At 53.2% G+C, this 57,671-nt stretch carries 55 protein-coding genes, 2 tRNA genes and 1 pseudogene (1 of these 58 running past the window's edge); 38 read left to right on the top strand and 20 right to left on the bottom strand.

Annotation, left to right across the window (positions count from 1 at the left end; genetic code table 11):
- From L6990_RS08960 to dnaA, 10 genes are all read right to left on the bottom strand, one after another.
- Window positions 1-34, bottom strand: a tRNA-Ala gene (locus tag L6990_RS08960) (it extends 39 nt beyond the left edge of the window).
- A gap of 16 nt (window positions 35-50) precedes the next feature.
- Complete coding sequence (locus L6990_RS12025) at window positions 51-155, bottom strand: DLW-39 family protein (protein ID WP_369127822.1); 105 nt, start codon at window positions 153-155, stop codon at window positions 51-53.
- 35 nt (window positions 156-190) lie between these two features.
- A tRNA-Ile gene (locus L6990_RS08955) sits at window positions 191-264 on the bottom strand.
- Between the two features lie 177 nt (window positions 265-441).
- Window positions 442-924 carry a DUF3566 domain-containing protein gene (locus L6990_RS08950; protein ID WP_237203776.1) on the bottom strand — a complete coding sequence of 161 codons (483 nt, stop codon included), beginning with the start codon at window positions 922-924 and terminating at the stop codon, window positions 442-444.
- Window positions 924-3,551, bottom strand: coding sequence for a DNA gyrase subunit A (gyrA, locus tag L6990_RS08945; protein ID WP_237203844.1), 2,628 nt, complete (start codon window positions 3,549-3,551; stop codon window positions 924-926). The genes L6990_RS08950 and gyrA overlap by 1 nt, the downstream gene beginning before the upstream one ends.
- A gap of 76 nt (window positions 3,552-3,627) precedes the next feature.
- A complete protein-coding gene (gyrB, locus tag L6990_RS08940; RefSeq protein ID WP_237203775.1) occupies window positions 3,628-5,655 on the bottom strand; it encodes a DNA topoisomerase (ATP-hydrolyzing) subunit B in 2,028 nt (675 codons plus the stop codon).
- Between the two features lie 300 nt (window positions 5,656-5,955).
- A complete protein-coding gene (locus tag L6990_RS08935) occupies window positions 5,956-6,531 on the bottom strand; it encodes a DUF721 domain-containing protein (protein ID WP_237203774.1) in 576 nt (191 codons plus the stop codon).
- Window positions 6,532-6,591: 60 nt separating this feature from the next.
- Window positions 6,592-7,782, bottom strand: a complete 1,191-nt coding sequence (recF, locus tag L6990_RS08930) for a DNA replication/repair protein RecF (RefSeq protein ID WP_237203843.1) — start codon at window positions 7,780-7,782, stop codon at window positions 6,592-6,594.
- A 43-nt stretch (window positions 7,783-7,825) separates the two neighbouring features.
- Window positions 7,826-8,953 (bottom strand): DNA polymerase III subunit beta, encoded by a 1,128-nt coding sequence (gene dnaN, locus L6990_RS08925; RefSeq protein WP_237203773.1) that lies wholly within the window; start codon window positions 8,951-8,953, stop codon window positions 7,826-7,828.
- Between the two features lie 466 nt (window positions 8,954-9,419).
- Window positions 9,420-10,979, bottom strand: coding sequence for a chromosomal replication initiator protein DnaA (gene dnaA / locus L6990_RS08920; protein ID WP_237203842.1), 1,560 nt, complete (start codon window positions 10,977-10,979; stop codon window positions 9,420-9,422).
- Window positions 10,980-11,498: 519 nt separating this feature from the next.
- Between dnaA and rpmH the strand changes: the two genes are divergently transcribed.
- The 11 genes from rpmH to L6990_RS08865 all read left to right on the top strand — a co-directional run bounded on the left by rpmH (window position 11,499) and on the right by L6990_RS08865 (window position 19,297).
- Window positions 11,499-11,636, top strand: coding sequence for a 50S ribosomal protein L34 (gene rpmH, locus L6990_RS08915; RefSeq protein WP_237203772.1), 138 nt, complete (start codon window positions 11,499-11,501; stop codon window positions 11,634-11,636).
- Between the two features lie 92 nt (window positions 11,637-11,728).
- Window positions 11,729-12,136: a ribonuclease P protein component gene (gene rnpA / locus L6990_RS08910; RefSeq protein ID WP_237203771.1), complete on the top strand. Its 408-nt coding sequence runs from the start codon at window positions 11,729-11,731 to the stop codon at window positions 12,134-12,136.
- Window positions 12,137-12,142: 6 nt separating this feature from the next.
- Window positions 12,143-12,532 carry a membrane protein insertion efficiency factor YidD gene (gene yidD, locus L6990_RS08905; RefSeq protein WP_237203770.1) on the top strand — a complete coding sequence of 130 codons (390 nt, stop codon included), beginning with the start codon at window positions 12,143-12,145 and terminating at the stop codon, window positions 12,530-12,532.
- Between the two features lie 53 nt (window positions 12,533-12,585).
- Complete coding sequence (gene yidC / locus L6990_RS08900; RefSeq protein WP_237203769.1) at window positions 12,586-13,557, top strand: membrane protein insertase YidC; 972 nt, start codon at window positions 12,586-12,588, stop codon at window positions 13,555-13,557.
- A 21-nt stretch (window positions 13,558-13,578) separates the two neighbouring features.
- Window positions 13,579-14,118: a Jag family protein gene (locus L6990_RS08895; protein ID WP_237203768.1), complete on the top strand. Its 540-nt coding sequence runs from the start codon at window positions 13,579-13,581 to the stop codon at window positions 14,116-14,118.
- Between the two features lie 11 nt (window positions 14,119-14,129).
- Window positions 14,130-14,771 (top strand): 16S rRNA (guanine(527)-N(7))-methyltransferase RsmG, encoded by a 642-nt coding sequence (gene rsmG, locus L6990_RS08890; RefSeq protein ID WP_237203767.1) that lies wholly within the window; start codon window positions 14,130-14,132, stop codon window positions 14,769-14,771.
- 297 nt (window positions 14,772-15,068) lie between these two features.
- Window positions 15,069-16,046, top strand: coding sequence for a ParA family protein (locus tag L6990_RS08885; protein ID WP_237203841.1), 978 nt, complete (start codon window positions 15,069-15,071; stop codon window positions 16,044-16,046).
- Window positions 16,047-16,293: 247 nt separating this feature from the next.
- Entirely contained in the window at window positions 16,294-17,388 is a 1,095-nt protein-coding gene (locus L6990_RS08880) for a ParB/RepB/Spo0J family partition protein (RefSeq protein ID WP_237203766.1), read from the top strand.
- A gap of 574 nt (window positions 17,389-17,962) precedes the next feature.
- Window positions 17,963-18,238, top strand: a complete 276-nt coding sequence (locus L6990_RS08875) for a hypothetical protein (protein WP_237203765.1) — start codon at window positions 17,963-17,965, stop codon at window positions 18,236-18,238.
- 257 nt (window positions 18,239-18,495) lie between these two features.
- Window positions 18,496-18,837: an ASCH domain-containing protein gene (locus L6990_RS08870; RefSeq protein ID WP_237203764.1), complete on the top strand. Its 342-nt coding sequence runs from the start codon at window positions 18,496-18,498 to the stop codon at window positions 18,835-18,837.
- A 73-nt stretch (window positions 18,838-18,910) separates the two neighbouring features.
- Window positions 18,911-19,297: an SdpI family protein gene (locus L6990_RS08865; RefSeq protein WP_237203763.1), complete on the top strand. Its 387-nt coding sequence runs from the start codon at window positions 18,911-18,913 to the stop codon at window positions 19,295-19,297.
- Window positions 19,298-19,468: 171 nt separating this feature from the next.
- Here the strand turns inward: L6990_RS08865 and trxA are convergent, their stop codons facing one another.
- The 5 genes from trxA to L6990_RS08840 form a co-directional block, all read right to left on the bottom strand.
- On the bottom strand, window positions 19,469-19,789 hold the full coding sequence (gene trxA / locus L6990_RS08860; protein ID WP_237203762.1) for a thioredoxin: 321 nt from the start codon (window positions 19,787-19,789) through the stop codon (window positions 19,469-19,471).
- A gap of 37 nt (window positions 19,790-19,826) precedes the next feature.
- Entirely contained in the window at window positions 19,827-20,855 is a 1,029-nt protein-coding gene (gene trxB / locus L6990_RS08855) for a thioredoxin-disulfide reductase (protein ID WP_237203761.1), read from the bottom strand.
- A gap of 257 nt (window positions 20,856-21,112) precedes the next feature.
- On the bottom strand, window positions 21,113-22,345 hold the full coding sequence (locus L6990_RS08850) for a serine/threonine protein kinase (RefSeq protein ID WP_237203760.1): 1,233 nt from the start codon (window positions 22,343-22,345) through the stop codon (window positions 21,113-21,115).
- A gap of 72 nt (window positions 22,346-22,417) precedes the next feature.
- Window positions 22,418-24,073 carry a murein biosynthesis integral membrane protein MurJ gene (murJ, locus tag L6990_RS08845; protein WP_237203759.1) on the bottom strand — a complete coding sequence of 552 codons (1,656 nt, stop codon included), beginning with the start codon at window positions 24,071-24,073 and terminating at the stop codon, window positions 22,418-22,420.
- Window positions 24,074-24,100: 27 nt separating this feature from the next.
- A complete protein-coding gene (locus tag L6990_RS08840; protein WP_237203758.1) occupies window positions 24,101-24,604 on the bottom strand; it encodes an NUDIX hydrolase in 504 nt (167 codons plus the stop codon).
- A 92-nt stretch (window positions 24,605-24,696) separates the two neighbouring features.
- Here L6990_RS08840 and L6990_RS08835 point away from each other — a divergent pair, with 92 nt between their 5' ends.
- The 17 genes from L6990_RS08835 to L6990_RS08755 all read left to right on the top strand — a co-directional run bounded on the left by L6990_RS08835 (window position 24,697) and on the right by L6990_RS08755 (window position 39,840).
- On the top strand, window positions 24,697-26,112 hold the full coding sequence (locus L6990_RS08835; protein WP_237203757.1) for a CCA tRNA nucleotidyltransferase: 1,416 nt from the start codon (window positions 24,697-24,699) through the stop codon (window positions 26,110-26,112).
- A 107-nt stretch (window positions 26,113-26,219) separates the two neighbouring features.
- On the top strand, window positions 26,220-27,200 hold the full coding sequence (locus L6990_RS08830; RefSeq protein WP_237203756.1) for an ABC transporter ATP-binding protein: 981 nt from the start codon (window positions 26,220-26,222) through the stop codon (window positions 27,198-27,200).
- 2 nt (window positions 27,201-27,202) lie between these two features.
- Window positions 27,203-28,099, top strand: coding sequence for an ABC transporter permease (locus tag L6990_RS08825; RefSeq protein WP_237203755.1), 897 nt, complete (start codon window positions 27,203-27,205; stop codon window positions 28,097-28,099).
- 120 nt (window positions 28,100-28,219) lie between these two features.
- Window positions 28,220-29,191 (top strand): ABC transporter ATP-binding protein, encoded by a 972-nt coding sequence (locus L6990_RS08820; RefSeq protein WP_237203754.1) that lies wholly within the window; start codon window positions 28,220-28,222, stop codon window positions 29,189-29,191.
- A 2-nt stretch (window positions 29,192-29,193) separates the two neighbouring features.
- Window positions 29,194-30,090 carry a hypothetical protein gene (locus tag L6990_RS08815; protein ID WP_237203753.1) on the top strand — a complete coding sequence of 299 codons (897 nt, stop codon included), beginning with the start codon at window positions 29,194-29,196 and terminating at the stop codon, window positions 30,088-30,090.
- A gap of 14 nt (window positions 30,091-30,104) precedes the next feature.
- The gene (locus L6990_RS08810; protein ID WP_237203752.1) at window positions 30,105-31,457 is read left to right on the top strand and encodes a sensor histidine kinase; all 1,353 of its coding nucleotides are present in this window, start codon (window positions 30,105-30,107) and stop codon (window positions 31,455-31,457) included.
- Between the two features lie 23 nt (window positions 31,458-31,480).
- On the top strand, window positions 31,481-32,188 hold the full coding sequence (locus L6990_RS08805) for a response regulator (RefSeq protein ID WP_237203751.1): 708 nt from the start codon (window positions 31,481-31,483) through the stop codon (window positions 32,186-32,188).
- A 23-nt stretch (window positions 32,189-32,211) separates the two neighbouring features.
- Window positions 32,212-33,480: a hypothetical protein gene (locus L6990_RS08800; RefSeq protein WP_237203750.1), complete on the top strand. Its 1,269-nt coding sequence runs from the start codon at window positions 32,212-32,214 to the stop codon at window positions 33,478-33,480.
- Window positions 33,481-33,501: 21 nt separating this feature from the next.
- Entirely contained in the window at window positions 33,502-33,855 is a 354-nt protein-coding gene (locus L6990_RS08795) for a TM2 domain-containing protein (RefSeq protein ID WP_237203749.1), read from the top strand.
- Between the two features lie 195 nt (window positions 33,856-34,050).
- Entirely contained in the window at window positions 34,051-34,356 is a 306-nt protein-coding gene (gene rpsF, locus L6990_RS08790; RefSeq protein ID WP_237203748.1) for a 30S ribosomal protein S6, read from the top strand.
- Between the two features lie 113 nt (window positions 34,357-34,469).
- Window positions 34,470-35,147 (top strand): single-stranded DNA-binding protein, encoded by a 678-nt coding sequence (locus L6990_RS08785; RefSeq protein WP_237203747.1) that lies wholly within the window; start codon window positions 34,470-34,472, stop codon window positions 35,145-35,147.
- Window positions 35,148-35,253: 106 nt separating this feature from the next.
- Window positions 35,254-35,490, top strand: coding sequence for a 30S ribosomal protein S18 (gene rpsR, locus L6990_RS08780; protein ID WP_237203746.1), 237 nt, complete (start codon window positions 35,254-35,256; stop codon window positions 35,488-35,490).
- Window positions 35,491-35,513: 23 nt separating this feature from the next.
- Window positions 35,514-35,963 (top strand): 50S ribosomal protein L9, encoded by a 450-nt coding sequence (gene rplI, locus L6990_RS08775; protein ID WP_237203745.1) that lies wholly within the window; start codon window positions 35,514-35,516, stop codon window positions 35,961-35,963.
- A 169-nt stretch (window positions 35,964-36,132) separates the two neighbouring features.
- Window positions 36,133-36,456 carry a hypothetical protein gene (locus L6990_RS08770; RefSeq protein ID WP_237203744.1) on the top strand — a complete coding sequence of 108 codons (324 nt, stop codon included), beginning with the start codon at window positions 36,133-36,135 and terminating at the stop codon, window positions 36,454-36,456.
- 300 nt (window positions 36,457-36,756) lie between these two features.
- A complete protein-coding gene (locus tag L6990_RS08765; RefSeq protein WP_237203743.1) occupies window positions 36,757-38,040 on the top strand; it encodes a DUF418 domain-containing protein in 1,284 nt (427 codons plus the stop codon).
- Window positions 38,041-38,161: 121 nt separating this feature from the next.
- On the top strand, window positions 38,162-38,476 hold the full coding sequence (locus L6990_RS08760; RefSeq protein WP_237203742.1) for a DMT family transporter: 315 nt from the start codon (window positions 38,162-38,164) through the stop codon (window positions 38,474-38,476).
- A 209-nt stretch (window positions 38,477-38,685) separates the two neighbouring features.
- The gene (locus tag L6990_RS08755; RefSeq protein ID WP_237203741.1) at window positions 38,686-39,840 is read left to right on the top strand and encodes a glycerate kinase; all 1,155 of its coding nucleotides are present in this window, start codon (window positions 38,686-38,688) and stop codon (window positions 39,838-39,840) included.
- A 68-nt stretch (window positions 39,841-39,908) separates the two neighbouring features.
- Here the strand turns inward: L6990_RS08755 and L6990_RS08750 are convergent, their stop codons facing one another.
- The 3 genes from L6990_RS08750 to L6990_RS08740 all read right to left on the bottom strand — a co-directional run bounded on the left by L6990_RS08750 (window position 39,909) and on the right by L6990_RS08740 (window position 43,156).
- Window positions 39,909-40,964, bottom strand: a complete 1,056-nt coding sequence (locus L6990_RS08750; RefSeq protein WP_237203740.1) for an ABC transporter substrate-binding protein — start codon at window positions 40,962-40,964, stop codon at window positions 39,909-39,911.
- 103 nt (window positions 40,965-41,067) lie between these two features.
- Window positions 41,068-41,991: a siderophore-interacting protein gene (locus tag L6990_RS08745; RefSeq protein WP_237203739.1), complete on the bottom strand. Its 924-nt coding sequence runs from the start codon at window positions 41,989-41,991 to the stop codon at window positions 41,068-41,070.
- A 385-nt stretch (window positions 41,992-42,376) separates the two neighbouring features.
- Window positions 42,377-43,156 (bottom strand): transposase, encoded by a 780-nt coding sequence (locus tag L6990_RS08740; RefSeq protein ID WP_237203738.1) that lies wholly within the window; start codon window positions 43,154-43,156, stop codon window positions 42,377-42,379.
- 170 nt (window positions 43,157-43,326) lie between these two features.
- On the opposite strand from L6990_RS08740, the gene L6990_RS08735 reads away from it, so the two are divergent.
- From L6990_RS08735 to tet(M), 3 genes are all read left to right on the top strand, one after another.
- Complete coding sequence (locus L6990_RS08735; RefSeq protein WP_440480497.1) at window positions 43,327-44,199, top strand: bifunctional lytic transglycosylase/C40 family peptidase; 873 nt, start codon at window positions 43,327-43,329, stop codon at window positions 44,197-44,199.
- A 14-nt stretch (window positions 44,200-44,213) separates the two neighbouring features.
- The gene (locus L6990_RS08730; protein ID WP_021390945.1) at window positions 44,214-45,128 is read left to right on the top strand and encodes a conjugal transfer protein; all 915 of its coding nucleotides are present in this window, start codon (window positions 44,214-44,216) and stop codon (window positions 45,126-45,128) included.
- Between the two features lie 284 nt (window positions 45,129-45,412).
- Window positions 45,413-47,332 carry a tetracycline resistance ribosomal protection protein Tet(M) gene (gene tet(M), locus L6990_RS08725; protein ID WP_237203737.1) on the top strand — a complete coding sequence of 640 codons (1,920 nt, stop codon included), beginning with the start codon at window positions 45,413-45,415 and terminating at the stop codon, window positions 47,330-47,332.
- A 109-nt stretch (window positions 47,333-47,441) separates the two neighbouring features.
- On the opposite strand, the gene L6990_RS08720 is transcribed toward tet(M), so the two are convergent.
- Window positions 47,442-48,221 carry a transposase gene (locus tag L6990_RS08720; RefSeq protein WP_237203736.1) on the bottom strand — a complete coding sequence of 260 codons (780 nt, stop codon included), beginning with the start codon at window positions 48,219-48,221 and terminating at the stop codon, window positions 47,442-47,444.
- A gap of 268 nt (window positions 48,222-48,489) precedes the next feature.
- Between L6990_RS08720 and L6990_RS08715 the strand changes: the two genes are divergently transcribed.
- The 7 genes from L6990_RS08715 (at window position 48,490) to L6990_RS08685 (ending at window position 56,207) form a co-directional block, all read left to right on the top strand.
- Window positions 48,490-48,822, top strand: coding sequence for a hypothetical protein (locus L6990_RS08715; protein ID WP_237203735.1), 333 nt, complete (start codon window positions 48,490-48,492; stop codon window positions 48,820-48,822).
- Window positions 48,823-49,019: 197 nt separating this feature from the next.
- The gene (gene dnaB / locus L6990_RS08710; RefSeq protein ID WP_237203734.1) at window positions 49,020-51,629 is read left to right on the top strand and encodes a replicative DNA helicase; all 2,610 of its coding nucleotides are present in this window, start codon (window positions 49,020-49,022) and stop codon (window positions 51,627-51,629) included.
- A gap of 96 nt (window positions 51,630-51,725) precedes the next feature.
- A complete protein-coding gene (locus tag L6990_RS08705; RefSeq protein WP_237203733.1) occupies window positions 51,726-52,424 on the top strand; it encodes a DNA alkylation repair protein in 699 nt (232 codons plus the stop codon).
- A gap of 24 nt (window positions 52,425-52,448) precedes the next feature.
- Window positions 52,449-53,318, top strand: coding sequence for a uroporphyrinogen-III synthase (locus L6990_RS08700; RefSeq protein WP_237203732.1), 870 nt, complete (start codon window positions 52,449-52,451; stop codon window positions 53,316-53,318).
- On the top strand, window positions 53,315-53,872 hold the full coding sequence (locus tag L6990_RS08695) for a DUF421 domain-containing protein (RefSeq protein WP_237203731.1): 558 nt from the start codon (window positions 53,315-53,317) through the stop codon (window positions 53,870-53,872). Before L6990_RS08700 ends, L6990_RS08695 begins: the two co-directional genes overlap by 4 nt.
- Before the next feature lie 78 nt (window positions 53,873-53,950).
- Window positions 53,951-55,393, top strand: coding sequence for a sensor histidine kinase (locus L6990_RS08690; protein WP_237203730.1), 1,443 nt, complete (start codon window positions 53,951-53,953; stop codon window positions 55,391-55,393).
- 97 nt (window positions 55,394-55,490) lie between these two features.
- A complete protein-coding gene (locus L6990_RS08685; RefSeq protein ID WP_237203729.1) occupies window positions 55,491-56,207 on the top strand; it encodes a response regulator transcription factor in 717 nt (238 codons plus the stop codon).
- A 28-nt stretch (window positions 56,208-56,235) separates the two neighbouring features.
- On the opposite strand, the pseudogene L6990_RS08680 reads toward L6990_RS08685, so the two are convergent.
- Window positions 56,236-57,223, bottom strand: a pseudogene (locus L6990_RS08680) (LLM class flavin-dependent oxidoreductase).
- Window positions 57,224-57,671: the final 448 nt, after the last annotated feature.

The following is a 57,671-nucleotide window of genomic DNA, read 5'->3' as shown; positions in this document are numbered from 1 at the left end:
AAAGCAGGTGCGCTACCAATTGCGCCACGCCCCCATACAGGTGCAACCTATTAAATTTTGTCTGTAGCAGCTTTCCAAGAGTTTTTATTCTCTTGAGATTCCTTCGCCTTCTTAGTTGCAACCGCTGCTACGACTGCCGCTAAGGTGATTGCCATGAATTTCTTCATTTCAACCTTTCAACCAAGGAAAGTGGGCGTACCAGGAATTGAACCTGGGACCTCTACATTATCAGTGTAGCGCTCTAACCATCTGAGCTATACGCCCTCGGTGTTCAGATTTTCACCAGAACGAGATATAACTTTACACAGATTCATACAGCTTGCCAAATCGAAAAAGCATGTTCTGGGTCACAAGCGCACCCGAGGTGCTTCAAGAATCTTCCAACTAAAAAAGATGGCCCCTACTCATGACAGCAGGGGCCATCTTTCTTCAGTGAAGACTTTATTCGTCAGTCAAGGTGACGCCAATGCCACCCACCAGCTTGGCAGCAACGTTGTACAGCATGGCTGCCAGCGCCCCCAGGAGGGTGAAGAGCACTACATTAATCACCGAGATGATGGTGGTGTAGAGCGCCACCTGCCCCAGTGATAGATACTGAGAGACGTCTACAGCGTTACCGGTGGTACCCAGCAGGGCCAGAATGTCATTCAGGCTCTGGAAGGCACCGGTGGCCTGCATAACCAGCCACAGGATGACCGACGCAACAACCGTTACGATACCTACAGCCACAGACAATAGGAATACCAGCTTGGCGACTGAGAAGGTGTCAACCTTAGCAACCACCAGGCGAGCACGGCGGATCTTCGAACGGGGTGCAGGGCGCACCAGTGGCTTACGTGAAGCACTTCCCTTAGACTGCGCCGCTCTCGCGTTGCCAGCCCGGGGTGCGGGGCGCGGAGCCGCGCCTGTGCTGTTGGTGCTCACTAGTTACCTCCGTGTGCTTCTACGGTTTCGGCTTCTGCCGGTGTGCTCTTGTTTTCTAAAGGTACTTCATCGGCACCGTTTTCGGCACTGTTATCGACGTTTTCTTCGGTGTCTTCTACATCATCAATGTTTCGCTCGAAGTTGCGGGCGACCTCAAGAATCTCATCATTCTTGCCGGGCTTAGCGAAGATAACACCCATGGTGTCACGGCCCTTAGCGGGAACTTCAGATACAGACGTACGCACTACCTTGCCGGATTGCATGACGACCATAACTTCGTCATCCTCACCAACAATGAGGCCGCCAACTAAGTCTCCACGGTCTTCGGCTAGCTTAGCAACCTTGATGCCGAGGCCACCGCGACCCTGAACGCGGTACTGATCCACCTGAGTGCGCTTGGCGTAGCCACCTGCAGTAACGATAAAGACGTAGGAATCATCGGTGACGACGTTAGCCGACAGTAGTTCGTCCCCATCACGGAACTTCATGCCGGTTACACCGCTGGTTGCACGGCCCATGGGGCGCAGGGCCTCATCACTGGCAGTGAAGCGCAGTGACTGCCCCTGGCGGGAAATCAGCATGAGGTCATCTTCTGCCGAGGCCAGCTGAGCCGATACCAGCTCGTCCCCCTCGCGCAGGTTAATGGCGATGACGCCGGCAGTTCGGTTGGTGTCGTAGTCAGACAGGGCAGTCTTCTTGACCAAACCGTTTTTGGTAGCGAGTACCAGGTAGGGTGCGTCCTCGTAAGACTTGAGCTCCATGACCTTGGCGATGGTTTCATCAGGCTGGAAGGCCAATAGGTTAGCAACGTGCTGCCCCTTGGCGTCACGCCCCGCCTCCATGAGTTCATAAGCCTTGGTGCGGTAGACCCGGCCCAGGTTAGTGAAGAAGAGGATCCAGCTGTGGGTGGAGGTAACAAAGAAGTGCTGCACCACGTCGTCCCCGCGCAGGGAAGCTCCCTTAATACCCTTACCGCCACGGTGCTGGCTGCGGTACTGGTCGCTGCGGGTGCGCTTGACGTAACCACCGCGGGTAATGGTAACCACCATTTCTTCTTCGGGGATGAGGTCCTCCATGGACATGTCCCCGTCGTAGCCCATCAGAATCTTGCTCCGGCGCTCGTCACCGTAACGGTTGACGATGTCGGTCAGTTCCTCGGAGATGATGGTGCGCTGGCGATCCTCAGAAGCAATGATGGCATTGTATTCATCGATCATGCGCATCAGCTCATCATGGCGATCCTGAATCTTCTGACGCTCCAGAGCGGCCAAGCGGCGCAGCTGCATATTCAGAATTGCCTGGGCCTGAGCTTCATCAATATCCAGGAATTCCATGAGCCCGGTGCGGGCTTCATCAGCAGTGGGGGAGCGACGAATCAGGGCAATGACCTCATCCAAGGCATCCAGTGCTTTGAGAAGGCCGCGCAGGATATGCGCTTCTTCTTCTGCCTGACGCAGGCGGTAGCGGGTGCGTCGCACAATCACTTCAAGCTGGTGGTTAACCCAGTGGCGAATGAAGGCATCGAGGGAAAGCGTGCGGGGCACACCGTCTACAATAGCCAGCATATTGGCTGAGAAGTTTTCCTGCAGCTGTGTGTGCTTGTAGAGGTTATTGAGCACTACCTTGGCCACAGCATCGCGCTTGAGCACAATGACCAGACGCTGACCGGTACGGCCTGAGGTTTCATCGCGAAGGTCGGCGATGCCGGTAATCTTGCCGTCCTTGACCAGTTCAGCAATTTTGATGGCCAGGTTATCGGGGTTGGCCTGGTAGGGGAGTTCAGTTACGACCAGGCAGGTGCGACCGTGAATTTCTTCGACGTTCACCACTGCGCGCATAGTGATAGAACCACGACCGGTGCGGTATGCCTGCTCAATCCCCTTATGCCCCAGAATGGTTGCACCGGTGGGGAAGTCGGGGCCCTTAATGCGAGCAATCAGAGCTTCGAGGAGCTCCTCGTTGGTAGCGGCGGGGTTCTCAAGGAACCACTGCACACCCTCTGCAACCTCACGCAGGTTATGCGGGGGGATATTGGTTGCCATACCCACAGCGATACCCGATGAGCCATTAACTAGCAGGTTGGGGATACGCGAGGGCAGGACGACAGGCTCCTGGTTCTTGCCGTCATAGTTGGGCTGGAAGTCCACGGCGTCCTCGTTGATGTCACGCACCATTTCGAGAGCCAGGGGAGCCATCTTGGTTTCGGTGTAACGGGGGGCTGCTGCACCGTCATTACCGGGTGAACCGAAGTTACCCTGACCGAGAGCCAGGGGGTAGCGCATGACCCAGTCCTGAATAAGGCGGACCAGGGTGTCATAAATCGCCAAGTCACCGTGGGGGTGGTACTGACCCATAACTTCACCCACCACACGGGCGCACTTGTTGAAAGAGCGTTCGGGGCGGTAGCCGCCGTCGTACATCGCGTAGATGACGCGGCGGTGCACGGGCTTGAGACCATCGCGCACGTCAGGCAGGGCGCGGCCGATAATAACGGCCATGGCGTAGTCCAGGTAGGAGCGTTCCATCTCGGAGCGCAGGTCTACTGCCTCGACCCTGCCGCCGGCAGGGTTCTCGATGACATCGCCTTCAAGCGGTTCGTTTGAGCTGTTGTTCTGTTCGTCGCTCATCATAATCCTTCGTTTGATTCCTTGATTTTTAATATTCTTCTAAGTTCATACTGACTAGCTAAAAGCTATATATGTCTTAGATATCAAGGAAGCGAATGTCCTTTGCGTTCTGCTGAATGAATTCACGTCGAGCTTCGACATCTTCACCCATCAGAACAGAGAAAATCTGGTCAGCAGCTGCCGCGTCCTCCATTTTTACCTGCAGAAGAGTGCGATTCTCGGGGTCCATGGTGGTATCCCACAGCTCGGTGTAGTCCATCTCACCCAGACCCTTGTAGCGCTGAATGCCGTTGTCCTTCGGCAGACGCTGGTTCTTCGCGTAGCCTGCCTCAAGAGCAGCATCTCGCTCTGCATCTGAGAAGACATAATCGTGAGAGGCGTTAGACCACTTGATGCGATAGAGCGGGGGCTGTGCCAGGTAGACGTAGCCTGCCTCGATCAGCGGGCGCATAAAGCGGAAGAGCAGGGTCAGCAGCAGGGTAGTAATGTGCTGACCATCGACGTCCGCATCTGCCATGAGCACTACCTTGTGGTAGCGAGCTTTTTCGATGTTGAAATCGTCACCGATACCGGTACCAAAAGCAGTGATAAGGGACTGAATTTCAGCGTTGGACAGGGCTCGGTCCAAGCGAGCGCGCTCCACGTTCAGTACCTTGCCTCGCAGGGGCAGAATTGCCTGAGTTTCAGGGTTACGACCGCGCACAGCGGAGCCGCCTGCCGAGTCACCCTCCACCAGATAAATCTCTGAGATGGAAGGGTCTTTGGATGAGCAATCTTTGAGTTTGCCCGGCATCGAACCACTTTCCAGCAGGCCCTTGCGGCGGGTCGTCTCGCGGGCCTTACGGGCGGCAAGGCGAGCTTGGGCCGCAGTGATGGCGCGACGCACTACCTCTTTACCGGTGGACGGATTACGTGCCAGCCAGTCACCCAGCTGATCTAGGGTTTCGCGCTGAACAAATGCCTTAGCTTCTGAGTTGCCCAGCTTGGTCTTAGTCTGACCTTCAAACTGGGGTTCAGAGATCTTCACTGAGACCACAGCGGTCAAACCCTCACGGACGTCCTCACCGGTTAGGTTATCGTCTTTATCGCGGAGCAGTTTGTTATCACGAGCAAAACGGTTAATGAGGGTGGTCAGCGCGGTGCGGAAGCCTTCTTCGTGGGTGCCGCCCTCATGGGTGTTGATGGTATTGGCGTAGGTGTGCACCGATTCCTTGTAGGTGGTGGTCCACTGCATCGCTACTTCCAGGCTCATCATGCGGTCAGTGTCTTCAGTCTCGAAGGCAATGATTTCGTCGTTAACGACGGTGAGCTTCTTTGAGGTGTTGAGGAAGTCTACATAGTCCAGCAAACCGTTCTCATACATGTAGGTGACGGTTTTGAAGCCATCTTCATTGGGGCCAACCTGGTTGAGCTCCAGAGACTTCGCCTCATCCTCACCGGCGACCTCATCACCTTCGTGGAGATCACGCTCATCAGTGAGGCGGATGGTGAGACCCTTGTTGAGGAAGGCCATCTGCTGGAAGCGAGCGCGCAGGGTTTCGAAGTCGAAATCGATGCTTTCAAATATGGTGGGATCGGGGTAGAAAACCTGGGTGGTACCAGTTTCGTCAGTAGCTTCACCGCGCGTCAAAGGCTTGGTGGTCTTACCGCCATCGCTGTATTCGATATGCCACTTGTAGCCCTGACGGCGGACTTCGGTCTCAACGCGAGTAGAAAGAGCGTTGACCACCGAAATACCAACGCCGTGCAGACCACCTGATACGGCATAACCGCCACCGCCAAACTTACCGCCAGCGTGCAGGATGGTCATTACCACTTCAACAGTGGGCTTCTTCTCCGTGGGGTGCTCATCAACAGGAATACCACGGCCGTTATCAGCCACGCGCACCGCACCGTCAGCTTGAATAACCACATCGATGAGGTCAGCATGGCCTGCTAGAGCCTCATCAACAGAGTTATCGACGACCTCATAGACGAGGTGGTGCAGGCCGCGCTCACCGGTCGAGCCGATGTACATGCCCGGGCGCTTACGCACCGCTTCTAGGCCTTCAAGAACCGTAATGTCGGCTGCGCCGTATTCACCGGTTGTTTCTTCAGTTGCCACAGGTATTAGGCTCCTTGCGTCTTTCTATCTGCACCTTGACGCAGGGTAGCGGAGGACGACATCAACAAAGCTGGGCGTTCATCGCAGGAACCTGCGCGCACAAGGCGCACTCATTCTCAACAATTCTACCGCACAGAGCGATTTTTGAGCCTTTTTGTAAGGTAGTAGAAGGGGGTAAACCCTGCAGATAAGGTTTATTTGTCGCTATAAGCCCGCCAACCCCCAAACAAGGGGGTTCTTACATGGGTGGCGCCTCAGAGGCGTAGAAACGAATTTTTACCACCGGTAGTTATGGGGGTTCTATCCGTAAGTATCTCTTGGCCCTCTTCCGCCCGGAGCAACTCTGCGCCCCTTCTTCCACGAGGGGGCATTGGGCCCGTGAGCCTGAATGTCTTTCACTATTTCACCGCCCAATTCCTCATTGATACGGCGAATAATGTCATATTTCATGCGGCGCATTTCAACGGCCCAGGCGGTGGATTCGCATCTGACCACAACCACACCATCGTCAAATGATTCTGGTTTACTCTTGTTTGCCAGCTGAGCCCCTACCAACATTTCCCAGCGAGTCAGCACAGACGATACTGCTACGGGCGTTGACCAGCCGCGTTCCATAATGACTCTGTCTAATATGCCGCTCAAACCCTGGGGGTCACGCGCGCTTTTACCAGGCCCACTGTAGCCACCCATCTGGTAGCGGTTTGTGCTAGCGCTAAAGCGGCGCACTCGCTCGCCAGGCTCAGCGTTGATGACCTTACTAAAATCTTTGATAATTTTTTGCCCTGCAGCCCCCTGGATTCTACGCTCGCCTCGGGCTTCTTTTGCGGCCCGGATGCGACTTAGAAGCGCGTGGGGGGCATCAACGTCTTCCGACACATAAGCTCTTTTATTATATTCCTTTTCATACATATCTTCAGATGGGGCCATCAAATATGCCTAACTTGAAATATTGTGCAGAGGCGCTGAATCGACTACTTCTGCTGTGCCAGGTTCAACCCTGATCAGTTGATAGTCTCCCAGTTCCTCGGGTAAGTCATTAGCTACAGCACAGGTCACCAGAACCTGCTCAGCATCAGCCACAATAGAACCTAACCGGTGCCTACGGGCAGAATCTAGCTCTGCAAAAACATCATCAAGGATAAGAATAGGGGAGGCGCCGGGGGCTAGGTTATCGGCCAGGTGCACGTACCAAGCCGCTAGTTTAAGGGCTAAAGCATAAGACCAGCTCTCACCATGAGAGGCATAACCGCGCACAGGAATTCCACCCAGCTCAAGCACAATTTCATCGCGATGGGGCCCTACCAAAGTAACCCCACGTTCCAATTCTTCGGATCGCTTTTCTGCAAAAGACCGCAGCATGGCTTCGCGGATATCATCTACACCCATCAGTGCTGCTCTCGATAAAACTGCGCTAGAGATAGGCGGAAATACTGATGACTCGTACACTGTTGAGGCCGTTTTAGACCCATCGGTGAGTTCACCGTAGGCACGCTGTAGCTGGGGGAGCAGCTGGGCGAGCACCCGCAAGCGAGCCTGTAAGAGGTGAGATCCGGCCTCCGCCAGCTGGCGATTCCACACCTCAAGGGTGTGCAGATCTTCTTCGGCTGAAGGTCGACGAGAACGTATTGATTTGAGTAAGGAATTACGCTGGCGCAGTACCCTCTCGTAGTCCGCACGGTAACCGGCAACCGCAGGACGAAGAGCAACCGCTAGGTCATCAAGGAACCTCCTACGCCCCGCAGGCTCTCCTTTAACGAGTTGCAAGTCCTCGGGCGAGAAGAGAACCGTGCGGGTTATTCCTAGGGCCTCACGGGCGCGCACAGGGGCTGCACGGTTGATGCGCACACGATTGCTCTTACCCGGAGCCAGCTCAAACTCCATAACAGTCTGCTGAGATCCCCGCACTGTGCGAGTTCTGATGTAGGCGCGCTCTGCCCCCACTCTGACCAACGGAGAATCTTGACTCACCCGATGAGATGCCAAGTTAGCGGTGTAGTCGATGGCTTCAACGATGTTAGTTTTTCCCACACCGTTGGAGCCAAGAAACACCGATACGCCGGGGGAAAGAGGCAGATTCAGCAGCCGGTAGGTGCGAAAGTCCATCAACGAAATATGGTCGATGTACAGAAAAGCGCTCCTTAGAAAACTGCTCTGACGAGCTAAGAGATTTTTATTGGTTTTGCAGGCGGATAGGCATCAGCAGATAACGGTAGTTCTTATCGTCTTCTGATTGCCAGTCATCCTGCTCTGAAAGGACAACGGGTTTAGGGGCAGCGGTGAAGGAAAAACGCACAAACTTATTACCTGAGAAGGTGTTAAGACCTTCAGAAAGGTAGCTGGGGTTGAAGGCAACAGTGATGTCTTCACCGTGCAACTGTGCTTGTAGAACCTCGGTAGCCTGAGCGTCCTCGCCGGTTCCAGCATCCAGAGTAACCTGACCCTGTGTAAAGGCAAGTCGTACCGGGGTATTGCGCTCGGCAACCAGGGATACACGGCGTACAGCCTCAACCAAATCAGAGGTGCGAACAATAGCGTGAATAGGTGTTTGTTCGGGGAAAAGTGCGCGAATCTTGGGGTATTCACCATCTACTAGCAAGCTAGTAGTACGGCGGGAATCTGATTCAAAACCAATCAGTTCGTGAGCATCGGAGAGTGCTATTGATAGTTCACCTGCTCCGCCCAGAGTTTTGGCAACTTCACTCATCGTTTTAGCTTTCACCAAAGCAGCGGTTGAGATTGAGGGGTCTGTGGGTGACCAGGTGAGCTCACGCATCGCTAGGCGGTAGCGGTCAGTCGCTAGCAGGGTAATGGTGTCGCCCTCGATTTCCATGCGGACGCCGGTCAAGATCGGCAAAGTGTCATCCTTAGAAGCGGCGACAGAAACCTGGCTAACTGCTTTAGCAAATTCTGTTCCCTCAACGGTGCCTGAAATTTCAGGAAGGCCCGGAAGTTCAGGGTAGTCAGCAACGGGCATTGATGACAGGTTGAAATTTGATGAACCGCAGCTTAGATGGACTTTCCCCTCGCGCAGTTCAAAGGTGACATCGCTCTTGGGCAATGCACGGCAGATGTCGGCCAGAAGGCGGCCAGAGACCAGAGCTTCACCTTCTTCTGCGACATCAGCTGAAATTTTGAGTTTGGCAGAAGTTTCGTAATCGAAGCTGGCAATGGATACTTCACCCGAAGTAGCTCTGATCATGAGACCTGAAAGGACAGGTACCGGAGGGCGGGGTGAGAGCGAGCGTGCAGTCCAGGTGACGGCATCAACAAGAGTTTCGCGTTCAACAGTGAATTTCACGCTGAGGTACCTTCCAATCAAAAACAAGATAGGCCCAAAAAGGCGGGCGTAAACCAGTGTTTCAGTCTACCGGAAAGAGGTAGCGCTACCTACAGTCTGAGCAGAGGGGTAGCTCTCTAAAAAATGTAATTACAGCAGCCAACCCTCCAGGAGAAAGATCCGTGTAATTACAAGAACCAGTACACCACGCAGGATGAGAGGAAGATAAATTTGTTATTTGATTTTTTCTTTAAGGATTAATAGTGTTAATAACCCCTGTGAAATCTGTGGAAAACAGGCTATAGCCCCTGAAAATCAAGGAAGTGCTTGTGTAACCGCTGTGGAATAAACAGGCTGTCAGTGTGAATGAATAGTGGATGAATATTTATGCACTATCTGAAGTGCACAATATATGAATATCTATTCACTTAACGTCCACAACAAATCGAGCCGCGTACACCGAGTTATCCACAGGCCTATTTCTGGGCTACTTACTGTCTTTTGATCCTTGTTTGATGCGGTTGGTTAGCTCTGTGACCTGGTTAAACGTTGATCGACGTTCAGCCATGAGATCGTGAATCTTCCGGTAGGCGTACATGACAGTCGTATGGTCACGCCCCCCTAACTCCTGTCCAATTCGAGGTAGAGACATCTCGGTGAGCTCGCGCAGGAGGTACATAGCAATCTGACGAGCATTAACCAGCGTGCGGCTGCGTGACTTTGACTGTAGCTCTTCTACCGAAACCTCAAAATACTCAGCGGTCGCCGTCAAAATCTGGGAAGCCGTAATCTCTTGGGTGCCGTTGTCTAATAACAGGTCTTTGAGCACTTGCTCCGCCAGCTGCATATCGACGGGCTGACTCTGCAAAGACGCCCAAGCTGTCACACGAATGAGGGCGCCCTCCAGCTCACGAATGTTGGTAGAAATATGGGAAGCAATGTATTCCATGACGTCATCAGGAACATTGAGCCCATCGTTCTGAGCTTTCTTGCTCAAAATGGCGATTCGAGTTTCGAGCTCAGGGGGCTGGACATCGGTAATCAGACCCCACTCGAAACGTGATCTCATACGCTCTGCAAAACCGGTCAGCTGCTTAGGGGGCAGATCCGAGGTGATGACAACCTGTTTCTGGTGGTTATGCAGCGCATTGAAGGTATGGAAAAACTCTTCCTGCGTGCTGTCCTTGCCCGCTAAGAACTGGATGTCATCAATCAAAAGCATGTCTACATTGCGGTAGATCTGCTTAAAGGAGGTGTCGTTCTTATTCATAATTGAATTGATGAAATCGTTGGTGAACTCCTCAGAGTTCACATAGCGAACGCGCAGGCCAGGGTAGAGGCTCTTGGCATAGTGACCAATAGCGTGCAGTAGGTGAGTCTTTCCCAACCCTGAGCCGCCGTAGATAAAGAGCGGGTTATAGGCGGACGCCGGGGTTTCCGAGACCGCAAAAGCGGCTGCATGAGCAAAACGGTTGGACTGCCCAATAACAAAGCTATCGAACGTATATTTTGGGTTTAGCCTGGCGGTAGAGTCCCAGGTAGTGGTCTCCGCGGCGTCCGCTGGGACCACCGCATCAAAGGAATCCTCTCGATCTTCAGCTTCTTCCCTTGCATCGTGGGCTATTTCCTCGCTAAAGGAAGGGTTTGCTGGCACACGCTCCGCTTCGATAGATGCCTGAGAAGTTTGATGATTCTCCGCTAAAGAAGGCATCTCAGCATGGTGCTGGGTCTGAACCTTCTCTGCGGGAGGGGTCTGCAGATAAGACGGAGCTTCGTTGACCGGTGCCGGAGCGGGATGTTGCACGGCAGTGTTATTCAAGCTGGCATCAATGATGAAGGCCTCGTTGACCGCCGGACCGAAGGTAGAAGTAATGGCTTCCCTCAGCGACTCCTTGAGAGCGTGCTGAAAAGTATCGCGCGTTAGCTCATTGGGTACCGCGATCAGCAGAACATTCCCCATAAAAGCGTGGGGCTGCGCAAGACCAATATGGGCACGATAGCGCTGAGCGACCCCCGTATCTGCGCGCAACAGAGTCACCAGGTGCATCCACTTCTTCTGCAGCTCCGGGTCCAGATAGTCGCTCAATACAGCTCCTCCGCCAAATATTATTAAAAATTTCCCTTGCCTACTGGCAACTATCCACTATTCTCACACAGGTTTATCCACAGGGTGGAAAACTTGTGATTATGTGAGGGGAATACCTGTTCACAGTATGTGATTAAAGGGCGCACCGCCAGCTTAAAATGGGAAAAGATGTAACTTACAACTTTTTCAGGACACCTGTGGATAATCCAGACTTGGGGTAAGAATGTGGGGAGCTATCCACAGGTGTGGGTAAACTCTCTCAATAGGCTGTGATTAAAGACCTAGCCTGAGCGGGCTTGACCTTATATCACCAACTCTTCTAGAGTTGGTTAGTCAAAGTGTGATAGGACTATGCCCAAACCCGGGTGCTAGGTTCTCGAATTCAACCGGGATTTATCTACTGCACTCGCAAGAAGCGTCAACCTGTTCGAAGAACTGTTGAAAGGTTGGCCCCCGTACCAACCGTTGTGGAGTAACCAAATGAGCAAGCGGACTTTCCAGCCGAATAACCGCCGTCGCGCCAAGAAGCACGGCTTCCGTCTTCGTATGCGCACCCGTGCAGGCCGCGCAATTCTTTCGAACCGTCGTTCAAAGAACCGCGCAAGCCTCTCAGCATAAGGCTTTCATCCTCAATCGGCCGTGCGCCTCACCAGCAGGCCCGCGTGAAAACGCAGCCCGCCGAGCCAAGACCGACCCGAAAGGGGATCTACGTGCTGGCACAGCAGCACCGGATGCGAGCGAAAGCTCAATTCTCAAAAACTACACGTTCCGGCGCCCGCTCAGGGCGTCGGAACTTAGTTCTATATACGGTCAAAACACCCGGAGAAACAACCAGCATTGGTTTCATCGTTTCAAAATCGGTGGGTAACGCCGTAACCCGCAATAAAACTAAACGCCGCCTCAGAGAGCTGATTACCCCCTTTGTATCTAAGCACCCGAACGGCTATTCGCTGGTTATAAGGGCACTCCCCGCAGCGGCTCATGCGGACTACCTCCAGCTGTCCAATGATCTCGACAGCGCACTTGCCAGCGTCCTCAAAAAGTTGGACGCCGCCCCGGTAGCAGCACAAAGCCCTGAAGCTACCGCCACCTCAACTACTCAGGGAGAGGAGCACTGACACCGTATGCCTACACCGGTAGATACGCCGCAGGACGCTGACCACCTGCTAGAGAACGCTCCCCACGAATTTGTTGTACCCACCTCAGCTTTTCACGCCGTCATCAGCCTTCCTCAGAATCTGCTGATCGTGTTCATCAAGATGTACCGCACTATCGTCTCGCCGCTCTACGGCAACGTGTGCAGGTATTACCCCAGCTGTTCAGCCTACGGGCTTGAGGCAGTTACCCTTCACGGCGCCCTGCGCGGTCTATCGCTGACCGTAGGCAGAATTCTGCGCTGCCACCCCTGGGCTACCGGCGGACTCGACCCGGTGCCCGCAGGTAAACGGACTTTTGCCCCCGGGGCAGAACCTAAAATTATTCTTCTAAACCACCCGCACCAGCACACCCACTAAGACGCTGGAGCAGCCACCACAACCGGCTCACATCACCGAGTCAGGGAGAGAACATGGACATTATTCTCTGGCCCTTCAAATGGATCGTTTCAGCGATTCTCTGGGCATTTCACGAACTTTTCACCGCAATTGGTATGGACGCCGCATCAGGTGTGACCTGGATTCTCGCTATCATCGGTCTGACCATCGTGATGCGTACCCTCACTATCCCGCTCTTCGTCAAACAGATTAAATCGATGCGCGGCATGCAAGAACTTCAGCCTGAAATGGCTAAATTGCAGGCCAAATACAAGGGCAAAACCGACCAGCTCTCCCGCCAGGCTATGGCTCAGGAGCAGATGGAACTCTACCGCAAGACCGGCTCTAATCCGCTGGCGTCCTGCCTGCCCATCATCGTGCAGATGCCCATCTTCTTTGGTCTCTTCCAGGTGCTCAACGGCGTCCCCAGAGCAGCTAGCGAAAATGCTGGAATCCTAGTTCTTGGTAACGACAAGGTAGAACAGTTCAACGACGCCTACATCTTCGGTGCACCCCTCTTCTCAACTATGATGCGCCCTGGCGACGGCAACCACTTCGCCACTATCTTGATTGCAGCCATCATGGTAGTACTGATGAGCGCCACCCAGTTCTACATCACCAAGCAGCTCTCAGCTAAGAATATGTCGGACGCCGCCAAGCAGTCCCCCATGTACCGCCAGCAGCAGATCATGCTCTACGTACTGCCCCTGGTCTTCGCGATCTCCGGTATCAACTTCCCCCTCGGCGTGCTGGTCTACTGGACCGTCTCCAACTTCTGGTCACTTGGCCAGCAGTTCTGGGTTATCCGCAACAACCCCACCCCCGGTTCACAGGCAGAGCGTGAGCTCAACGAGCGCCGCGCTGAAAAGGGTCTTCCCCCCGTAGGTAAGACCAAGGAAGAGCACGAGCAGGAAATCGAAGCCGCCCGTGAACGAGCAGCCCGCGGGCAGCGCCAGCAACCCATGGGCAAGAAGCGCCAAAAGCAGCAGAACAAAAAGAAAAACTAGCGGCAGGTTCAAGGAAATATCATGACTGAAGCAACTGAAACCCCGGTAGACGGCGAAGAAACCTTCGAAGAAGCGGAATACGGTGGAGAGGGGCAGGTAGACGAGGGCGATATCGCCGCTGACTACCTCGAAGAATTCCTTGATATCGCTGATATTGACGGTGATATTGACATCGAAGTGCGTAACGGTCGCACCTACCTCTCGGTCGTTACCGAAGACGGTAACAACGATGATCTTCAAGCCCTCGTAGGCGAAAACGGCGAAGTACTGGATGCCCTTCAAGAGCTGGTGCGCCTTTCAGTGCTGGCTGCTACAGGCAACCGTACCCGCCTCATCCTTGATATCGCAGACTACCGCGCAGGGCGCCAGCAGGCACTGGTCAATCTGGCAGAAGCAGCTATTGCTGAAGCTAAAGAAACCGGCGAAGATGTGCACCTCGAACCGCTCGGCCCCTACGAGCGCAAGCTAGTCCACGATATTGTGGCCGCTCACGGTCTGATTTCTGAATCAGAAGGCTCAGGGTCTAACCGTCACATCGTCATTGCTGCCTCGGAGGCGTAATCGTGAGCGATATGAGCACAGAACTCCCCGTACTCTCTGGGGACGCCCTAGAAGCGGCGCAGAAGGTCTTTGGAGACCGTCTGCCGGTCGCGCAGCGCTATGTGGAGCATCTAGCCACCAGCGGCATTGAGCGGGGGCTTATCGGCCCCCGAGAGGTCCCCCGCCTATGGGAGCGTCACGTCCTTAACTGTGCTGTGGTGCAGGAACTCATTGAAGAGGGGGCAAAGGTAGCGGATGTAGGCTCCGGTGCAGGCCTTCCGGGGCTCTGCCTGGCCATTGCCCGCCCCGATCTGACACTCACCCTGATTGAGCCACTGGAGCGCCGCGTTATCTGGCTTACCGAGATTGTTGAAGACCTGGGGCTAGAGAATGTGGATATTATGCGCTCGCGCGCTGAGCAGGCCGTAGGCTACGTTGAAGCAGATTACGTGACTGCTCGTGCCGTATCGGCTCTGGTAGGGCTGCTGGATATCACCTTGCCGATCCTTCGTGGTACCGGCCAGCTACTCGCTCTCAAGGGACGTACGGCTGCCGAAGAAATCACTAAGGCAAAGAAGAAACTCAATAAATACGGCGCTAGGGAAACTGAAATCCTGCTCGCTGGCGAGAATCTATTGGAAGAACCCACCACGGTCGTCCGTGTGACCCTCTAGCCCCTCTTGATAAAAGCCCGGAACCTCGATCGAGGTTCCGGGCTTTTTGTGTCATGCAGCTTTTAGATTGACCAAGAACCATCTGCTCACCTGGTTGCTCTGGAGCCGTGATTACACGGAGGATCCTTCTGGTTTGAAATTTGACTGTTCCATATGTTTCATGTGAAACATCGAAAAACAAACATAATAAACTGATTAATAACCTATCAATGCGCCCGGTGCCAACTGCAGGTACCCTAGTAGCAGGAGATGTAATCATCAATTCAAGAGGGGGCAGCAATGCCGACAAATCCCAATATGCCAGCTAATATTCCTGACTTTGGTTTACCGCCCGAGCCCGCTGCTGCCAGCAAGCCCGATCGAGGCTCTCATGTTTCACGTGAAACACGTGAAAAGCTAGAGAGAGTAAGCTCGTCCCTGCAGAAAAGCGATAGCAGTAAACAGCAATTTGAGGCCCTATCTCAGGAGACTTTGAAGAGGCCTCAGAACACCCGAATCTTTGCTATTTCTAATCAGAAAGGCGGAGTGGGGAAGACTTCAACCGCAGTCAATCTTGCCGCTGCGCTTGCCACAAAGGGTATGAACGTACTTGTTATTGACAATGACCCTCAGGGAAATGCTTCAACTGCTCTCGGGATTGAGCACGGCGTTGAAGTCCCTTCAACCTACGATGCCCTCATCGATGAAAAGCCCCTTATTGAAATCGTCAAACCCTGCCCCGATATAGAGAATCTATGGTGCGTACCGGCAAATATAGATTTAGCCGGAGCTGAGATCGAACTGGTATCCCTAGTAGCTCGTGAAAACCGACTCAAAAATGCCCTATCTGATTACGCGGCGGCACGTGAAGCTAATGGGGAAGCGCGTCTAGACTATATTTTCATCGACTGCCCACCCAGTTTGGGGCTGCTTACTATTAACGCTTTTGTAGCATCTCAAGAAGTTCTCATTCCTATTCAGTGCGAATACTACGCTCTTGAAGGTCTGAGTCAACTTCTCAAGAATATTTCCATGATTCAAAAGCATCTGAATGCCGATCTTCACGTCAGCACAATTGTGCTAACGATGTATGATGGCCGCACCAACCTCTCGTCCCAGGTGGCTGAAGAAGTGAGGGAACATTTCCCTAAGGAGGTGCTGGAGGCCGTCATCCCCCGCTCAGTCCGTGTCTCTGAGGCTCCCAGTTACCAGCAAACGGTCATGAGTTACGACCCTCAATCTACTGGTGCACTTGCCTATCTCAAGGCTGCAATAGAGATAGCGCACCGCATATAAACTTTTATCAACTGTTTATAGATTATTTGATGCTACCGGTTCCCTTTATAGAAATAGAGGGAACCGGTAGCTTATTTAAGGGCACTTTTGAGATGTAGATGGTGCGGCAGGTGCAGTAGAAACCAAATGACTTTGATCCATCTAAGGATTATCGGGCTTTCCCCTCGACCGGCTTCTCAGGAAACCCTATTTGGCAGATACTCCACTACACTTAGAAGCAGAGTTTCTAGCATTTTGGAGGTTGCCCGTGGCAGAGAAGAAGCGTGGACTAGGTAGGGGATTGGGTGCCTTGATTCCCGAGAGCAAACCAGTCACTGAGCGTCAAGAGCCAGTGGAGGAACAGCCTGGCGATCAAAACCAGAAGGTTAGTACAAGTGCGCGGGGCGCAGACGTTTCACGTGAAACATCTAAGAAAAAACGTGCAGACATGGGCGCTGCTTTGCGTTCTTCGAGTTCATCTCGTAGACCCGTGGACTTTTTCTTTGGTGACGAAACAGCAAATGCTGCTCCCGGGTTGCTCCCGGTACCCGGAGCTAGCTTTGCAACGCTAGATGTCTCAGATATTCACCCTAACCGCAAACAGCCACGAACTGACTTCGATGAGCACGATATGCAGGAACTCGTGCACTCCATTAAGGAGATAGGTGTCCTGCAGCCTATTGTTGTTCGCCCCAGCCGTGAAAAAGGTGAGCAGACCTACGAACTCATTATGGGTGAGCGCCGATGGCGAGCTACCCAACAAGCCGGTCTAACAACCATTCCAGCTATTATTCGCGACACTCAGGACCAGGACCTGTTGCGTGATGCACTGTTGGAGAACCTACACCGCTCCCAACTTAACCCCATTGAAGAAGCTGCCGCCTATCAGCAGCTACTCGATGAATTTGGGACGACGCAGGAGCAACTGGCGCAGCGCATTGGTCGATCACGACCACAGATTTCTAATACTATTCGTCTCCTCAAACTGCCTGCTCTGGTGCAGCGCAGAGTAGCTTCAGGCACGCTATCTTCAGGTCATGCACGCGCTTTACTTAGCCTGCGAAAGGCAAGTGATATTGAAACCCTCGCGCAAAAGATAGTGAATGAAGGCTTGTCTGTGCGAGCGGTGGAGGAACTTGTTGCTCAGGAAAGCGGTAAAGAAGCGAAGAAAGACCGCAAGAAGCCTGCTCCACAGAGCCACTCTGAACGTTTGGACTCTATAGCTGATTTACTGGCAGACCGACTCGATACTACGGTGAAGATTAATCTGGGTGCCCGCAAGGGAAAAATGACTATCGAGTTTGCATCGGTTGATGATTTGAACCGAATCGTTGATGTGATGACCCCTCAGCGCAAAAAATAGAATCCATGTACTTTGAATCGCCCCGCTCGTTAAGCGGGGCGATTTTTAGTTCAAGACCCCATTCGACATGGCCTGGTGATCTATATTCAGGGCTTTTGAGGGTAAAAAACGCTTAGAACGCCTTCTGCGAGCCTGTGGTAGCACAGCATGTCTATTTACTTCAGGGTTTCCCTGAAACTCTCTTAGAAAGCTATCTACGGGCTCAATTTTCGGCATCAAAGCCCTAAAACCTCTCTTTTGCCCATAACGCTCTCAATTTCTCACCGATGTTTTACCACCTTGGTGAAAGCAGGGGGAAGAAGATGACTAACAATGCTGGCATGAATCACTGCATGGATGAAGTAGGCTGAGAGAAAAAGAATAGCTCCTTGGCGTCCTGTCTCATTAGAAAATTATTTAATGAATAATTTTCTATTTTACTTAGTATATTTTTTCTTTATAAATAATTCTTGATGTAGCTACTTAAAATAAAATACGCGATAATTTATAGTTTTATTTTAGGGTTTCATCCTTTTTTGTGATGCTATTGCCTCACCTGTTATAGATTGGTATGATTTTCAAAAGTGAGGTCAAAATGGAAATTTTAATTTTTCTAGCGATTATTATGTTGTCACTCACCCCCTTGTTCTTAGCTATCTTTTGGGTTCAACGCAGAGCACTTAGGGGAAAGAGGGTAATGGACGCTAAAAATAAGGTTGAGATTGCGGGTGAGGCTCTTGCAGCACCCATTACACTCTACGGATCTGCTGCATCAGGCACTGTCTCGCAGATTGATAACCCAAACTTCAACTCTAGTCATTCAGTTTCCCTTGAATATGATCCTGGCAAACCTCCTATAGATAATCGCTAAATACGTGTTTCACGTGAAACATTAGAAACTCTTGGTAACACAAAGATTACAATCTAGAAGATGCCCAGACTTCCATTTGGATTCCTGCTTCCCTCGCTATAAAAGCAACTTCTTTATGTGTTTATTCATGAAAGGATGAAATGGAGCGGCATATACACAACTACTGGGAAAGGTTCCTGGAAGACTCCGATTTACCGTCAAACACGGACTGTTATGGTGCTTTCGCTTTCGGCTCCAGCTCGCATCAGGCTGCTCACTTGCTGAGTTTGATTCTTGCTGGAGAGAAGACTTCAACTTCCTCTGCTGTGTTCGAATACGAAGCTACCGAAACCCCAATACCAGAGCCGGGTTCTTTATCCATCGTTCTCAACGAGCACGGCCAACCTAGCTGCGTCATTGAAACTCATGCTGTGCATAGACTGCCCTTTGATGAGGTGGATTTTGCTCTCTGTTCCAAAGAGGGTGAAGATAAAAACCTCGCATCATGGCAAAACAATCATTTAGAATTCTTTAAAGAAATAGCTCATAAGTCTGGTCTGGAATTTACTGAAGAATCAGAAATAATCTTTGAAGAATTTAGAGTTATATATAGATCTTGAATATGTGTCCTGTTTTGACCGACTATTATTAGAAAAAAATATCCAGAGAAAAAACTGATAAGAGAATTAATATATGAACCTCATTGATACTCTGCCCTTCATGGGTGGGCTGCTGTTAGTTTCGCTGACCTTGATGGGGCTGAGCTCGCCTATGAAAACAGGTCAGCTTTCCAGAAATTCGCTGATTGGTATCAAGACAAGGCACACCCTTGCTAGCGATCGAGCATGGCAGAAGGCCCACGAAGTGGCTGCGCCATTGGTTTCCTTGGCAGCTCGGGTAGGGCTTTTCTTGCTCGTCTGTGCAGTGATTATGTGTTTAGTTCAGCAATTCTCTATAGCTTTTGCTCTGACTGCCCTAGGATACATCGCCACTATCTCCCTCTTGTTGTGGTCGGCTAGGGTAGCTAATACGGCTGCCAAGAACATTTCGTCTAGAGAAGCGTTTAGTGGCGAAGAGTAGGGTAGGGGTACATCTCAGAAAAACAGATGTTTCACGTGAAACACCGGTGAGAGTGGCAGCTTGCTGCCATCGTGCTCGTTCACGGTTTGCTACCTATAAATAAACCTTGCGGTCTCAATCAGCAAAGAGGCGCCCCGGCTGAGCCGGGGCGCCTCTCTTGTAATGCAGCTACTACTTCAGGAACTCTGCAAATTCCTGTTCTAAAGCAGCCTTAGGCTTAGCGCCAACGGTCTGTTTAGCTACTTCACCGTCCTTGAAAACATAAATTGCCGGGATAGAAGTGATGCCATACTTCATGGCGGTGGCCGGGTTGTTCTCAACATCCAGCTTGAGTACCTTGACCTTGTCGCCGTACTCCTCGCCAATCTGATCAATGACGGGGCCAACCATGCGGCAGGGGCCGCACCATTCTGCCCAGAAATCAACGATAACCGGCTTGTCAGAGCGTAGAACCTCATCTGAGAAGGTTGCATCTGTTACTTGCTGTGCCATTGGGTCGATCCTTTCTAAAGGGAAACTGAGGGAAGATTTAGAGGGACTCTAGATAATGCTGAGCATCGATTGCTGCAACACAACCTGAACCGGCTGCAGTAATAGCCTGGCGGTAAGTGGGGTCAATAACATCCCCAGCAGCGAATACACCGTCAATAGAGGTGCGTGAAGAACGGCCTTGGACTGCGATGGTTCCTGCATCGCTCAGCTCTAGCTGGTCCTTGACCAGGTCGGTGCGGGGATCAGAGCCAATGGCAACAAAGACACCTTCGACCTCGAGCTGGGTCTCAGCCCCGGTCTTGACGTTGGTCAGAGTAAGGCTGGAAACCTTGTCCTCACCATTAATGGTCTTAACTTCGGAGTCCAGAATGATTTCAATTTTTTCGTGGGCCAGTGCACGCTTCTGCATGATGTCTGAAGCGCGGAAGGTGTCGCGGCGGTGTACTAGGTAAACCTTGGAAGCAAAAGAAGTGAGGAAGAGTGCCTCTTCAAAAGCTGAATCTCCACCACCGATAACAGCCAACGCTTTTTCTTTGAAGAAGAAACCGTCACAGGTTGCACACCATGACACACCGTGGCCTGAGAGGCGCTGCTCGCCGTCCACACCCAGCTTGCGGTATTCAGAGCCAGTAGACACGATGACCGTCTTAGCTAGGAACACTGAGCCATCGGTCAGTACGACCTTCTTTACCGGCCCCTCGAGCTCAACAGAGGCGACATCCTCGTAGCGAATATCGGCACCAAATCGTTCTGCCTGAGCCCCGATATTGGTCATGAGTTCAGGGCCCTGGATTCCCTCGATAAAGCCGGGAAAGTTCTCGACCTCGGTGGTAGTCATAAGATCGCCACCGGGTGAAATGGAAGAGGCGAAAAGAAGAGGGGAGAGGTTAGCACGGGCTGTATAAATAGCTGCTGTGTAGCCTGCAGGGCCTGAGCCTACAATGATGACGTTGTGTACAGTGCCGTCACCGTTAGGCCCTGATGCGGGTTCGCTGGCTGTGGTGGTGCCAAGGTTAAGGCTGCCTGCCGCGCCGCCAAAAATGCTGCCGAGTGCATTCTCGCTCATATGTTCTCCTGAGACGTTTGCTTTTCTTCGTTGCTTTCTACTGCAACGGAGCTTTACCCCTCATTATTCCCTACCCTGAGCACCTACAACAGCGAGCGGAAACTTTGCTGTGGCCTTACCACCTAGATATGCCCCCAAGAGATGATGCAGACCAGCCCCTATATATTTTTTTTGGACGAAGCCGGGGCGGGCTACCTTCAGGTAGCCCGCCCCTGCTTGGAGGTTCTTAGTTGCTGTAAACAACTAACAAGAGTTGATTATTTGATTGAAATCTCTGCAAGACGCAGCCCGAAAGGGTAACCCTGAACAATGGGCTGGGCTAACCTGGGTGCTTCGGTGAACTGAACAATGATGTACTTGGTGTCTCCATCCTGAGCATCCTTATCCAGTTCAACAGTGGTTTCACCGGTGGCAGCAAAAGTGCCGGAGCCAATCTGCTGAGCTCCCTTAATAGAAGCGTCGTCAGAAGCGAAAATATTGAAGGCACCGCCAGTGCCCGATACCTGATTAATAGTTAGCGAATTGACCGTGGTCTCATCGCGCAGGGGTGCGGAGAGATAGAAGGAATCGGTGAGACCACCAAAGTTAGCTGAGCCAAAAGCGAGTGAAACCCAGGTGCTTGCATCATTGCCATCTGTAAGGTGCCCCAGCGTCCCGTCAGACTCAGACATCAGGGCCGCTGACGAAGGCACTGTGCGGGTGAAATTACCGTCAAGACGAGGAGCCGCAGGCTCCTTTTCTTCGGTAGCAGAAGGTGAGGGCGAGGGGGAGCCCGTTTGCTGAGGAGTCTCTGAAGCTGAGGCCGATGTTTGGGTACTTCCCAGCGCGTCCTGAGTTTCAGTTGGGTTAACCATATTGCCCAGCGAAGTGAATACTGCCCCGGCCCCAATGACCAAGACCAGTACCGCTGCGATACCCACAGCCCACATGCCACCGTTGCGTTCAGCCGGTTCATCACCTTCGTAATAACCGTCTTCTTCTGCATCGTATTCTTCATACTCTTCTACAGGCTCTACTTCAGGCTCTGCTGCTGCACGGGTAGCTGAGATAGAGGTAGCGGCGGCTGCTGCCCCGGCCCCGGCAACCGGAGCTTTGGCATCCTTGGCCACCACATAGGTATTGGGGGCGCTCATAGTGCCGGTGTCACCGAAGATTTCTTCGCCGAATTCTTCCGCTTCGCCCCCACCCTCGGTGAGAAGCGTAGCAAGCAAGGTATCTGGGCGAGCGTGGGAAGTCACCAGGTAGGTCCGTGCCTCAACATTGCCGAGGTCAAGAATCTGAACCGAAGAGCGATAAAGGGACGCTGACTGGCGGGCATTTGCCACCAACTGTGAGCTGTGCTCTGCAGAGGCCACAACGATGGACACCTTGCGGTTAAGGATCTGATCAACACCGTCAAGAATGGTGTCACCGTCTGCGGTTTCAAGTACGTGGGCGGTGACCTTATAACGGTCACCCAGCAGGGTGTGCAGAGGGATCTGCTGTGCCAAAGGTGCCTCCAGTGAGCGTTCGTGTTGTCTGTTTACTGAGTTTACCCGGTGGGTACCGGTTATTGATGCGTACTACCGACCAAGTTTTGCCAGGATCGGGGCAGTAAGCGTATCTAGTTCCTTTACCCGGAAGAGGAGCAGCATGGCGTAGTAGGCAATCGCCATAATGGTTCCACCTACCGCCACTGTAATGAAGGCAGAACCGCGTGAGCTCCAGGCAAACCCATCGAAACCGTAACCACCCATCAGATAGAGGGCAGCTGCGCCCACCAGACCTGCACCGGCTGAGGCGAAGGCGACGCGGGCATGGGTTGAGACGATATCAGCGATACCGTAGTCGCCCAGACGCTTTGCTAGGACGCGGTGGCTTAGGTAAACCGCCAGGATATTTTGCAGTGCGTAGGTTAGCGCCAACCCATAGATGGTGTGCTGTGGGGCTAGATAGGAAGCTGTGAAGCCAAGAGCAACGATGACGATTGCTGAGACGAGCTGAATGTAGAAGGGGGTCTTGGCATCCTCCTGCGAGTAAAAAACACGCCCCATCATAAAGGCGATAGTGAGGAAGGGGCCGCCTAAAGCGATAACAGCGATGGTCTGACCGATGACGGCACCCGCTTGCTGCCCGCCGCCGCCAAAGATCATGCCAATAGGGCCCGCAAAAACAACGAGCGCTACGGCGCAAAAGATCGTGGCAATGGAAGCGGTGCGCAGGCCGGCAGATAGAGCCGCGCCTACTGCTTGATGATCCTTTTCTTGCGATGAGGCAGACATGCGGTTGAAGAGAACCGTGGCGATTGATAGACCAATCACGCCGTGGGGCAGTGAATAGAGCATGGAAGAATAATTGAGTGCCTGCACACCGGGAAGCTGGATACCCAAGTCCATCAGTCTTTCGCGTGCACCGACGATGTTTGCAGCTACCTTGGTGAGGTACATGAAAGCAAGGTTAGAGACCACGCCTGTGGCCAGCGTCCATACCGCCAGGTTAGCTGCTGATCCCAGGCCGATACCGCGCCAGCCAAACTTGGGGCGCAGATTCAAACCCAGCTTGCGCAGGGGGATAAAGAGAATCAGGGCCTGTAAAACCACGCCAAGAGTGGCGCTACCTGCCAACACGATGGTCTGCGCGCTGGTCCACGAGGTGAGGTTGTGGAAGGGCGGGGTGGTGGTGACGTCCTGAGCACCAAATGAAGTAATGAAGATGATGAGCGCGGCGATAGCCACGATGTTGTTGACCACCGGTGCCCACATAAACCAGCCGAAGGCCCCGCGAGCATTGAGCACCTGACCGATGATGGTGTAGAGACCATAGAAGAAAATCTGGGGGAAACACCAGAGGGCGAAGATGAAACCGAAACGCTGCTGCTCGGGGCTCCACTCACTACCCATGATTGAAATGATGGGCATAGCGCAGATAACCACCACGGCCGTCACTGCCGCAATACCGCACACCGCCAGAGTCACCAGGCGCGAAATGAAATCAGAACCGCCGTCATCGTGCTTGGCTGCCTTAATGATTTGCGGCACCAACACAGCATTAAAGATACCGCCTGCTACCAGTACATAAATGAGGTTGGGCAGGGTGTTAGCGGTTTCAAAAATATCGCCCACGGTGGTTGTTGCACCGAGAGCGACAGTAATCAGGAAGGTTTTAACGAACCCCAGTACCCTCGAAACGAGGGTGCCGGCTGCCATAATAGCGCTAGAAAAAGCACCGGATCGTGCCACACGAAATCCTTATCTACTCAATGCAGCTTAAGACAGCTGGTGGATGATGTACTCGCGGGCGATCTCAGCGATACGCCGTTCATTGGGGAAGGAAAGTTTGCGCCCCACATCATCAATGTTGACCCAAGCGACATCCACGGCTTCATGGTCGGGATCATTCTCGGTGGTGAGCTCACCGCCGGTGGCGGAGAACAAGAAATGGTGAACGGTTTTATGGACGCGGTGACCAGAAACGTTGAACCAGTAGTCAATGCTGCCCAGGGAGGTGATGACGTCCCCGGAGATACCGGTTTCCTCTTCAATCTCACGTGCTGCTGCTTGAACTCGGCTCTCTTCCCCCTCGGGGTGGCCCTTGGGGAGACACCATTCTAGGCGTCCACCGCGGTTGATACGAGCAATGATTGCCACGGGTAAACCGGGCTCATCGAAGTTGACGATGACGCCGCCCGCGGAGACCTCCTCAACCGTGGGCATAGCAGCAACGGGCGTGAACGCTCGTCTCTTAGGTGCCCGGGGAATAGGAAAAGTCATGTCTCTACCTTAACCGATATAAGAGGGTGATGTTCTAAAGAGGGAGGTGTGAGTGGTAACTTGTGCGGTTTGCTGGCACGATTGATAGGGTTATGGCGCATGTTTTTGATACTTCTTTGATTCACCCCGTTGCTCTAGAAGCTGGAGAGCTCTTTACTGCTGCCGGGTTTGAGTTATCCCTGGTCGGAGGCCCGGTGCGAGATCTCTTTCTGGGGGAGACTTCCGTGGATCTTGATTTCACGACCAACGCCAGCCCTGACCAGACGCTGGCTATTGTGGAGGGATGGGCTGACGCTACCTGGGAAATCGGTAAAGAATACGGCACTATTGGCATCCGTAAGGGTAACGAGATGGTAGAAATTACTACCTATCGTGCTGAGAAATATGACGCTGATTCCCGCAAACCTCAGGTTGCCTTCGGCACTGACCTGGTGGATGACCTCTTCCGACGAGACTTCACCATTAACTCCATGGCGCTGCGCCTACCCTCCCTGGAATTAGTGGACCCCTTTGGCGGTGAGGTTGACCTGCGCACCGGCATTATCCGCACACCGGGCACACCCCAGGCGTCCTTCTCTGATGACCCCCTGCGTATGATGCGTGCTGCCCGCTTTGCCGCCCGCTTGGATATTGACCTGGCTCCCGAAGTTTTTGAAGCCATGGTCGATATGGCAGAGCGTATTGAAATTATTTCTGCCGAGCGAGTACGGGATGAACTGGTGAAACTCATCTGCGCTCAGGCACCTCGCCGCGGTGTGGACCTGCTGGTTGAATCGGGGCTGGCCGCCTACGTCCTGCCCGAAATTCCGGCGCTGAAACTTGAAGCTGACGAGCATCACCGCCATAAGGATGTCTACCAGCACTCCCTCACCGTCATGGAACAGGCTGTTGCTCAGGAGACAGACGCTGACGGTGCGGTACCAGCCCCTGACTTCGTACTGCGCTTTGCCGCTCTGATGCACGATATTGGCAAGCCTGCCACTCGTAAGTTTGAGGACAACGGCTCGGTCAGCTTCCTGCACCACGATGTGGTGGGTGCCAAGCTCACCAAGAAACGTATGCGAGCGCTGCGCTTTGATAATGACACCATCAAGGCCGTTGCCCGCTTGGTTGAGCTGCACATGCGCTTCTACGGCTACGGAGAAGCAGGGTGGAGCGACTCGGCAGTGCGCCGCTACGTGCGGGACGCCGGTGACCTACTAGAGCGCCTGCACCGCCTGACCCGGGCGGATGTCACCACCCGTAATAAGCGCAAGGCTAATCGCATTGCCGCAGCTTACGATGATCTGGAACGCCGTATTACCGAGCTAGCTGAACAGGAAGAGCTGGATGCCATGCGCCCTGACCTGGACGGCGAACAGATCATGAAAATTTTGGGGCTGAAACCCGGCCCAGTGGTGGGGCAGGCCTATAAGTTCCTGCTCAACCTGCGCCTGGATGAAGGATCTCTAGGTGAAGAAGAGGCCACCCGCCGACTCAAAGAATGGGCAACTGAGCAGGGTCTCTAACCCATTTTTGACAGTGCTGGCTTTGGAAGGTGTTCCTCCGCTAAAGGAGGGGCCACCTTGCGTAGGGTAGAGACAAGAGTAAACACAGACGAAGAGCGGGAGCCCCCATGTTAGAGGTCCGTAATCTCACCAAGAAGTACGGTGATAAGACCGCCGTTAACGACATCACCTTTACGGTGCCCGATGGTAGGGTTACGGGTTTTCTGGGCCCTAATGGCGCCGGTAAATCAACCACCATGCGCATGCTGGTGGGGCTTGAGAAGCCCACGAACGGCACAGCCCTGGTTGATGGGCAAAAGTACCGGTCCCTGCCCAGCCCGCTGACCAGCGTCGGTGCCCTGCTGGATGCTAAGGCAATGCACCCGGGCCGTAGCGGGCGTGCGCACCTGCGCTCGCTGGCGCTAACCCACGGTATCCCCACCCGCCGGGTGGATGAGGTCATTGAGCTCACCGGTCTGACCACCGCTGCCCGTAAGAAAGTGCGGGGCTTTTCTCTGGGCATGGGCCAGCGCATGGGTATTGCCGCATCTCTACTAGGAGACCCCCAGAACATTATTCTGGACGAGCCGGTGAACGGTCTTGACCCCGAGGGAGTCATCTGGGTGCGCAACCTCGCCCGGCACCTGGCATCCCAGGGCAAATGCGTGCTGATTTCTTCACACCTCATGAGCGAGATGTCTCAGACAGCCGATGACCTGATAGTCATTGGGCGCGGCAAAATTCTTGCGAACAGCTCCATGTCTGACTTTCTGGCGCTGGCAGATAATTCCCGATCCCTGGTCCGCACCGACCAGCGAGAAGTCTTTGCTGAAACTCTGACTGCCCGCAGTATCACCTTTGAACCGGTAGACACTGACGGGCTGCTGGTTCAGGCACCCTCCCGCGATATTGCCCGCCTGGGTGTGGACGCCGGGGTTCTACTGCACGAGCTAACCCCGCAGATTGCCACCCTAGAAGACGTCTATATGAACATGACCCGCAATGAGGTGGAATACCAGTCCGGCACCTTCACAACCCCCGCAGATTCCGGCGCTGCGGAAGCGGATGCTCCATCCCCCTGGGCAGGCAAAGAGGCAAAGGAACAATAACCATGACCAGCACCACCCTGCCCACCGCACCGGCACGATCTTATAAACTCAGCTTCTTTGGCACGTTGCGGTCTGAGTTTCTAAAATTCCGCACCCTGGCAACCAACTGGGTTATGCTCCTGCTGACCATTGCCATCATGATTGGCATGTCTGCCGCCTACGCTACCGCGCTCAACCGTTTCTATCAGCGTGCTCTTGAGACCCAAGCAGCGCTAGAAGCCGGTGGCCCCTCACCCCAGGTGCGCCCCGAATATTCCTTCACCGTGGACCAGGTGCTAGATATGGCACGAAGCATCGGTGGGGTGGGCATGATGTTCGGCTCCATGCTCATTGCCTCCATTGCCGTGGTCTTTATCGGTGCTGAGTACGCCACCCGGCAGATTCACAGCACCATGACCGCGGTGCCGCGCCGCTCATCCATCTATATTTCTAAGCTCCTGGTGCTCTCAGTCTGGAGTTTTCTGGTCGGTGTCATCTCAGCTGTCGCAGGCTATTTTGTAGCCCAGCCAGTACTAGACCCTGGTATTTCAGAACAGCTGTCGGTAGGCACACCCACCGTGCTCAACTGGCTGGGAGTAGGGCTCTACTGCCTGCTCATGAGCTGGATGGGCCTAGGGTTCGGCGCCATCCTGCGCAACAACGCCGGCGGGATCGTGATGGTAGTGGTGCTCATGTTCATCTCAACCATCGTCTTTGGCTTGCTCGCTGAAACAGCGGACTGGGTAGCTGACTTCCAGCCCTACCTACCCATTAACCTGGGTGAAACCATGACCACCGTAGGCATTCCCGAGGACGCTGACATCAACAACCTAGAGGCAGGGATCTGGCTGGGTGTTTGGGCTCTAGTGCCCGCGCTCCTGGGCTGGTTCCGGTTTACCTTTACCGACGCCAAGGGGTAATTATCATCCTCAGGGACGAGAAGAAATACGGCGAACTCAATCCCTGGGCTGATGTGGCAGCAGACGGTTGCTCCTAGTGTTAGTGGTGAAAGAAGAACACGACCCACTAGGAGAGAACGCATGTTAGAAGTTCGTAACCTCACCAAACAATACGGGAACAAAGCCGCTGTAGACGGCATTAGTTTCACCGTACCCGACGGCAGGGTTACAGGTTTTCTTGGCCCCAACGGTGCCGGCAAATCAACCACCATGCGCCTACTGCTGGGTCTTGAGAAGCCCACCAGTGGCACCGCGCTGATCGACGGTAAAAACTACCGCTCCCTGCCCAGCCCACTGACCAGCGTTGGTGCGTTGCTGGATGCTAAGGCTATGCACCCGGGTCGTAGCGGACGCGCCCACCTGCGCTCGCTGGCAGTTACCCACGGGCTACCAGCGTCCCGCGCAGATGAGGTCATTGAAATGACCGGTCTGGGCAATGTTGCCAGTAAAAAGGTGCGCGGCTTTTCTCTGGGCATGGGTCAGCGTATGGGCATTGCTGCAGCTCTGCTGGGTAACCCCCAGAACATTATTTTGGATGAGCCCGTGAATGGTCTTGACCCCGAGGGCGTGATTTGGGTGCGTAACCTTGCCCGGCACTTAGCATCCGAAGGTAAGTGCGTGCTGATTTCCTCTCACCTAATGAGCGAGATGTCCCAAACTGCCGATGATCTGGTGGTGATTGGGCGCGGCCGCATTCTTGCGAACAGCTCTATGCAGGACTTCTTGGCGCTGGCTAACAACGACCGCGTCTTAGTTCGTACTGATGAGCGAGATAACTTTGCTCGCCGCCTTCAAGAACGGTCTGTGGTCTTTGAAGCGGTAGACACCGATGGGCTGCTAGTCCAGGCACCTACCCGCGATATTGCCCGCCTGGGCGTGGACGCCGGGGTGCTACTGCATGAGATTATCCCGCAGGTTGCCACCCTGGAAGAGGTCTACATGAACATGACCCGCGATGAGATCGAATACCAGTCGGGAGAGTTTGCTGGACAACCGACACCTCAAATTGCCACCGGCACCCCCTGGGGCGCAACCGCAGCTAAGGAGAACTAATCATGACTACTGCAACCCTATCGGCGGGAACCGCCCAGGCCTCCCCCAACTTCTCTTCCCACAAGCTTACCTTCCTAGGTGCTGTGCGCGGTGAAGCAATCAAATTCCGCACTCTTGCCACTAACTGGATCATGCTAGCGGTTACCCTGCTCATTATGGTGGGCATGGGAGCCATGTTCGCTGTTGCTACCAACCAGATGCATGAAAGTGCCCTGGCGGCCCAGGAAGCCGTAGTAGTAGGTGCAGCCCCTGTCGCAGGCCCGACCGTTGATGACGTCTATAACTACGCTCGTGGGATTGGCGACTCGGGCATGATGTTTGGCTCAATGCTGGTGGCCTCTATCGCCGTTGTCTTTATCGGTTCGGAGTACGCAAGCCGGCAGATTAACACCACCCTGACGGCTGTCCCTCGCCGTACTACCGCCTTCGTATCAAAACTCCTGGTAGTTTCTCTCTGGACCTTCTTCATTGGCTTTATCTCAGCTGCCCTCAGCTACGGTATTGCCCAGCTTATCCTTGATAGCGCTATCACCGAGGCAGTAGCGATTAACGGTGACGTTGTGCGTAACTGGGTAGCAGTGGGCATTTACTGCATGCTCATGAGCTGGATGGGTCTGGGATTCGGCACGCTGCTGCGTAACAACGCTGGCGGTATCGTTCTGGTCGTCGTCCTCATGTTCATTCTGACTATCGCACTGAATATGGTGGCTGGGGCATCTGAACTGATCCAGGACTTCGTCCCCTACCTGCCCATGGCATTGGGGCAGTCTTTCACCGCCGTAGGTGTTGCTGATGATGCCGCTATCACCAATCTTGAAGCCGGCCTTTGGCTCTCGGTATGGTGCCTGGTACCTGCTCTACTGGGGTGGGCGCGATTGGCCCTAACCGACTCTAAATAAAGGTAGCCCCAGCAGTGAATCACCAGACGGTTGATCAGAGCGTTGCCCTTCGTTCAGAGGGGCAACGCCTCATTGCTATGCGGTGGAGCCGCTTCAGTCGGTGGCGCAAAAACCACCCACGAGGCACCAACTGGTTACTGCTAGCTCTAAATCTGTTTCTGTCAGCCTTATTCCTTGTCCTCAGCGCTGTTCCTCAAGAATCTATTGGAATAGGACATCTTCTGCTCCTGTGTGCGGGCAACCTGGTCTTTAGTGTCGGTATATTCTGGCGTAAGAAAATACCCCTGGTACTTCTTACGGCAGCTGTTGTGGTGGAACTCACCTACGGCTTGATGGTTAATCCTCAGAGTGGCTATTCACTGACAGGTTTCACCCTTGTTATCTTTCTCTATACTCTCGCAGCGGTATCCAGCCTGGGTAAAACGATCCTGGGATACTGTATAGCAGGCGGGGCATATATCTTTAGTATCTTCAGTCTCTTCTATCTTGAGGTACTTTCAGGGGAAGATTCCCAGATCGCTCAAGAAAGCCCACTAACACTCCTTATCTTCTTTGGAGTATTCTCCGCTCTTGGCCTAGCCTTCAACCTGGTAATCACCATGATGGGCCGTTTTGCCTATAAAAATAATGAGTTTGACCGTCAAGTGATCGAGCGTTTTGCGCAAACCCAGGTGCTGGCTGCCAGCGAAGAGCGTAACCGTATTGCCCGCGAAATGCACGATGTGGTGGCGCATTCTCTGACAGTAATGATTACTCTGGCTGATGGTGCAAGAATTGTTGGGCAGCGGGACCCAGCCCGGGCTGAAGAAGTGCTCTTAGAACTTTCGAATACGGGCCGGTCCGCCCTTGCAGATATGAGACGAACCCTGGGTGTTTTGCGCAATCCTGACGGGCAAGAGCTTAACCTTTTGCCGGCCGAAGGTAGATCTGTTGATGCTCGAGAGAACCTTCAAGAGCTAGTGAGCTCTTTCGCTACTACGGGTCTGCCGGTCACCTTTGATTATGAAGGGGAAGAACTCCCCACCGACAACAATCTGAGACTGAGTGTTTACCGTATCGTGCAGGAGTCCCTCACTAATGCCCTGCGCTACGCCAAAGACGCTTCCCTTGTGAGGGTGAGCGTCAGGGTTCACTTGCCCCACATCGAAGTGAGCGTGGTGGATAACGGTAGCGCTTCCTCTGAAGGTATACCCAATCCCTTACATAACCTTGGGTCAGGCAAGGGCCTTGCTGGGATACGCGAACGCGCTGCCTTCTATGAGGGTAGTGTGAATGCTGGAAGAAATGATCGAGGAGGGTGGACCACTCACGTCCGCCTCGTGTGGCAACCGCCGGTGCTCTCAGCAAGGTTTCCTCACCCAGAATAAAAAGCTATAGAAAGACCGTGAACATGTCTGATGCTGCAAACCTGCGCGTCCTCCTGGTTGATGATCAGCCGCTCATTCGCCTGGGCTTCCGCTTGGTCTTAGAGGGCGCCGGAATCGATATTGTGGGCGAAGCATCGGATGGCGAGCAGGGTTTAGAATTTGCCCGCCAGTTTCAACCCGATGTGGTGCTGATGGACGTGCGTATGCCGGTCATGAACGGAATTGAAGCTACCGGTCATATCTGTCAAAACACTTCTGCGAAAGTCATTATCTTAACGACCTTCGATATCGATGAGTATGCTTTTGCCGGTTTGCAAGCCGGTGCAAGTGCCTTCTTGCTGAAGGACACACAGCCAGAAGAGCTGGTGAAGGCAGTGCGCTCTGTGGTTAAAGGGGATTCGATTGTAGCCCCTCGTATGACAGCCCGACTAATCGAAGAATATACCAAGACCAAAAAGGTCGGTGGTTATATACCTGACCCGTTATATTCAAAAGAAGTGGCTTTGCTGACCCCGAGAGAGAAAGATACCGTGCTAGCTATTGCTTGCGGTTTATCCAATACGGAGATCGCTCAGAAATTCTTTGTCTCTGAGGCAACGGTAAAGAGTCATGTTCGGTCTGTCCTTTCTAAACTAAACCTAAGAGACCGTGTTCAGGTAGCTGTCTTTGCCTACGAGTCCGGACTAGTTCAGCCAGGCGGTAATAGCTCCGATGAAAAACCAAAGGGATAGGTATCTTCCCTTACGATAGATTCATGGGGCAAAAAAAGAAGGACGGCGTGAAGTGGTTAGCCCGCGCCGTGAAACGTTCACGCTCGCCTCACTTGAAGGAAACTTTAGCTACCTCCCTGGAGCTAGTCACTAAGATACCCGGCCAGGTGGGGGAACTTTCCGGTAGAGCCGCTGGGGTTCTCACCAAGAAGGATGCCCGCAGCGTCCGCCGCAGGCTCAGTATTACTGCCGTTCTCTTGTCTCTGCTCGCAGCGTTCGTTGCGGCTGTGGGTAATTATTATTCTTTACCGCACACCCCCGAGGATACTGCTGAGCGTTACCTATCAGCCTTAAAAGAAGGCAACTACGTCTCTGGTTTAGACCGCTCAGCCTATAATTCCTTTGAGCGCACCTATCTCTCTAACTCAGCCTATGCCACTGCTGAAGGTCGTATCGAAGATTTCACTCTTCAAGGCACTACCTATACCGGTGGGGAATATGCCACGGTGAACGCAGATGTCTCTATTGAGGGGCAGCAATACCACCTTGCCCTACCGCTAAAACTAGCTACACGCACCGGCCCCTTCAACGATTTGTGGGAATTCTCTGCCCCCACATACAAAAACCTCACCCTGCAGGCGCCGGTCGCGCTGAGTGACCTGGGTGTCAACCAAACCTCGGTAAGTTTGCCCGCTGGTCGACGGGCAGTTTTTGAGGGTGGATTTCAGTGGAAGATCCCCTTGCCCCCTGGTGACTACTCCTTTAGCCTTCCAGCTAACTCCTACTACCGCATCGTCAACCCGCCAACCATTACCGCTCCACTGCCCGGGCAGGGTTCCGACCTTCAGCCGGTAGCCCTTAACCTGCGACCATCCCCGCGCATGTGGGAAGAAACCAACACCATCATTGAATCGTGGTTGGAGCGCTGTGAAAGTGCCCGGCGGTTGAACGTTGAAAGTTGCCCCACCAGTGAAACCTACGGCAGTGATAGCACCGCTACCATCACTGATGTCCAGTGGAAACTACTTGATCGCCCCGTCTTTTTTCTGGTGCAGGACGACCAGCGGGCAGATACCTGGCGAGCTAGCCGCTACAGACCGGCAACCTTTGAAGTCACCTACCTGGCTGATGGTAAAGCCCAGCGAGAAACCATCAATTTTTATATCAGTGCTGAGGTAGTCTCGAATGGAAGCCACGCTGATATTAGCGTTGGTCTGGGCGGTAGCGAAGAGAGCGAAGCTGCCCTGCTGCAAGCTATCAACAGTGAAGATGCCGCTAAATCTACCCTTCAGAAATACGCCGAAACTCTCTAGGCGCAACTAAGGCAGGAGCCCATGACCGGTCAACCCGAACACTACCGCCCCACCCCTCTCAATAATGGAGGTCGTGCGCAGAGCTTTGCCCAAGGCCAGCCGGTATATATCGTTCAGGCTAAGTCGGCGGTTGTTGCCTACCTTTTGCTCATTTTCTTCTGGTGGCTGGGTGCTCACAAGTTCTACCTGCGCCAGCCTTTTATGGGTATCACCTACATTGTGCTCAACCTGATCGCCGGTGGACTCTTTGCTCTGCTTCCGGTTATTTTCTGGATAGCCTACGTGCCGATTGTGTTGATGTTTATCTGGGATCTCTTCACCATGCCCATCCGTATTGGTTTCATCAACTCACTGGCAAGCCAGCGCGGCTACTAAACCCTCCGCATATTGCGGTAAAGGTGCTGTGAGCTACACCCAAAAAGCTGTGCCACATCTGCCCAAAAGCCGCGCACTCCTGTAATGTTAAGCGAGTCTGTGCCGCACTCGGCCAATCCCCGTTTGCGCCAGGCCGTACGTAATCTCCTGCTATGGAAATCCCATAGCCGCTTAGCCCAAAGGAGGGGTTCAATCATGCGTGCATACGAACTGATGGTTATCCTCAACCCTGAGGTAGAGGACAAGGCTGTAGAGCCCACCCTCTCCAAGTTCCTTGAAATCATCACCAAGGACAACGGCACCATTGACAACATGGACATCTGGGGCCGCCGCCGTCTGGCATACGAAATCCAGAAGAAGGCTGAAGGCATCTACGCAGTAGTTAACTTCACCGCAACCCCCGAGACTGCAGCAGAGCTGGACCGCGTTCTTAACCTGAACGAATCCGTTATGCGCACCAAGATCATCCGCCCGGAAGATCAGAAGGTCTCAGCCAAGTAAGTCTCTTACCCTTCTGAAATTTTTACGGGTAGGTCACTAAAATGTCAGACCCCCGTGCAATACTCAGAAGCACGACACTTATTTGAACAAAATCTTACGACTGGAGGCATCATATGGCTGGCGATACCGTCATTACCGTTATCGGTAACCTGACCGGCGATCCTGAGCTGCGCTTCACCCCCAACGGGGCAGCGGTAGCTAACTTCACGATCGCATCGACTCCCCGCAACTTCGACCGCGCATCGGGCGAGTGGAAAGAGGGCGAAACCCTCTTTTTGCGAGCTTCAGTGTGGCGTGAAGCTGCAGAGAACGTCGCCGAGACCCTCAAGAAGGGCATGCGCGTTATTGCGCAGGGCCGTTTGAAGTCTCGCTCGTACGAAACCAAAGAAGGCGAACGCCGCACCAGCATGGAGCTTGAGATCGAAGAAATCGGTCCCTCACTCCGCTTCGCGTCAGCCAACGTCAACCGCAATCAGCGCAACTCCGGGGGTGACTTCGGTGGCGGCGCCGGCGGTTTTGGCGGCGGGTCTGACTTCAACCAGGGCGGCGGCTTCAACGCTGGCGCTCAGAGCGGATTCTCTGGCGGCAACGGTTACTCCAATGCTGGCTACGGCCAGCAACAGGGCGGTCAGGGTGGCTACGGCGCACCTGCTCAACAGCAGCAGAATGCACCGCAGGCAGCTCCTGCCGCCGCACCGCAGTCACCGGCACCTCAGGCTGATCCCTGGGGCGCCCAGTCCGGCGGTAACTACGACTGGGGTAGCGGCGCTGACGACGAGCCCCCCTTCTAAACCTAGCTTTTAGAGGAACGCTCCTAGCGTCCCCTTCACACCAAGAAAATTTATCCACCATCCCGCGGCTCATCCCGCGGGCTCCCAACCAAGAAGGAGCACCACGATGGCTAAGGCTGAACTCCGTAAGCCCAAACCCAAGCAGAACCCGCTCAAGGCTGCAGACGTCACCGTAATCGACTACAAGGACGTCGCACTTCTGCGTAAGTTCATCTCTGATCGCGGCAAGATCCGTGCTCGTCGCGTTACTGGCGTAACCGTTCAGGAACAGCGCAAGATTGCTCTGGCAATCAAGAACGCACGCGAAGTTGCACTGCTGCCCTACTCCGGCTCAGGCCGCTAAGAAAAGAAGGAAAGTAGAAGAACATGGCTAAGATCATTCTTACTCAGGAAGTCACCGGTCTCGGTGCTGCTGGCGATGTCGTTACCGTAAAGAACGGCTACGCCCGTAACTACCTGCTGCCCCGCGGCTTCGCAGTCACCTGGACTGTTGGCGGCGAGCGTCAGGTTGAGTCAATCCGTGCAGCTCGTGCAGCACGTGTAAAGGCTAACCTTGAGGACGCAAAGGCAACTGCTGCAGCTCTTGCTGGCAAGCACGTTGTTGTTTCCCACAAGGCTGGCGCTGACGGCCGCCTCTTCGGCACCGTCAAGGCTGAGCACGTTGCTGACGCTATTGCAGCAGCTGGCGCAGGTGATGTTGACAAGCGCACCATCAACCTCGGTTCCGCTATTAAGCGCACCGGCTCATACACCGTCACCGTGCGTCTGCACGAAGACGTTGTTGCCAACGTTGAACTGGACGTTGTAGCTGCGTAATTACTCTTATGAGTAGTTACTAGGCTTCACGCTTAGGCTTCAGAAGACACCCCGGCACCCTTGATGGGGGCCGGGGTGTTTTGTTTTGTCTGTGCTCTTTTTCTCGAGACAGCTCATCTGTTGAGGGTGAGATTGGGTGTTTTGGGTTGGGTTTGGCATGCTAGAGGGTATGCATTCTTCTACCAATGCCGCTCGCAGGCCACGCAAAGCGCCGAGCACCCAGATGTTGATTGCTGCTGTGGTGACTGAAGTAGTTGCTGTTCTTAGTTTGGTCTTAGCATTTACTGTTAATGTTGGTTCGCCGTCTACGGTGTTAGCAACTTTCTTGGGGCTCATGATTGTTAGCGTGCTGGCAGCAACCCTGGCGTTTATTCTGGCCCTCACGGGGCTCATCCGGTATTCACGGTACGGAAGCTGGTTTCTTAGCGTGCTGGTGGTCTCTGTGCTGGCTAATCCGGTGCTGTGGCTCTTTCTGATAGGCACTTTCTTCTAATAACTCTTCTTAAAACACTCAGCTTCTTATCAGGTAACTCCAAAGCAGGTATAAGCATAAGCCTGTTAAATAGAGGTAACGGTTCGAAAGAATCAAGAAGCGAATGTGTGTGCTTCAGTAGCAGGTAATGCTGAACCTGTGAACAAGAGCGGTGAGACCGGTATGGGGGTCTCACCGTTTTTTGTTTTAATGTCCCCCTCCTAGTTCCTCCTGGTGGGGGAGGTCTTACCCTGTGGTAGCACCATAGACTGGAGGTAACTTCTATGAAAGGTACCAGCCATGCACACCAGGGAAGACCAGATGCGCACTCTACCTCCAGCACAAACTTCGTCACCGTCAGCGGTTTTAGTGAGTCAGCGGCGCATGGTGGTGCCTGATATCGCTCGTGGTGTCATGCTCTGGGGCATTGCAATAGCAAATGTTGCCACTGCGTGGGTCGTGACCGGCGGGGGCCAAATGACTACCACCGGGCGCGTCGTTGATGGTAGCTGGTGGGACGCCCTCGCCATCATGTTCACCACCTCCTTTGTTCACTCCCGCGGCTTCCCGATGTTTGCCACTTTGCTGGGATTTGGCCTGGGAATCATTGCAATGAGCCTTTATCGCCGAGGTTACCCGCTGGGCGCTGCCCGCGGTGTGTTAGCGCGGCGCTACGGTTTGCTGTCTGTCTTTGGTGTTCTGCACGCCATCTTTCTCTTCTGGGGCGATATCATGGTTGCCTATGGCTTGCTGGGGCTTGTTCTCGTCACCCTGATTGCCGTACGGACCAAAATCTTGCTGTGGATAGCCGGATCTATGTTCACACTGAATTGTTTGATGGGTGCGGTGGGGTCATTGCTAGTGACCTCAGTTTTAGGGAGTGACTGGCTCTCATCGTCAGCGGATGCAGAACTGCTCCTGGGGTCCGCTGAAACCTACGGTGGGGTCATGCTCACCGGTCTGCTCTTTATGCTGATGAATCTACTCGGTTTCCCGGTGCAAGCTTTTATGCTCTTACCTTTGGTCATTATTGGTTTTGTGGCTGCGCGTGAGGGCGTGCTGGCTGATCCTGCACGCCATAGGAAGGTGCTGGTCTGGGCGGCTACTTTTGGGGCAGTGGTTGCTGTGGGCACGGGCGTCCCTGCGGGCCTTGAATCAATCGGTGTGCTGGATACCGGTATCTTTGCGGTGCTGACCATGACCCTGGGTACGGCTGCTGGTCCCGGCTTTATCGCTCTTCTTGCCCTGCTGCTGAACGGTGTACAGCAGAAAGCGGACGCCGGGCAAAAACTCTCAGCTCCACTATGGGCGCTAGCTGCTCTGGGGCGTCGTTCCATGACCGGTTACGTGCTGCAGTCCGTTATCTTCTTGATCGTTTTTGCTCCCTTTGCCCTGGGGCTTTTCGCACATGCGGGTGCCGGACTACTCTTGCTGGTGGGTACCGGCGGTTGGCTACTGACCCTCGGCTTTGCTTGCCTGCTTGAAGCAATGGGTAAGAAGGGGCCCTTTGAGGCGGTTCACCGCCGGCTATCTTATGGCAAGAAGGGGCTGGCCCGTCAGTGGGTGCCGCCTCAGTACCCCTCGGCGCCCTCGCCCTCTCTCTAAGTGAAGGCTTGCTAGACTGAATGAGCCTGGACGAGGGAGCCGTACCCGGTCTGCCACCGCTACTGAGCGGGCAGTAAAGCACGACGGCCACTAACCTTTCTTCTCATCGTAAGGAGTAGCCGTGCACTGGCTCATTCTCGTCATTTCTGGTCTTTTTGAAGCGGTATGGGCAACTGCCCTGGGAAAATCTGAGGGCCTCACACGCCTAACGCCTTCCCTGGTTTTTGTGGTGGGGCTGGTGCTCAGCATGCTGGGTCTTGCCTACGCGATGCGGGAGCTGCCTACGGGCACTGCCTATGCGGTGTGGGTGGGAATTGGGGCCACAGTGACCGTTCTTTACGCCATGGCAACAGGGACTGAACCGGTATCTCTTGCCAAAATGCTTTTCTTGCTGATGATCATTTCGGGCATTGTGGGGCTGAAACTGGTTTCCTAGCTTCTGCACAGGTGGATTTATGCTGGTGCACAAACAGCCCTGCCATACTTGAAGTACAAGGTTCGAGAGAGCTTCAAGAAAATGTGTGTTTCTTGCATGAGTGTCTTTTCATGTGTATGTGTGTGTAGTAGAAAACGCCTTGCCGGCAGTACAGCTGGCAGGGCGTTTTCTCATTAACCGGTAGCTGGTAAGCGGGCATAATGAGGTGCATGGACGTTTTAATTGCAGTTGATAAATTTAAGGGAACCCTCAGCGGCAAGGATCTTGCAGAAACTCTAGCTACCGGCATGAGGCGGATTGATAGGTCGCTGAACCCAGTGATCTGCCCGATTGCTGACGGTGGGGACGGTACGGTAGATGCTGCTCTCGCCGCTGGCTATACCGAGGTGACGTGCCAGGTGACCGGCCCTCTCCCGTCCATTGAGGGCCTGGCTCAGGTTGAGGCGCGGTATGCCTTTGACGAGTCAACATTGACCGCAGTGATAGAAATTGCTGAAGCTGCGGGTATTTGGCGTCTACGTCAGGACCAGCTGGACACCTGGAATGCCACCTCCTACGGGGCTGGCGAACTGGTGCGTCACGCCTTGGGGTTGGGCGCTAAAACCCTGGTTATTGGTGTGGGAGGGTCTGCCACCACCGACGGCGGTGCTGGTCTCATGCAGGCACTGGGCGCCTCCTTGAGGGGTGCCGACGGGCAGGAGCTTATCCCTGGCGGTGGTGCTCTTGAGCCCCTGGATGCCCTAGACTTTTCTGGTCTTGACGCGCGGCTGGGTGAGGTTCAGATTTTTGTTGCCTGCGATGTTACCAACCCCCTGACCGGTAGCAATGGGGCGGCCGCGATTTATGGGCCCCAGAAGGGCGCCAGTGAAGAACAGGTGAAACTGCTCGACCAAAATCTGCAAAAACTAGCTTCAGCAGTTGAGCAAGAACTTAATGTTTCACGTGGAACCTACGCCGATGCCCCCGGTGCGGGTGCTGCCGGTGGGCTGGGCTTTGCCTGCCTATCGGTGCTGGGTGCCACCATGCGCCCTGGCACAGAGGTCTGTTTCGAACTAACTGGGTTTACCCAAAAACTACCCGCGGCGGACATCGTCATTACCGGGGAGGGTAAGTTGGATGCCCAAACTCTGCAGGGTAAAGGCCCCGCGGGGGTGGCGCGAGACGCTAAGGCGCAGGGGAAAACGGTGCTTGCCGTCTGCGGGCTCAACGAGCTAGAAGAGGACGCCTGGAGGCAGGCGGGCTTTGATGCCGTCTATTCGGTCGTGGGTACCGGAGCCAGCCTCGAAGAGTCCTTGGCTGACCCGCGCCGTTTTGTGGAGCAACTCGGTGAGGCAATCGCCAGCGACTACCTCACCGGTCGCTAAGAAATGGGCGGCACTCGTGCCAGTGATGCGCCCCTAGTGCCCACCCAGCGTAGGTTAGAACGCCGTTCTTAGGCGGCGCGAGTGTGTGCCACTGCGTCAGCTAGATCTTCCAAGAGATCGGTCTCTTCAAGAACCCAGATGACCGAGAGCGGGGAGGCGGCAGATAGGGCAAGCCCCGGGTGCTTGTCATCTTCAAAAATCACCGCGTCGTTCTTGAGAGCGGGCATCTGAGCAAAGAGCTTGTTCTCACGCACTGCTTCTTCTTCATCGGAAGAATTAGTCCAGGCCCACAGGGCATCACACTCTACGGTATCGAGTACCTCAGAAGAAATGTTCAAGAAAACGGATTCAGCCCCGGCCTCATGCTCCACAATGTAGGGTGCATTAACCATGCCCAGCGATTCAAAGAACTGCGGGCGTGAATCCTTGGAGGTGTAAGCGCCAAAGGTGTTCTGCTCCGCATCAAAGTAACCCGCCATGAAGCTAGCTCCCTTGATGGTGGGGAAGTCTTCAACCTTCTGCGCTATCAGCTTTTCGGTATCTTCGATAACTCGAGCGGCGTCGTCCTCACGGCGCAGCATGGCACCCGCCATTTCAAGACACTGCTGCCAGCTGGTTTCATAAGCCCCTACTCCCTCAGGAGCCGGGACCACCGGGGCAATCGCGGTCAGCTTGTCATAGACCTCCTGGGAGGTATCGCCGTAGGGCACGAAAATGGCGTCCGGCTCAAGCTTTGCCAGCTCTTCATAGTTGGGGCCATCGGTTTCTGAGTAACGGGTGATGTCATCAAGTTTTCCACCCAGCTCAGACAGCTTGGCTTCGAACCAATCCGTGGAGTCGTTACTGTTCTGGCCCCAGCTCACCAGCGGGACACCCGCCGGAATAACCCCCAGAGCCAGCAGAACGTCGGGGTTCTTCCAGGGCTGCACCACGGCAATGCGCTGAGGCACCTGCTTGAAGGTTGTGCTGCCGAAGGCATGCTTGACGGTATATTCACCACCGGTATCTGCAGATGGTGCGGTGGAGTTCGCCGAATCGCCTGACCCGGTGGAACAGGCTGAGAGCAGTCCAGCGGTGGCAGTAGCTAGTGAGAGCTGCAAAAAGCGAGCGCGTGAAATCTTCATCGATTCTCCTGATGTATAAGGTTTACCTAAACCAGAAGAAACTATAACCTAATTTCTTCAGGAAAAATGCGACGTCCTGTCACCAAAAGTCTCTCTGGTTGATTTATTTGCGTTTCCAGTAGCCCTTAGAATAACCGTGCCCCTTAGGCATTTTCAGCTCCTTGCGTACCCAACTGCGTAGAGGTTGAAGAGAGGTGCTCTCACCGGCAAGCCATGCAAAGATGCTGCCCTGGGGTAGGGGATATCCTTGTACCGCCGTGGCTAGAGCCCCGACTTGAAGGGAATCTACCCAGATTACTTCGACACCGGGCGGCAGTTTTAGGTTCTGGCGGGACGCTGTGCCCGGCACCTCGATGAAGAGCGCACCGCGGGCGTCCTTAGGTAAGCCCTCCGCCCATCGAGCCATACCCGGCAGCCCCGTCTCGTCCCCGGCCATCAAGTAAAAATCGTAAGCTCCACCGGTGCGGTAGCCAGACTTCGCCCCTACGACATGCATGATGTCTCCGACTGCTACATTCCGAGCCCAGGTGGTGCCTGCTCCACGCTCATGCAGAACGATGTTGATTTCAAGCTCACCGGTTTCTGTGTTGTGCTGGCGTACCGTGTATTTGGTGCTACTGATGGGTTGATCCCATGCTGGCTTCTTTCCCTCAGTGCGCGGCTCAGGTAATACCTCACCAGACTTTCCTGTAATTACATAAATATATTCACCGAGCAACCCCTGAATATCAGCCTTCAGTTCACTGGCAGGGACGCCCGCCACGCGAATCACGGTGGGAGTTAGCTGCTGCACGTTACTCACCCGGTACTGCGCATACCTGGGGCTATATTTACCGCGCTCTAGAGGAGGCGGATAAATAGCGGTCCACGCGCTCGCGGTGATGGAGGGAGCCGGAACCCCACTGCTCGTGTCAGAAAAAGCAAGGACCTGTTGAAGTTGTTCTAACTGCTGGGCAAGATCCTTCTGGTCTTTACTGAGCTTTTTTATCTTCTGGCGCAGCTCTTTAAGCTCTTTATTCTTACCCACGGGGTTACCCTTTCACCGGTTTCTATTGTGACCCTAGCCTTATGTTCTGGGTATCTGCAAGGTGTTGATATTTTCATACCGGGGTCTGATGCGTTTCCCCTAGAAGAGCTCTTACCCTTATAGGTAAAGGGAAGGAGTCGCATATGTCTAAAGACTTTTCTGCCACCGGGTTGAAGCCTAATCGAGTGAGAAATCCGGTTGATGCTGCGGTATCTTTCCTCATATGGGGTGGTACTATCTGCACTCTCATCAGTGGGGTGCTCTTCCTTATTCCCCAGCTAACGGGAGAGGCAGCGCTTGGTGCTTTCTCTGGCCTGACTGCCTTCGCCGACGCAATACTCTGGGCTCTGATGATCTCCACACTGGTACAAGTAGCCAGTGAGGCTTATTCAAAATTCTCTCCAGCAGCCAAAAACACCAACCCCCGCACCACCGAAAACACCCGCCCATACAACCCCAACGGCCGCCTGAACCCAGTGTGCAAAACCCGCCAAGTCTTAATCTGAGCGATAACCCTCTCCACCACCGACCGCAGCCGATTCAGCACCCGGTTATTCCGCTTCTGCTCCCGGCTCAGCCGTTGGCCCGGCTTACGCCTGGCCGGGGTAGCCAACCCCAGACCCACATAGCCCTTATCAGCCAGAGTCGAGGAATCCAGCAGCTTATCAAGACCATGTGCTCTGAAAGCATGAGCATCATGCCTAGCCCCAGGCAACGGGTCAGTAATGGCCAGGAGCCTACCGTCAAGGGTGCAGATGACTTGGTGGTTGAATCCGGCTCGTTTGTGCTTTCCAGAGAAATTTGTTTCACCAAGTGAACGCCAATTCCAGGTGGGTATCAGGGTCCCATCGATGACCAAAGATCCTGGTACTTTGAGGCTTTCTTTCAGGGGCTTGCTGAGCGGCTTGAGGATTGTTTCGAGTGCTTTTTCAATGGTGTTGATAGCCCGTGAAATAGTTGGTTGGGAGGCAGTGAATAGCTCGGCAAGAAGTTCTTCGGTGAGATTGTGCCGGTGGTAGAGCAGGGTGACTTTGAGGGCTTGGTTGAGGGTTAGTGCTGGTGGTCTACCTCTGCTGATGGGTGTCCAGGTGGTGTGGTTTTTGAGGACAGTGAGCAGTGTGGCGAATTGGGTTGGGGTCAGGCCGGTGGTACGGTGGTGGTGCAACGGTTCCTCCGGTGCGGTGCTGAGAATATTACTGGCGTTTTATCCTCTAGGTTGCCGCGTGGTGGGGCCGTTGTCTAGTTGGTGGGTTGGATTTTTGAATAAGCCTCTTTGTTGCCATTTTATTTTCAGATGAACAAGATGGCGGTTTTTCAAACATTCACTATGGCGGTGTGAATGTTTCCGCAGAAGTGCTGGCTCATAAGCCTATGGTAGAAAAATACGCTAGAGAATATGGCATTGAAGAATACGTTAATGTACTGCTTGCTATTATACAGGTGGAATCGGGCGGTACTGCCGAAGATGTTATGCAGTCCTCGGAATCCCTTGGTCTACCACCCAATTCATTGAGTACAGAAGAATCTATCAAGCAAGGTGTGAAGTATTTCAGTGAATTATTAGCCAGTAGAGATAGGCTCGGTGTGGATTTGGAATCGGTTATTCAGTCCTACAATTATGGCGGTGGCTTCTTAGGGTATGTGGCTAATCGTGGAAACAAATATACCTTTGAACTGGCTCAAAGTTTCTCTAAGGAATATTCAGACGGCGAAAAAGTGTCCTATCCCAATCCAATAGCCATACCCATCAATGGGGGCTGGCGATATAACTATGGCAATATGTTTTATGTTCAGCTTGTTACGCAGTATCTTGTCACAACTCAATTTAATGATAATACGGTACAAGCCATCATGGACGAAGCACTGAAATATGAGGGTTGGAAGTATGTCTATGGCGGAGCTTCCCCGACTACTTCATTTGATTGTAGCGGACTGACACAATGGACGTATGGCAAAGCTGGGATTAAATTACCACGAACCGCACAACAACAATATGATGTGACCCAACATATCCCACTATCCGAAGCAAAAGCTGGCGATTTGGTTTTCTTTCATTCTACCTATAACGCTGGCTCTTATATTACTCATATCGGGATTTATTTAGGCGATAATCGAATGTTTCACGCAGGAGACCCTATCGGCTATGCCGACTTAACAAGCTCCTATTGGCAACAGCATTTAGTAGGAGCAGGACGAATCAAACAATGAGAAAGGAAGATTCAATGATGAAATTCAGAAAAAATCAGAATAAAGAAAAACAGATACCAAAGGAAAAGAAACCTCGTATCTACAAAGTCAATCCTCGTAAAAAGGTTGTGATTGGCTTATGGGTGCTTTTAGGGCTTAGTTTCAGCTTTGCAATATTTAAGCACTTTACAGCCGTTGATACCCACACCATTCACGAAACAACCATCATAGAAAAGGAATATGTTGATACTCATAATGTAGAAAATTTTGTAGAGAACTTTGCGAAAGTTTACTATTCATGGGAACTAAACGACCAGTCCATTGATAATCGTATGGAAAACTTAAAAGCCTATCTGACAGAGGAACTTCAAGCTCTCAATATTGATACAGTCCGAAAGGATATTCCTGTATCGTCTTCTGTAAGAGGGGTTCAGATATGGATGGTAAAAGCAGATGGCGAAAACCAGTTTGATGTGACCTATAGTGTAGACCAGTTGATTACAGAGGGGGAAAATATAAAGACCGTCCATTCTGCTTATGAAGTGACAGTCTATGTAGATGGTTCTGGAAATATGGTACTGACTAAAAACCCGACCATTACCAGCATACCTAAGAAATCAGACTATAAACCAAAAGTCATTGAAAGTGATGGTACAGTTGATTCCATTATGACAAATGAAATCATTGAGTTTCTAACGACATTCTTCAAGCTCTATCCTACAGCAACAGCGAGTGAACTTTCTTACTATGTGAATGATGGTATTTTGAAATCTATCGGAAAAGATTATATTTTTCAAGAACTCGTGAATCCTATCTACAATCGTAAAGATAATCAAGTCACGGTATCACTGACAGTAAAGTATCTCGACCAGCAGACCAAAGCAACGCAAGTATCTCAATTTGATTTGGTGCTAGAAAAAGTAGGAAATAACTGGAAGATTATAAAATAACTTTTAGTACATGGTTATAGCTATTTTGTAACCACGTTCTCCTTTGACAAAAAATCGGATATATCTTTACAAATATACTCTTATGTGCTAAACTTAATATAAGTATATAAAAGGAGTTAATAAATATGCGGCAAGGTATTCTTAAATAAACTGTCAATTTGATAGTGGGAACAAATAATTAGATGTCCCTTTTTAGGAGGGGTTAGTTTTTTGTACCAAGTGATAAGAGTATCTGTCACTAGGATTTTTTATGCCTTTTTGGCTTTTGAATGGAGGAAAATCACATGAAAATTATTAATATTGGAATTTTAGCTCATGTTGATGCAGGAAAAACTACCTTAACAGAAAGCTTATTATATAACAGTGGAGCGATTACAGAATTAGGAAGCGTGGACAAAGGTACAACGAGGACGGATAATACGCTTTTAGAACGTCAGAGAGGAATTACAATTCAGACAGGAATAACCTCTTTTCAGTGGGAAAATACGAAGGTGAACATCATAGACACGCCAGGACATATGGATTTCTTAGCAGAAGTATATCGTTCATTATCAGTTTTAGATGGGGCAATTCTACTGATTTCTGCAAAAGATGGCGTACAAGCACAAACTCGTATATTATTTCATGCACTTAGGAAAATGGGGATTCCCACAATCTTTTTTATCAATAAGATTGACCAAAATGGAATTGATTTATCAACGGTTTATCAGGATATTAAAGAGAAACTTTCTATGGAAATTATAATCAAACAGAAAGTAGAGCTGCACCCTAATATTTGTGTGATGAGCTGTACGGAACCTGAGCAATGGGATGTGGTAATAGAAGGAAATGATTATCTTTTGGAGAAATATACACTTGGGAAATCATTGGAGATATTAGAACTCGAACAAGAGGAAATCAGAAGATTTCAGAATTGCTCCTTGTACCCTGTTTATCATGGAAGCGCAAAAAGCAACATAGGGATTGAGCAGCTTATAGAAGTGATAACGAATAAATTTTATTCATCAACATACAGAAAGAAGTCTGAACTTTGCGGAATTGTCTTCAAAATTGAATATTCGGAAGAAAGACAACGTCTTGCATATGTACGCCTTTATGGCGGAATCCTGCATTTGCGGGATTCGGTTAGAATACCGGAAAAGGAAAAAATAAAAATTACAGAAATGTATACTTCAATAAATGGTGAATTATGTAAAATTGATAAGGCTTATTCCGGGGAAATTGTTATTTTGCAAAATGAGTTTTTGAAGCTAAATAGTGTTCTTGGAGATACAAAGCTATTGCCACAGAGAGAGAGAATTGAAAATCCGCTCCCTCTGCTGCAAACAACTGTTGAACCGAGCAAACCTCAACAAAGGGAAATGTTACTTGATGCACTTTTAGAAATCTCCGACAGTGACCCGCTTCTACAATATTATGTGGATTCTACGACACATGAAATCATACTTTCTTTCTTAGGGAAAGTACAAATGGAAGTGACTTGTGCTCTATTGCAAGAAAAGTATCATGTGGAGGTAAAAATAAAAAAGCCTACAGTCATTTATATGGAAAGACCGTTAAAAAAAGCAGAGTATACCATTCACATCGAAGTGCCACCGAATCCCTTCTGGGCTTCCATTGGTCTTTCTGTAGAACCGCTTCCATTAGGGAGCGGAGTACAGTATGAGAGCTCGGTTTCTCTTGGATACTTAAATCAATCGTTTCAAAATGCAGTTATGGAAGGGATACGATATGGCTGTGAACAAGGATTGTATGGTTGGAATGTGACGGACTGTAAAATCTGTTTTAAGTATGGCTTATACTATAGCCCTGTTAGTACCCCAGCAGATTTTCGGATGCTTGCTCCTATTGTATTGGAACAAGTTTTAAAAAAAGCTGGAACAGAATTGTTAGAGCCATATCTTAGTTTTAAAATTTATGCACCACAAGAATATCTTTCACGAGCATATAACAATGCTCCTAAATATTGTGCGAACATCGTAGACACTCAACTGAAAAATAATGAGGTCATTCTTAGTGGAGAAATTCCTGCTCGGTGTATTCAAGAATATCGTAATGATTTAACTTTCTTTACAAATGGACGTAGCGTTTGTTTAACAGAGTTAAAAGGATATCAGGTTACCACTGGCGAACCTGTTTGCCGGCCCCGTCGTCCAAATAGTCGGATAGATAAAGTACGATATATGTTCAATAAAATAACTTAGCACATTTTATATTGTTATATAAATGTGGCTTCTTGTTAAACGAAACGAGATGAAATATTCTTTAATACAGATTTGAATTAAATGTAAAGGAGAAGATAATTATTGAGGCTTATTCAAAATTCTCTCCAGCAGCCAAAAACACCAACCCCCGCACCACCGAAAACACCCGCCCATACAACCCCAACGGCCGCCTGAACCCAGTGTGCAAAACCCGCCAAGTCTTAATCTGAGCGATAACCCTCTCCACCACCGACCGCAGCCGATTCAGCACCCGGTTATTCCGCTTCTGCTCCCGACTCAGCCGCACACCAGGCTTACGCCTGGCCGGGGTAGCCAACCCCAGACCCACATAGCCCTTATCAGCCAGAGTCGAGGAATCCAGCAGCTTATCAAGACCATGTGCTCTGAAAGCATGAGCATCATGCCTAGCCCCAGGCAACGGGTCAGTAATGGCCAGGAGCCTACCGTCAAGGGTGCAGATGACTTGGTGGTTGAATCCGGCTCGTTTGTGCTTTCCAGAGAAATTTGTTTTACCAAGTGAACGCCAATTCCAGGTGGGTATCAGGGTCCCATCGATGACCAAAGATCCTGGTACTTTGAGGCTTTCTTTCAGGGGCTTGCTGAGCGGCTTGAGGATTGTTTCGAGTGCTTTTTCAATGGTGTTGATAGCCCGTGAAATAGTTGGTTGGGAGGCAGTGAATAGCTCGGCAAGAAGTTCTTCGGTGAGATTGTGCCGGTGGTAGAGCAGGGTGACTTTGAGGGCTTGGTTGAGGGTTAGTGCTGGTGGTCTACCTCTGCTGATGGGTGTCCAGGTGGTGTGGTTTTTGAGGACAGTGAGCAGTGTGGCGAATTGGGTTGGGGTCAGGCCGGTGGTACGGTGGTGGTGCAACGGTTCCTCCGGTGCGGTGCTGAGAATATTACTGGCGTTTTATCCTCTAGGTTGCCGCGTGGTGGGGCCGTTGTCTAGTTGGTGGGTTGGATTTTTGAATAAGCCTCAGTGTTCTCCTGGGTCTGCTACGGGTCTATGCAGGTACATCCTCCACTAGTATCCGGGCAGGTATCTGGCTAGCTCCGCTGCTGTCTACCGCCCTCATGGTGGGAGCCTCCGGTGTCTTTATCTTTCTCATGACTGGAGGCCTGAAAATCGGAGGTATCTCATGACTGCCCCTGCTAGCGCTCGTCCGTATACTCGTCCGTCAGGTTCCTGGATGGGCTATCTAGGGCTAGTGCTTATGATCCCCAGTTTCTTCCACGTCACCGTGGGCTCTCTGGGCTTATTGTTAGGGTGGGACATCGGCTGGCGTTACATTGAATTTATTGGCGATGATATGGGTCTTACCTATGCTCTGGCTGTTTTTCTGACCCTGCCCGGCTATCTCTTGACCGTCGCAGCGCTCCTGCGGGGGCACCGTAAAATCCTCTTCTTACTGGGCGCCATGGCAGCGAACCTGCTGGTGGCTGCTCTAGTGATTTTTTACATGCTGGTCTAGTCACCAAGGTTTTCTTACTCTTGAAAAAGGACGCCGCCTGATACCCCGAAGCCCGGATGGTGGTGAGCAAGTTCAGTCGGTCTGCGGTTGAAAAAAGGGGTTAAAAGCGCACCCTTTATACCTCTTTGGGTAGAGAACTTTGGCGGGCCAGGTGAGATGATAGAGGTTCATCAAAGATCGTATATAAGGGGTTTGCCGTGTCTGAAAGCCAGTCTGAGTTTGTTCGTACTCCACCGCACGATGACACCGCCGAACAGTCGGTGCTGGGCGGCATGATGCTGTCTAAGGACGCTATCGCTGACGTTGTTGAGGTCATTGGTGGTGGCGCTGATTTCTATAAACCTGCCCACGAGAGTATCTATGAGGCCATTATTCACCTCTATGGGCACGGCGAACCTGCTGATGCGATTACGGTTGCCGATGAGCTGACCAAGCGCGGTGAGCTGAACCGGGTGGGTGGCGCAGCCTACCTGCACAGCCTGATCGCCAGCGTCCCTACAGCCGCTAACGCTGGTTTTTATGCCGAAATTGTTGCAGAGCGCGCCATGCTGCGCCGCCTGGTGGAGGCTGGCACCAAGATTGTGCAGATTGGTTACAGTGGCGACGGTGAAGCTGAGGACCTGGTCAACCAGGCGCAGGCTGAGATTTACGGTGTCTCGGGCAATAACACCAAAGAAGATTATGTGGTGCTGTCTGAGGCAATGAACTCCACGGTTGATGAAATTGAGGCTAACGGCTCTCGTGCTGGCGGCATCCACGGTGTACCCACCGGCTTCATCGAGTTTGATGAGCTCACCGCCGGTCTGCAGGCGGGCCAGATGATCGTTATTGCAGCCCGCCCGGCCATGGGCAAGGCGCTGGCCCTAGACACTCCTATCCCCACACCTACTGGCTGGACAACCATGGGCGATATTCGCGTAGGCGATACCGTTCTGGGGGCTGATGGCCACCCCACCCGCGTCATCAATGCCACCGATGTGATGATCGGTCGCCCTTGTTACCGCGTCACTTTTGATGATGGCACCGAGATTATTGCGGATGCTGAGCATCAGTGGCTTACCCATACCCGTGCTTCGCGGCGTGCTCACTATAAGGTTGCAGCAGGTTCTGTTAGCTCTGAGGTAAGCACCCTGGAAGGTGCCCAGGTGCGCACTACAGCAGAAATCCAAAGCACCCTGCGATGCCAGACTGCGGATCGCCGCATCAACCATTCGGTGACTAATGCCAAGGCACTTCAACTGCCTGAGGTTTCCTTGCCGGTCGCCCCCTACACCTTAGGCATGTGGCTGGGGGACGGCGCGGCTGCTACTGCCAGGGTTACGACTGCAGATGCGGAGGTGCTTGAACGCATAGAAGCAGAAGGTTATGCGACCCGGTGCGTGCAGGGCATTACCTATTCTGTGCACCTGCACCCTGAACTTCGTGAGTTTGAGCGTGAATGCGTAGTCTGTGGGGAAGGTTTTGTCGGCCGTGACCGCAACGTTACTACCTGTTCGCGCACCTGCGGGGGGCGTCGGGAGGTGCTGTATGCCCCTCAGGCTGCTGCTACTTGCATTGATTGCGGTGGTCGCTGCACTAGTGGCCTGCGTTGCATTAGCTGCCACCGTTCTTCTGCAAGCGTCCAGGGCCGCCTTCGTGCGTTAGGTGTGTTGGGTAATAAACACATCCCGGTGCAGTATCTGCGTGCTTCGGAGTCCCAACGGAGGGCTTTGTTGGCTGGTTTGCTAGATAGCGACGGCACCGTCACCAATGCGGGCTGTGTTCAGTTCGCTGTGACCAACAAGCAGCTTGCTATGGACTTTCAGGAACTTGCACACTCCCTGGGCTACCGTACCGGTTTGCGAGGTAAGAGGGTAAAAGGACGTTCAGATGAAACCTCTGTGCTGTACAAGGTCACTTTCTCTACCGCTGATACGGTCTTCCACCTGGAACGAAAGAACCAGATGCATCGAGAGCGCGACGCCCGTCCCACGGCCAAGCGCACCTCTCGATTCATTGTGGGAGTGGAGCCCACCGAATCAGTGCCCGTTCGCTGTATCGAAGTGGACAATGACCACCACCTCTTCTTGGCGTCCAGAGCTTTTGTTCCGACCCATAACTCTACTTTCGCTCTAGATATCGCTAGGTCAGCGGCTATTAAGCACAATATGACCACCGTTTTCTTCTCCCTGGAAATGGGCCGCAATGAGATTGCGATGAAGATTCTCTCTGCTGAGGCGGGCATCAACCTATCCGATTTGCGTAAGGGCAAGCTGGACGATGACCAGTGGGCAAAAATTGCTACGGCCATGGGCAAGATGGACAGCGCCCCACTCTTTATCGACGATTCACCCAACATGACCCTCATGGAAATTCGCGCTAAGGCCCGCCGCCTCAAGCAGAAGAATAACCTCAAGCTGATTGTGCTGGACTACCTGCAGCTGATGAGCTCGGGTAAGAAAGTTGAATCGCGTCAGCAGGAAGTCTCCGAGTTCTCGCGTGCTCTGAAGCTGATGGCTAAGGAGCTCGAGGTGCCGGTCATTGCCCTGTCACAGCTTAACCGTGGCTCTGAGCAACGTACGGACAAGAAGCCGCAGGTTTCAGACCTTCGCGAAAGTGGATCCATAGAGCAAGATGCGGATATGGTGGTCCTTCTGCACCGTGAGGACTACTACGAGAAAGAGTCCACGCGCGCTGGTGAAGCTGACGTGATTGTGGCTAAGCACCGTAACGGCCCCACCAAGACCATTGCGGTTGCTTTCCAGGGCCACTACTCCCGTTTTGCCAATATGGTGCACGATTCCTACGGCGGGTCAGAGAGCTTCTAGCCCCGCATCCACCGTTTTGGGCATCGTTCGTTCCACTGGCTGTGTACTAGTTATGTACATATGGAACGAACGATGCCACTTTTGTAGAGGAACTCTATGAACTTCACTGACCACGTCCAGGTTTTTGAACAAGTCGCTGCTCAGATGCGGGTGCAGAACCCCGACCAGGCACCGGGTATGAAGGCTTATATGCGCCACCAATTTGAGTTCTTGGGGCTGCCCACCCCGATGCGTCGTGACCTGCTCAAACCCTTTCTCATTGAGGGTAAGAAAGAGGTGAAGGTGAGCGGCATAAACCGCAGTTTCGTTGAAGCCTGCTGGGCGAGAGACGAACGCGAGTTCCAGTACAACGCTCTGGACTACTTGGCAGCGGTCAAAAAGTATCTTGAGCCTGAAGACGTCGACTGGCTACGCGACCTGGCAGAGACCAAGAGCTGGTGGGATACCGTCGACCGCATCGACGTCTTGGTGGGGGAGGTTCTCTGGCATAACCCCAACGATGCCCTGATTCTTTCCTGGGCAAAGGACCAGAATTTTTGGGTGCGCCGCATTGCTATCAACCATCAGCGCCCCCGTAAGCAGAACACCAACACCGCGTTGCTCGAAAAAATTCTCATCATGAACTTCGGTTCCACGGAGTTCTTTATTAACAAGGCGATTGGCTGGGCGCTACGCGAATACTCAAAAACTGACCCCACTTGGGTGGCTGACTTCATTACCCGTCACAGCCAGCGCATGGCCCCTCTGAGCATCCGTGAGGGCGCTAAGCGGCTACCTGAAAACCTCAAAAGATAAGGATGTGGGCGGTACGGTAGAGGTATGAGCACTTTTGATCCTCTCAAGCACCAGGTGGAAACCGCGGGCGTCCTCGCCGGTAAAACCATCGGTATTACCGCCTCCCGCAAGGCTGAAGAACAGGCTGCAGCTTTTGAGCGTAGCGGGGCGCAGGTTCTGCTGGCTCCTACCGTACGGATCGTGCCGGTTGAAGATGATGCTGCTCTTTTAGAAGTAACTGAACAGGTTATTGCCCACCCACCGCAGGTTCTCTTAGTGACCACTGGTTACGGGCTGAACGGTTGGCTAGAGGCGGCGCGCGCTCGCGGGCTTGAGGCGGATCTTTTGGCGGCTTTAGAAGGTGCTGAGATTTTGGTGCGTGGCGCTAAAGGTAGGGGAGCGGTGCGTGCCCTGAGCTGGCAGGACGCCGGCATGGCAGCAGAGGAACGCACCTCGGCGCTGGTGGATTTGGCGCTAGAGCGCGGTGTTGCCGGCAAGCACGTAGTCATTCAGCAGCACGGTTCACCGGACGCCGCGCAGGAAGACCGCCTGGTTCGGGCGGGTGCCACGGTGACTGCAGCGGTGCCCCACCGGTGGGAAGTCCCCGAAGAACCTCAGAAGGTTCAGCGGCTTCTTGAGGAAACTCTTGCTGGGCGGGTGGATGCCATTACTTTCACTGCTGCCCCGGCGGTAGTTGCTCTTTTTGATGCTGCCCGCACTGCCGGCGTCCTAGATGCTCTGGTGCAGAAGTTTAAGGCTTCGGTGATTGCAGCCTCTGTAGGGCCAGTGACCTCTGAGCCGCTAGAGGCTGAGGGGATTACTCCGCTAGCTCCTGAACGCTACCGCTTGGGTGCCCTGATTAAAGAACTCACCGGCGCTCTCTCAACATCGGATGCTCGGGGCGAGCAGGCATGACTCCACCGCAGGGCTGGTCAGAAACACTGATTGAATATTTAGGCATCGAGCTCTGGCGTATTCCCATCGTCATGCTGTCAGCTGCCGGTATTTACTGCGCCTTTCTGGTGCTGGTGCGCATCTTTGGGGTGCGGGTGCTGAGCGGTTGGAACGGTTTTGATGCGGTCATCATTATTATGTTTGGCGCGGTTGCTGGCCGCGTGATTATTGGCCACCCACCTACCCTTGCTGCCGGTGTGGTGGGTCTGGGCACCCTCATGGTGTTAGAGAGTATTTTTGGCGCCTTCCAATCGGTGACCGGCATCCGCCAGCTACACCACAAGCCACGGGTCATTATGGCTCATGGAAGGTTCGTGGTCCGCAACCTCAAACGCACGCACCTCGCCCCGGCGGAGGTCTATATGGCGCTCCGCAAGGCAGGTATTTCTCGGATGGATCAGGTGCAGTGCGTCATTCTTGAAGCCACCGGCCATCTCAGCATCATTCGTGAGGGTGAGACTATCGACCCGCAGCTCTTGCGCGGGGTGGTGGGCGCCGACCGGGTGCAAAGGTAGAGCTAGGTCTACCCAGCGGTTTCTAAGAGTAGAGCCCGCCCCACTGTGCAACTGCCCACTGGGCGAAAGAATAGAAGCATGACAAGCGAACACACCTTTACATCCCCATCACCTGCTCCTTCAGACCCCACCCCTTCAGACACCGCCGCTCATCTCCCGAGCGCCGGCCAAGCAACGGGCGATACAGCGTCCGCGCCGCAGCACCTCAATAGCACCTGGCGTCGCCTTGCCAGCCCTCTCTACATTTTCAGTACTACACCATGGACAGCGCTTGCTGTGCTCGTGGTGCAGGGGCTGATTGCCACGGCTTTCATTACTGTTACAGCCAGCATTATCGGCGTCCTGGCACTTCCCCTCATCGCTATCGGCTTTGGCTACTATGAGCGCTGGCGTCTGAAAGCAACCGGTTTCGGGCTTATACCCAACGGCCATGTGAACTTCCCCGATAATAGGGGTTTCGATCAGCTGCTCTTCCGCTACAAGGAGGTTGCTACTTGGCGGGAGGTTGGCTCGCTGCTTATCACCACTCTGTGGGGTAGTGTTGCCGGCGTTCTGGTGATCTTGCAGGTGGCGGCCATTGGTTCCCTGGCGTGGCTGGGTTACCTCATTGGTCAGGCGCAGCAGGTCTATCGTCTTTCTGAAGGGGTTAACATCTTTGACTCTTTCGTTGCCACACCTACCTCCCCCGAAGTGATGGCCTCTAACGGCTATTCACTAATCGACCCAGCCCTCTGGTGGGTTCCAGTGGCGGTTATCCCTTTTGCTCTTGTTCTTTTCGCTTACCTTAACGGTGTACTAGCGGCCAGCGGTGCCAGCCTATCCAAGCTGGTTCTCTCTCCTCGTCCTGAGGAATTCGAGCGTCAGACTGCCAAACTGGCAGAGTCCCGTACCAAGATTGTCGATGCCTTTGAGGGAGAACGCCGCCGCATTGAACGTAACTTGCACGACGGTGTGCAGCAGGAGCTGGTCAACCTTAACCTGCGCCTGGGTCTGGCGGAACTAGAGGCGAAGAATCTAGCTGCTGAAACCAACAGCGAAAGAGCTGATGCGGTACACGGGCATATCGTGCAGGCTCGCACTCAGCTATCCCACGCTCAGACCACCCTGCGTGACACGGTCCGCGGTATTTACCCGGCTGTCCTTGAAGACCACGGCCTGCGTGCAGCTTTAGAGGAGCTGACCCGACACAGCGTCCTGCCCCTGCATCTGGTCTATGATGCTCCCGCTCGTCTGCCCCGCGACATTGAGCGCACCGCCTACTACACAGTCAATGAAGCGCTGACCAATACGGTCAAGCATGCTGTTGCTTCCCGTCTAGTGGTCACTGTGCACCAGTCCGGTGATTCACTAGTCGTGATTTCTGAGGACGATGGCCGCGGTGGAGCTACCTCAGATGCTGGCACTGGTCTATCCGGTCTAACGGAGCGTGCAGCTGCAATTGGCGGCACAGTGCAGGTGACCTCACCGGTAGAAGGTGGCACCCGCATCACTCTGACGCTTCCCCTACTAGCTCGATCCTAATCACCCCAAACCCCTTGCAGGTGGTGTTTCGTACGAAGCACCATCTGCTCGGGCATGTAAAACTCGTTCTAAGACCGCCTACCGAAGGGCCCCAGCTATGCGTATCATCCTTGCCGAAGACTCCACCCTCCTGCGGGAGGGGCTGAAGATGGTCTTGGGCGCCCTTGGGCATACTGTAGTTGCTGAAGTAGCAGATGCCCCGGCGCTCCTTGCAGCCGTTACCGCCTCAGCTTCGCAGACCCCCTCCGCCCCTGCGGTAGATGCGGTCATTACCGATGTGCGCATGCCGCCTACCCATACTTCAGACGGTTTGAAGGCAGCCTTGCAGCTCCGAGAGACCTATCCGGAGCTTCCCATCCTGGTGCTCTCGCAGTACATCACCACCGCTTACGCCCGGGAGCTTTTTGCCAGCGGAGCTGCTGGCCTTGGATACCTTCTCAAGGACAGGGTGGGTGACATCGAAGAGTTCGCCTCGGCTCTCGAGACCGTGATTTCCGGTGGCACCATCATTGACCCGGACGTTGTGCAGCACCTACTAGGTGGGGGCACCTCTAATTCCGGTTTGGCTACTTCTGAAGCTGACAAGCCCACAGCAGGGCACAGCGGCGGTGCGCTCGCAGCCCTTTCGCCGCGCGAGCTGGAGATTCTCAGGTTGATGGCACAGGGCTGTTCTAACGCTGAGATTGAAGCTACCCTGTTTATTTCCCCGGCAACTGTGGCGAAGCACGTGGGGAATATCTTCGACAAGCTAGGGCTACCAGCTGATACCGGTAACCGGCGGGTGCGCGCCGTCCTGGCTTTTTTGAAGGGCTAGCTACATCTAAGGGGTAGACCCCGGCGGTTTATGCCCGGTGAATCATTGCCTCAGCAAGAATTTCCAGCCCGCGGTGTGCCTGCTCAGTGCTGGGCGAGAGGTTAGAAATCATGATTTCATCTGCCTGCACCATGCCTGCAAAGCGGGTGAGGTAGTCGCGAACGTCCTCTGCGGTTCCCAGGGCTGTGTAGCGCAGCATTTCTAGAATTTGCTGCCCCTGGGCTGAGTGCACCAGTAAAATCGAGCTGGGCATCCGTCATTTCTTGGTCGCCACGGTTCATCATGGCTTTCACGCGTTGGCGGTGGGACACTACCTGCTGTGCTTTAGCCTCGTCCATGCTGTCTGCGGCAATGACGTTAGCTGCTGCGATGACGTAGGGTTCCGCCAGCTGTTCTGAGGGCTGGAAGCGGTCACGGTAGACCCTGATAGCAGCTTCTAGGTGGGTGGGCGCAAAGTGGGAGGCAAAGGCATAGGGCAGACCAAGAGCGGCAGCAAGGGATGCCCCAAAGAGGGATGATCCCAGGATGTAGAGGGGCACATGGGTGCCGTTTCCGGGAGTTGCGTAGACACCGGGGATTTGGGTGTTGCCCGTTAGGTAGCCCTGTAGTTCTTTGACGTCCTGAGGGAAGCGTTCAGCATCATTGGGGCTGCGGCGCAGAGCTTGCAGGGTGCGCATATCGGTGCCGGGCGCGCGGCCTAGCCCCAGGTCGATGCGTTCGGGATACATTTCAGCGAGGGTGCCGAACTGCTCAGCGATAGTAAGAGGTGCATGGTTGGGGAGCATGACTCCGCCCGCGCCCAGGCGGATTGTTGAGGTATGGGCACCTACGTGAGCAATCAGCACGGCAGGTGCTGAGGAGGCGATGGTCTTCATGTTGTGGTGCTCTGCGTACCAGATTCGTTCGTAGCCTAGCTTCTCTGCCAGCTGTGCCATTTCTACGGATCTCTTAAAACTGTCTGCCGGGCGCTCCCCGGGAAAGATTGAGGCGAAGTCTAATAACGATAGGACGGTCATAGTGGTGCTCCTTATGAGGTACTGGGGTGTATGTCTTTGTAACGCTGGTGTGGGTCCCTACATTCCTGGGAGCTAGAGAGTGTGCAGTGTTTTGGCTGGCTCTGGGTGAAATAGAGACGGATTTTGGGGCTTAGAGGGAGGGAATCAGGGCTCTAGGGAGAAATTTTGAAGAAATTCTTATGTACTAGGTCATAGATTTAAGCCATAGACCCACCCCACACCAACTCTCTGACTAGTGCAAATGAGCGGCACCCGCACCCCGTTGCCACCCAAAACCACCCTTGAAGGGCCCCTGGTGGAGCAAAAAGCCCATTTTTCGATTTGCGCCCCTGTTTGAACCTGCGTAAAGTATTACCAGTCGCCGCGGCACAGGGAGAAAAACCCGAGAGCCACGGGCCGACAAAACGCCTAATCACATAGTGTTTCCCACTGCTTGAAGAACAAGAGG

The organism is Rothia endophytica (genome assembly GCF_928381505.1).
GTDB classification, from domain to species: Bacteria; Actinomycetota; Actinomycetes; order Actinomycetales; family Micrococcaceae; genus Rothia; species Rothia endophytica_A.
This window is presented reverse-complemented; position numbering and strand designations above follow the sequence as displayed.

What these genes read in the sequence shown, in the direction of transcription:
- L6990_RS12025 (WP_369127822.1), bottom strand. Translation starts at nt 155, where the DNA reads ATGGCAATCACCTTAGCGGCAGTCGTAGCAGCGGTTGCAACTAAGAAG.
- gyrA (WP_237203844.1), bottom strand. Translation starts at nt 3,551, where the DNA reads ATGAGCGACGAACAGAACAACAGCTCAAACGAACCGCTTGAAGGCGAT.
- dnaA (WP_237203842.1), bottom strand. Translation starts at nt 10,979, where the DNA reads ATGCACCTGGTGACTCTGTTGCGCGCAGATACGGGGGTCGCTCAGCGC.
- rpmH (WP_237203772.1), top strand. Translation starts at nt 11,499, where the DNA reads ATGAGCAAGCGGACTTTCCAGCCGAATAACCGCCGTCGCGCCAAGAAG.
- yidD (WP_237203770.1), top strand. Translation starts at nt 12,143, where the DNA reads ATGCCTACACCGGTAGATACGCCGCAGGACGCTGACCACCTGCTAGAG.
- yidC (WP_237203769.1), top strand. Translation starts at nt 12,586, where the DNA reads ATGGACATTATTCTCTGGCCCTTCAAATGGATCGTTTCAGCGATTCTC.
- L6990_RS08895 (WP_237203768.1), top strand. Translation starts at nt 13,579, where the DNA reads ATGACTGAAGCAACTGAAACCCCGGTAGACGGCGAAGAAACCTTCGAA.
- rsmG (WP_237203767.1), top strand. Translation starts at nt 14,130, where the DNA reads ATGAGCACAGAACTCCCCGTACTCTCTGGGGACGCCCTAGAAGCGGCG.
- L6990_RS08885 (WP_237203841.1), top strand. Translation starts at nt 15,069, where the DNA reads ATGCCAGCTAATATTCCTGACTTTGGTTTACCGCCCGAGCCCGCTGCT.
- L6990_RS08875 (WP_237203765.1), top strand. Translation starts at nt 17,963, where the DNA reads ATGGAAATTTTAATTTTTCTAGCGATTATTATGTTGTCACTCACCCCC.
- L6990_RS08865 (WP_237203763.1), top strand. Translation starts at nt 18,911, where the DNA reads ATGAACCTCATTGATACTCTGCCCTTCATGGGTGGGCTGCTGTTAGTT.
- trxA (WP_237203762.1), bottom strand. Translation starts at nt 19,789, where the DNA reads ATGGCACAGCAAGTAACAGATGCAACCTTCTCAGATGAGGTTCTACGC.
- trxB (WP_237203761.1), bottom strand. Translation starts at nt 20,855, where the DNA reads ATGAGCGAGAATGCACTCGGCAGCATTTTTGGCGGCGCGGCAGGCAGC.
- L6990_RS08840 (WP_237203758.1), bottom strand. Translation starts at nt 24,604, where the DNA reads ATGACTTTTCCTATTCCCCGGGCACCTAAGAGACGAGCGTTCACGCCC.
- L6990_RS08835 (WP_237203757.1), top strand. Translation starts at nt 24,697, where the DNA reads ATGGCGCATGTTTTTGATACTTCTTTGATTCACCCCGTTGCTCTAGAA.
- L6990_RS08830 (WP_237203756.1), top strand. Translation starts at nt 26,220, where the DNA reads ATGTTAGAGGTCCGTAATCTCACCAAGAAGTACGGTGATAAGACCGCC.
- L6990_RS08825 (WP_237203755.1), top strand. Translation starts at nt 27,203, where the DNA reads ATGACCAGCACCACCCTGCCCACCGCACCGGCACGATCTTATAAACTC.
- L6990_RS08820 (WP_237203754.1), top strand. Translation starts at nt 28,220, where the DNA reads ATGTTAGAAGTTCGTAACCTCACCAAACAATACGGGAACAAAGCCGCT.
- L6990_RS08815 (WP_237203753.1), top strand. Translation starts at nt 29,194, where the DNA reads ATGACTACTGCAACCCTATCGGCGGGAACCGCCCAGGCCTCCCCCAAC.
- L6990_RS08805 (WP_237203751.1), top strand. Translation starts at nt 31,481, where the DNA reads ATGTCTGATGCTGCAAACCTGCGCGTCCTCCTGGTTGATGATCAGCCG.
- L6990_RS08800 (WP_237203750.1), top strand. Translation starts at nt 32,212, where the DNA reads ATGGGGCAAAAAAAGAAGGACGGCGTGAAGTGGTTAGCCCGCGCCGTG.
- L6990_RS08795 (WP_237203749.1), top strand. Translation starts at nt 33,502, where the DNA reads ATGACCGGTCAACCCGAACACTACCGCCCCACCCCTCTCAATAATGGA.
- rpsF (WP_237203748.1), top strand. Translation starts at nt 34,051, where the DNA reads ATGCGTGCATACGAACTGATGGTTATCCTCAACCCTGAGGTAGAGGAC.
- L6990_RS08785 (WP_237203747.1), top strand. Translation starts at nt 34,470, where the DNA reads ATGGCTGGCGATACCGTCATTACCGTTATCGGTAACCTGACCGGCGAT.
- rpsR (WP_237203746.1), top strand. Translation starts at nt 35,254, where the DNA reads ATGGCTAAGGCTGAACTCCGTAAGCCCAAACCCAAGCAGAACCCGCTC.
- rplI (WP_237203745.1), top strand. Translation starts at nt 35,514, where the DNA reads ATGGCTAAGATCATTCTTACTCAGGAAGTCACCGGTCTCGGTGCTGCT.
- L6990_RS08770 (WP_237203744.1), top strand. Translation starts at nt 36,133, where the DNA reads ATGCATTCTTCTACCAATGCCGCTCGCAGGCCACGCAAAGCGCCGAGC.
- L6990_RS08765 (WP_237203743.1), top strand. Translation starts at nt 36,757, where the DNA reads ATGCGCACTCTACCTCCAGCACAAACTTCGTCACCGTCAGCGGTTTTA.
- L6990_RS08755 (WP_237203741.1), top strand. Translation starts at nt 38,686, where the DNA reads ATGGACGTTTTAATTGCAGTTGATAAATTTAAGGGAACCCTCAGCGGC.
- L6990_RS08750 (WP_237203740.1), bottom strand. Translation starts at nt 40,964, where the DNA reads ATGAAGATTTCACGCGCTCGCTTTTTGCAGCTCTCACTAGCTACTGCC.
- L6990_RS08730 (WP_021390945.1), top strand. Translation starts at nt 44,214, where the DNA reads ATGATGAAATTCAGAAAAAATCAGAATAAAGAAAAACAGATACCAAAG.
- L6990_RS08715 (WP_237203735.1), top strand. Translation starts at nt 48,490, where the DNA reads ATGACTGCCCCTGCTAGCGCTCGTCCGTATACTCGTCCGTCAGGTTCC.
- L6990_RS08705 (WP_237203733.1), top strand. Translation starts at nt 51,726, where the DNA reads ATGAACTTCACTGACCACGTCCAGGTTTTTGAACAAGTCGCTGCTCAG.
- L6990_RS08700 (WP_237203732.1), top strand. Translation starts at nt 52,449, where the DNA reads ATGAGCACTTTTGATCCTCTCAAGCACCAGGTGGAAACCGCGGGCGTC.
- L6990_RS08695 (WP_237203731.1), top strand. Translation starts at nt 53,315, where the DNA reads ATGACTCCACCGCAGGGCTGGTCAGAAACACTGATTGAATATTTAGGC.
- L6990_RS08690 (WP_237203730.1), top strand. Translation starts at nt 53,951, where the DNA reads ATGACAAGCGAACACACCTTTACATCCCCATCACCTGCTCCTTCAGAC.
- L6990_RS08685 (WP_237203729.1), top strand. Translation starts at nt 55,491, where the DNA reads ATGCGTATCATCCTTGCCGAAGACTCCACCCTCCTGCGGGAGGGGCTG.